The organism is Modestobacter caceresii, from assembly GCF_000761485.1.
Lineage (GTDB): Bacteria > Actinomycetota > Actinomycetes > Mycobacteriales > Geodermatophilaceae > Modestobacter > Modestobacter caceresii.
In genome coordinates this window covers 217,129-260,857 of the sequence record NZ_JPMX01000091.1, presented here as the reverse complement: position 1 = coordinate 260,857, position 43,729 = coordinate 217,129, and the positions used below count along the sequence as shown (strand labels likewise).

Sequence of the window (43,729 nt, the reverse complement as noted above, 5' to 3'; positions counted from 1 at the left end):
CCGCCCCCCCCCGCCGTGTCGGACCCGGGTACTCGCTGCAGGGCAACCTCGACCCCGCCGTCCTGCTGGCCGACCGGGAGACCGTCGACCGCGAGGTCCGCCGCATCGTCGAGCAGGGCCGGGCCGCCCGCGGGCACGTGTTCAACCTCGGCCACGGCGTCCTGCCGGACACCGACCCCGGCGTGCTGACCCACGTCGTGGAGCTGGTGCACGAGCTCACCGCGAGATGAGCGCGCCCCAGCTGGTCGTCGTGGGCGCCGGGATCACCGGGCTCAGCGCGGCGTTCGAGTGGCACCGCGCCCACCCGGACGGCGAGGTCGTCGTCCTGGAGGCCGGCGGCCGCATCGGCGGCAAGCTGGACCGGGTCGACCTCGCCGGTCGCTGGTACGACACCGGCCCCGAGGCGGTGCTCGCCCGGGTGCCCGAGGCGGTCGAGCTGATCGAGCAGCTCGGCCTGGCCGACCAGCTGGTGCCGGCGCAGACCACCCAGGCCGCCATCGTGCTGCCCGAGGGCCGGTTCCCGCTCCCGGCCGGCACGCTCCAGGGCGTGCCGACGACCGCCGACGGCCTCGACGGCGTGCTGACCCCGGCCGGGGTCGCCCGGGTGCGGGCCGAGGCGGAACTGCCCCCGCTGCGACTGGACGGCGACGTCTCCGTCGGCGGCCTGCTGCGAGAGCGGCTCGGCGACGAGGTCGTCGACCGGCTCGTCGAGCCGCTGCTCGGCGGTGTCTACGCCGGTCGCCCCGACGACCTCTCCCTCGCCGCCACCATGCCCGCGCTCGCCGCCGAGCTGCCGGCTGCCACCTCCCTGCTGGGGGCCGCCGTCGCCGCCCGGGACGCCGGAGCCCGCAGCCGCGGCGACGTCGACGGCCCGGTGTTCGTCACGGTCCGCGACGGCATCGGCTCGCTGCCCGACGCCCTGGTGCGTGCCTCGGGCGCCGAGGTGCGGCTGGACACCCGGGTCACGGCGCTGCGCCGCACCCCCGCCGGCTTCGAGCTGGACGTCGACGGCGGCGGGACGCTGATCGCCGACGCCGTCGTGCTGGCCACCCCGGCCGGTCCGGCCGCCCGGCTGCTCGCCGACGTCGCCCCCGATGCCGTGCAGCCGCTGCAGGAGATCCCGTACGCGTCGATGGCCGTGGTCGCCATGGCCTTCCCCGACCAGCCGGTCGCGGCCGGTTCGGGGTTGCTCGTGCCGCCGGTGACCGGCCGGCTGGTCAAGGGCGTCACCGTCTCCTCGTCCAAGTGGCCGCACCTGTCCGGCCCCGACGGCGCTCCGGTGCTCCGGGTCCGGTCGTCGGTGGGCCGGTTCGGCGACGACGCCGCCCTGCAGCGGGACGACGCCGAGCTCACCGCCGCCGTGGTCGCCGACGTCGCCGAGCTGCTCGATCTGGGGCGGCCTGAGCCGGTGCAGACCGAGCTGGTCCGCTGGGTCGACGGGCTCCCGCAGTACCTGGTCGGGCACCCGCAGCGGGTCACCGCGATCAGGTCCGCGGTCGACGCCGTCCCGGGGCTCGCCGTGGCCGGGGCGGCCTACGGCGGTGTCGGCGTGCCGGCCTGCATCCGTGACGCACGCCGGGCGGTCCAGGCGCTGGGCTAGCTGGCACCGCCCGACGCACCGGAGGCCGGCACCCCGCTCGGGGTGCCGGCCTCCGGTGGGAAGTGCAGCGGACTCAGTTCTGCGCTGCCTCGGCCTGCCACATCCAGTGGTGCTTCTCCAGCGCCCCGGTGATCTCGATGATCAGGTCCTGGGTGACCTCGTCGTCCTCGGTGGCCTCGATGCGGTCGCGCATCCGGGCCACGATCAGGGTGAAGACGTCGACGAAGTAGCGGATCGCGTCGTCGGCGTGCACCCACTCCACCGGCGGCTGGGGGATGCCGCTGGCCTGCACGGTGCCGGCGCGGCCGTCGGGCAGCACGCCGATCGCGGCGGCCCGCTCGGCGGCGGTGTCCTGGTACTCGCGGGCAGTGGCGACGACGTCGTCCAGCTGCAGGTGGATGCTGCGGAAGTTGCGGCCCACCAGCGTCCAGTGCACCTGCTTGCCGATCAGGCTCAGGTCGATCAGGTCGACGACGGCACCCTGCAGCGCCTCGCCGGTGACCTTCTGGACGTCCTCGGACAACGGGCTCTCGATCACGGCCATGCTGTTCCTCCTACGGTCGGGAAGGTGTACGTCCGGTACAAGATCCAGACTGAGGCTGGTGTTCCCGGTCCCCGGAGGGACGTGCACGCCCGTGTCGTGCCTCACGGTCCGGGTGGACCGACGTCCCGCACCGCCCCACGGACCGGCGGTCCACAATGAGGACATGAGCGAGCAGACCGAAGAGCGCAGCATCGGCAAGCGGGCGAACGAGCTGAACGCCCTCATCCGCTACACGATGTGGTCGGTGTTCAAACTGGCCCGGCCGCTCGGCGACGACCAGCGCAGCGCTGCCGCCGACGAGGTCACCGCGCTGTTCGAGGAGCTGGCCGGCAAGGACGTCGTCGTCCGCGGCGTGTACGACGTCGCCGGTCTGCGCGCCGACGCCGACTTGATGATCTGGTGGCACGCCGAGACCCCGGAGGCGCTGCAGGAGGCCTACGGCCGGTTCCGCCGCACCACCCTGGGCCGCCGCCTCGAGCCCGTCTGGTCGCAGATGGCGCTGCACCGCCCCGCCGAGTTCAACCGGAGCCACGTGCCGGCGTTCCTCGCCGACGAGGAGCCGCGCCGCTTCGTCTGCGTCTACCCGTTCGTGCGCTCCTACGAGTGGTACCTGCTCCCCGAGGAGGAGCGGCGGGACATGCTCAAGGAGCACGGCATGCAGGCCCGGCCCTACCCCGACGTACGGGCCAACACCGTCTCCTCGTTCGGGCTCGGCGACTACGAGTGGATGCTCGCCTTCGAGGCCGACGAACTGCACCGCATCGTCGACCTGATGCGCGACCTGCGCGCCAGCCGGGCCCGCCGGCACGTGCGCGAGGAGGTGCCGTTCTACACCGGCACCCGCAAGCAGGTCGCAGAGCTGGTGGCTGATCTGCCTTGACGATGGTCGTCCTCCGGACGACACCGCGGCCAGGAGCCGTGCCCAGGCTGCGCTGAGCCGTTGCCGGCGGTCCTGCCGGGGACCCTCCGGGCCCCGCGTCAGGATCGCCGAGCCGCTGGCCGCGGTTCCCGGCGGGACCCTCCGGGCCCGCGCCGGGTCCCGCGGGGTCGCTGGCGCGACAGAGCGGCGGGTCCGTACTCGTAGCCCGGTCGTACCGAAGCCGTTCCCGACTCGTGTCCGGCATGACGAAGGCCCGTCCCACCAGTGGGGGACGGGCCTTCGTCGTCTTCGGTCTGTGCTGCTCAGCTGTCGGCGGGGTCCAGCTTGATGCTGACGGAGTTGATGCAGTAGCGGTCGCCGGTGGGGGTCTGGGGGGCGTCGGCGAAGACGTGGCCGAGGTGGCTGTGGCAGCTGCCGCAGAGGACCTCGGTGCGACGCATCCCGAGGGTCGTGTCGTCGCGGAGGACGACGTTGTCCTGGTCCGACGGCTCGTAGAACGACGGCCAGCCGCAGTGCGAGTCGAACTTCGTCTCGGAGCGGAAGAGCTCGGCGCCGCAGGCCCGGCAGGAGTAGGTGCCGACCGCCTTGGTGTCGACGTACTCACCGGTCCACGGCCGCTCGGTACCCGCCTGGCGGAGCACGGCGTACTCCTCCGGCGACAGCTGGGCGCGCCACTCCTCGTCGCTTTTGACGACCTGGGGCTGGTGGGCGGAAGTGGTCATGACCCCACGGTACGGCGGCTCCGCCACCCGTGCCGGGGCCCGTGCCGCCCTGGTCAGCGGCGTCCCGGCCGGGTGCCGGAGGCTGCGGTCAGCCGCGCGGCCACCAGCGGGCCAGCCGGGTGAGCTGGTCCTCGACCACCGGACGGAGCTGGATGCTCGTGCTCGCCGTGGCACCCGAGGTGCCACGCAGCAGCACCTCGTGCGCGCCGGCCTGCAGCGCCGTCGGCGCCCGCACGGGGATGGCGACGGTGCCGTCCGGGCCGACCACGGCAGTGCCGAGCTGCCCTCGGAGGCGCGCGGGCAGCTCGGCGGTGACCTTCTCCTCCGGCGAGAACCCCGTCCCGAGGACGGTCAGCTCCTCCTCCCGCAGTGGCCACGGGTCGCTGACCGTCGCGGCGGGTCCGGCGTCAGCGGCGACCGTCGCGCCCGGGTCGGCCGCGAGGTCACCGGGCTCGCTCAGCCCGTCGGTCGCGGTGACGACCACGGGCAGCGGGTCGGAGCCGGAGGTGGGCGCGGCGCCGGCCGGCCCGACGGTGGACACCGCGAGGGTCAGACCGAGGAGGGAGCCGAGGACCGGGCCGAGGACGACGGCACGGGGCCTGCTGCGTCGGGACACGGGTCTCCTCGGGCGGGCGGCGCGAGCTCGCGTGCGGGGCGGTGGACACTCCGATCCTGTCATCGCCCAGTGCAAGGGTCGATCAACATCCGGTAACGAAGTTCGCCCCGCTAAGCAGCCGTCGGGTGACCGGCGGCGTGCGGTCGCGCTGCCCTGGTCCGGTGCTCGTACCGTGGGCGCGGCGCCGCGTCCGGTGGCGCCGCCGTCCGCCGAGAGGACCCATGAGCACCCCGCAGCCCCTGGCCGACACCTGGTTCACCCGCGATCTCCCCGTACTCCGGGCGATCGTCCGGCTGATCGACGAACCGCCGCACGGCAGCGCCCCCTACCTCGGGGCGGTCGTGCCGGCCAGCGGCCTGCCCAAGCCGCAGGTCGTCTCCGCGGCCAACGCGCTGGTCACCGCCGGCTACGCCGAGGCGCTCACCAACCACGCCGGCGAGATCGTCCGGTTCACCGCCGTCTCGGGGGAGGCCCGCCGGCTCACCGGTCTGTGGCCCACGCCGCAGAGCGAGTGGGACCGCCTGCTGGAGCAGGCCGGCGCCCGGGCTGCCAGCGCGATGACCGACGTGGAGCGGGAGCGCTGGCGGGCCTTCGCCGACGCCGCGGCTGCGATCGGGCCCGACGACGGGGCGTTGCTGATGTCCGCCCTGATCGGCGGGTACGTGCCCCGGGCGCGCTGACCACCGGGGCCGGACGCGACAGTGCCCCCGTCCGGTTTCCCGGGCGGGGGCACTGTCGGTGGTTCGAGAGGGCTGCGTTCAGCTCCTCGGTCTGGAGATCAGACCGGGTTGACGTTCGCCGCCTGCGGGCCCTTCTGGCCCTGCTCGATGTCGAACGAGATGCGCTGGCCCTCATCGAGCGAGCGGTACCCGCTGGTCTGGATGGCCGAGTAGTGGACGAAGACGTCCGGGCCGCCGCCGTCCGGGGTGGCGAAGCCAAACCCCTTCTCTGCGTTGAACCACTTCACTGTTCCTTCGGGCATTGCTCGCTCCTAGCTGAGGTCGTGCGTCGGGGTCCTGCCAATGCGCAGGGCCTTCCCGACGAGTACGACCCTAGCGGGTTCCGGCGATCTTTGGGAGGTCAGGGGCAAGAAGATCCCCGGCGAGCCGGTCCGGGCCGTCACGCGGAGGGTCAGAGCAGCCGTCCGGAGGCGTCCCGGGCGGCGTCCTCGGACCAGGCCTGGCGGGCGTACGCGTTCGGTGCGTAGGCATCTGACGTGCAGTTCTCCTGAGCCGGGCCGCTCCTGGTCCTCCCCGTCGGACGGGGTGGGGCAGCGGGCAGCGCGAGCGGCCCCGGCCGCCAGGCCTGCACGGTCAGCGGCTCGGGGGCCGCCCACTCCTCGAGCGCCAGCCGGGCCCGTTCCTGCGCGACCGTCCGCAGGTGGCGGCGCCAGCGGTGTCCGGCGAGGTCGATCCCCACCAACACCGCGACGAGCACGGCGACGGTCAGGAAGGCGTTGGTCAGCGCGGTCGCGACGTCCAGGGGCGTGAGCTCGGGCCAGCTGACCTGCTCCAACTGGTGGCCGACGACCTCGATGACGACGTACAGCACGCCGTACACCAGGACCGCGACCCGCATGACCCTGCTCCTCCGCCTGTCTGACCGTGGGACCGAACGGTTCCTCAACGACAGGAAGCGCCCCGCGCGACAGCGCTGTCCGGCTCGCTCACCCCAGCGGGTGAGGGGGCCGTCGTTGCCCGCCCGTCGCCGGCCGGGGGAGCGTCACCGGCGTCGGCTGCGGCCCGTCACTGCGACGGCGGCCGGTCGTCGTCCTTACGGCCGGCCTCGCGGTCGTCCTCGCGGCCGGTCTGGGCCTGCTGCTCCGCCCGGCGCGCCGCGCGCAGGGCGTCCTGCTCGCGCCGGCGCCGGATCTCCCGCCGGGCCAGGTAGGCGGCCAGCAGGACGGGCCAGACGAACTGGGCCTTGTCGGCGACCCACCGGACCCAGGCCGGGGCCTGCCAGTCCGGCAGGTCCACGTCGGGCAGGTCCACGTCGGGCCAGGGGATAGAGGGCAGGTCGACGTCCGGCCACGGGAGCGACGGCAGGTCCCAGTCGGGCCAGGGGAGTGCGACGGTCAGCCGGACGGCGAGCAGCCCGAGCAGCAGCGGGAGGACCACCTTCGCCACGCCGCCGGCCACGGCGAGCACCGCGTACCGGCGAGGGTGCTGACGGATCCGCTCCTCCCGGAGCGCGGCCGGGGACCCCGGCTCCGGTTCCAGGTCGATCCCGCCGGTGCCGAGTGCGGCGCGCACGGCGGCGCCGTCTGCTGGCGGGTACCAGGTGGCCCGCTTCGGCTTCCCGAGGCCGGTGAACTGCACCGTGACCGAGCCGACGTCCGGCTCGACGGCGGCGGGCTGGTCGTCCGGGCTGACGTCGTCCTCGCCCTGGAGCCGGTCACCCGGCTTGAGCCGCACGGTGTCCTCGCTGGACTTCGTGGCGGCCACCACCCGCCCGTCGACGCGCCACCGCACCGTCCGCGAGACGGAACCGGTCGTCTCCACTCGGTGCCGGCGCCCCTCCGCCACCAGGTCCCAGGCCTGCGTCGGCTGATCGGCCACGGTGCGACGCTAGCGCGGCGAGCCCTCGGCTCAGTCCTCCGTGGCGGGGACCTTCTTCGCGCGGCTGGGCTGCACCCGCATCGGCTCGCCGGGCATCTTCGGGTAGTCCGGCGGATAGGGCATCTCACCCAGCCCGAGGTCGCGCTCCTGCTGGTCGGCCAGCTCGACCAGCGGCGTGATGTCGAAGGCGTGGTCGGCCAGGCCGGCGTGCTTGTCGCCGACGGCGGCGAACCGGGCCGGCATGGTGAGCACGTCGAAGTCGAAGGGCGAGACGTCGGGCAGTTCGTCCCAGTCGACCGGGGCGCTCACCGGAGCGTGCGCCTTGGCCCGGATCGAGTAGGCACTGGCGATCGTGCGGTCCCGGGCCATCTGGTTGTAGTCGATGAAGATCTTCTCGCCGCGCTCCTCCTTCCACCAGTTCATCGTCACCCGGTCGGGGATGCGCCGTTCCAGCTCCCGGCCGAACGCGATCACCGCCCGGCGCACCTCGGGGAAGGTCCAGCGCGGCTGGATCGGCACGTAGACGTGCACGCCCCGTCCGCCGGACGTCTTCGGCCACCCCTCCATGCCGAACTCGTGCAGCAGTTCGCGCACGTGCGGGGCCACCCGGACGGCGTCGGAGAAGTCGGTGCCCGGCTGTGGGTCGAGGTCGATCCGGATCTGGTCGGGGGACTCGACGTCGCCCTTGGAGACCGGCCACGGGTGGAAGGTCAGCGTCCCCAGGTTGGCGCACCACGCGACGACGGCGACCGAGTCCGGGGCGATCTCGTCGGCCGTCCGCCCGCTGGGGAAGGTGATGTGCGCCGTCGGCACCCACTCGGGGGCGTTCTTCGGCACCCGCTTCTGGTAGAACGCGTCGCCGGTGTTGTCGACCCGGGTGGAGAGCCGGGCGCCCTCGAACACCCCGCCCGGCCAGCGCTCCAGCGTCGTCGGCCGGTCGCGCAGCGCGAACAGGATGCCCTCGCCGACGGCGACGAAGTACTCGACGACGTCGATCTTGCGGATGCCCTTGTCCCCGAAGTACGGCTTCTCCGGGTTGCTCACCCGCACCTCGTGGCCGTCGAGCTCGAGGACGACGGCGTCCTTGCTGCTGGCCATGGGGCTCCGTTCGGGTCAGGCAGGACCGGGTGGGAGGCCGATCTTGCCGGAGCCGGTCACGCGGGGCAGGTCAGCCCGTCCTGCGGTACGGCGAGGTCGATCAGGTAGGCGTTCACGGCCGCCGTCACGCACTCGGTCTTCGGGTAGGCAGTGTGCCCGTTGCCCTCCCAGGTGAGCAGGACGCCGTTCTCCAGGTCCTCCGCGAGGTCGACGGCGCCGGCCAGGGGAGTGACCGGGTCGCCCTGCGTGCCGATGACCAGGATGGGCGGGCTGCCCGCGGCGTCCCGCTCGGGCAGGGGCGTGCGCGGGGCCTCCCAGGCCGAGCAGGTGTAGAGCCCCAGGGCGGCGTCGGCGCCGAAGAGCGGGTACCGGGCGTTCCAGTCCGCCACCAGGGCCTGCACGTCGGTGGCCGCGTACTCCTCGTCGGTGTCGGCGCAGTTCACCGCCAGGTTCGCGTCGACCACGTTGCTGTAGGTGCCGTCGTCGTTGCGGCCGGTGTAGGTGTCGGCGAGGGTCAGGATGCCGGCGGCGTCACCGTTGCGGGCGGCGGCCAGCGACTGGGCCAGCTGCGGCCAGGCCGAGGGCTGGTAGAGCGCCGAGCGGACGCCGCCCAGGATCAGCCCGGGCGTCGCCTGCCGGGTCTCGCCCTCGCGGCTGCTCGGGATCGGGGTCGTGGCGGCCTGGGCCAGCAGGTCGTCGAGGAACGCCCGCGGGTCCGGCCCGAGCGGGCAGCCGCTGATCAGCGACAGGCAGTTGGCGGCGAAGGCGTCATAGGCGGCCTCGAAGCCCTGAGCCCGCGCCTCGGCCGCCTCCTGCGCGGTGGTGTCGGGGTCGACCGCGCCGTCGAGCACCATCGCGCGCACCTGCTCGGGGAACAGCTCGGCGTAGGTGGAGCCCAGCGTGGTGCCGTACGAGTAACCCAGGTAGTTGAGCTGGTCGTCGCCGAGGGACTGCCGGACCAGGTCCATGTCGCGGGCCGCGTCGACCGTGTCGAAGGCGCCCAGCGCCTCCTGGTACTCCTCGGCGCAGCCGGCGGCGACCTCCTCGACCTGGCTGAACAGGGCGTCCTGCGCGGCGGCGTCGGTGGCCCGCGGGTCGGCCGCGAACAGCTCGTCCTTCTGCTCGTCGGAGATGCACTCGACGGGGGTGGACAGCCCCGTCCCGCGAGGGTCGAGGCCGACGATGTCGAACTGGTTGACGACCGCCTCGGGGAGGGTCAGCGCCGCCTGGATGGCCGCATCGGCCGCGGACTGTCCGGGGCCACCGGGGTTCACCATCAGCGAGCCGATCGGGTAGGTCTGCCCGGCGAGGCTGGCCCGCACCAGGAACAGCTGCAGGGTGCCGCCTTCGGGGTCGTCGTAGCTGACCGGCACCGTCGTCGTCCCGCAGGAGAAGACGAGGTCGCGCTCCGCACCTGGTCGCCCGGCGATGATCGGGTCGATCTGGCTGTCGCAGTCGGTCCAGTCGATCAGCTGCGGCTCCGGCGCGGCCGGCGTCTCCGGAGCAGCGCTGGTCGCGGCCGTCTCGCCCTCGTCGGAGGAGGTGCACCCGGCGACGGTCAGAGCGAGGGCGAGGAACGCTCCTCCGGTGGCGGCCAGGCGGCGGTGCGCGGTCATGATCGGCAAGGGTAGGAGGCGAACCTGGGAGTGGCAGCAAGGTACGGCGTGAGGAACCGCTCAGCGCGCCGCGAGATCAGCCGCCCGCTGCTCACCCCACCCGCTGCTCACCCACCCGCTGCTCAGCCGCCCAGGACCTCGGCGAGGTCGTAGCGGACCGGGACCTCCAGCTGCTCGTAGGTGCACGACCGGGCGTCCCGGTCGGTGCGCCAGCGCAGGAAGTGGCCGGTGTGCCGCAGCCGGCTGCCCTCCAGCTGGTCGTACTTGACCTCCACCACCAGCTCCGGCCGCAGCGGGACCCAGGAGAGGTCCTTGCCGGCGTTCCAGCGGCTGGTCGCCCCCGGCATCCGGTGCTCGCCGTCCTCACCCGTCTGGGCGTTGGCCCAGTCCTGCCAGGGGTGTCCGTCCAGCGCCTCGGCCCGGTAGGGGGCGAGCTCGTCGACGAGCTCGGCCCGGCGCTTCATGGTGAAGGACGCCGCGACGCCGATGTGCTGCAGCGTGCCGGCGTCGTCGTAGAGGCCCAGCAGCAGCGAGCCGACCACCGGCCCGCTCTTGTGCCAGCGGAAGCCGGCCACGACGCAGTCCGCCGTCCGGACGTGCTTGACCTTGGTCATCACCCGCTGGTCGGGGGAGTAGGGCTGGTCGCCCCGCTTGGCGATGACGCCGTCCAGGCCCGCGCCCTCGAACTCGGCGAACCAGCGCTGCCCCACCTCGGCGTCGGAGGTGACCGTGCTGACGTACACCGGCGCCTGCGCGCCGGCCAGCGCCTCGCGCAGCCGGGCCTGCCGGTCGGCGTACGGGGAGTCCATGAGCGAGTCGTCCCCCAGTGCCAGCAGGTCGAAGGCGACGAAGGACGCCGGGGTCTCCTCGGCCAGCCGGGTCACGCGCGAGGCGGCCGGGTGGATCCGCTGCAGCAGCGACTCGAAGTCCAGCCGGTCCCCGCGCGGGACGACGATCTCTCCGTCGACCACGCAGCGCTCGGGCAGCTGGGCCTTCACCGCCTCGACGACGTCGGGGAAGTAGCGGGTCAGCGGGCGCTCGTTGCGGCTCCCCAGCTCGACCTCGTCGCCGTCGCGGAAGACGATGCACCGGAACCCGTCCCACTTCGGCTCGTAGAACCAGCCGTCGCCGGTGGGCAGCTTGGCCACCGGCTTGGCGAGCATCGGCTTGACCGGGGGGTTCACGGGCAGGTCCATGCCGGCCAGTCAAGCAGCCGGGACGACGCCGGGGCAGTCGGTCCGCGCTGTCGGCCAGGGACCGCGGGGGAGCGGGCTCGAGACGGCGCGACGGCGGGCCAGGCAGGGCGCGCGCAGGCAGAGGCTCGCGTAGGCAGGGGTTCGCGTAGGCAGGGGCACGCGCAAGCATGGCGCGGGAGTCGGCGTCGCGCGGGATCGGGCGGCAGGCATCGACGGCATGACCGGGCCGCGCAGGTCGGCTGCGCAGCCCGGCTTTGTCCACCGATCAGAAGGGCGGTGGGTCGTCGGCCGGTGGTGGTGCTCCCGGTGGTGGTCCGGACTGTCGGGTCGGGGTGTCCGGTGGTCGGGAGTCGGGTGGGCGCTGGCCGGGTGGTCTGGTGATGCGGGTGACCCCGGAGGGGGTGGTGACGTGCAGGGTGCCGTTCCTGTCGAGGCGGTACTGCCAGCCGGGGGCGAAGGTCTTGAGCCGGTGGTGGGAGCGGCACAGGCAGCAGAGGTTGGTGCAGTCGGTGGGGCCGCCGCAGGCGTGGGCGGTCACGTGGTCGAGGTCGGTCCAGCCGACGCGTTGCCCGCAGTTGGGGAACCGGCACCGACGGTCGCGGGTGACCACGAACGACCGCTGGCGTTCGGTGGGGGAGTAGGCGCTGGTGGCCGGTGGCGGGCCGAGCACCGCGCACTCGCACTTCGTGGCATCCGGGTGGTTCGGGCAGCCGCGGCGGGCGAGGCGGGCCAGTTCGGCTGGGGTGATCGTGGCCAGCAGCTGCCCGGCGGGGCCGGTGAGGGCGTAGGTCAACGTGCCGCCCTCGGGGGTGGTGAGCCCGAGTGCGCCGACCCGGGTGAGCAGTTCGCGGAGGTGGGCGGCGGTGATCGGCAGTCCGTTCACCTCCCCCGGTGCACTGCTCGCCCCGGCGAGGGCGTGCAGGTCTGCGGTGATGGTGACGTTGGCGGCCACGGCGGGCAGCCCGGAGTCGGCCGGCCGGCGGATCAGCATTGACAGGACGTGCGCGCGGAGGGCGCCGATGGGTCGCTGGTCGCCGTCGGCCTTGAGCATCCGGGCCAGCTGGTCGAGCAGGTCGTGGCACTCCACGGCCTCGTCGGTGGGCAGGTCCGCGGCGAGGGTGGACCGCCCGTCGGTGGGGGAGGGGTACACGCGCACGTCGGCGTTCTTGGCGGCGGCTTCCCGGCGTTCCTCGGCCGCGGCGGCGTCCAGGCGCAGCAACTCCTCGGTGGCCCGCTTCTCCAGCCGGGCCACCGACAGCTCGCGCGCCTCACCCAGCAGGGCGGCCTCGACCTGCCCGGCGATCGCCGCCGGGGTGTGTTCCAGCACGTCGGCGAGCACCTGGGCCCGGCGCTCGTCCAGCTGGCCGGTGGCGAGGGCGAAGGTGCGCGGCAGCTTCTCCGACCAGGTCAGTGCTCGCCGCAGCCGCACCGCCGCCGTCCCACGGCCCAGGTTGAGCACCGCGGACAGCTCGGCGAGGAAGAACTCACTGATCTCCGCGCCATCGACCTCAGCCGTCCAGCCGGGCCGGCGGGCACCGGGGCCATCCGGCTCCAGCGCCGCGGGCCGCCGACCGGCCAGCTGCAAGATCAGCTCGGCCTCCTCGGCGGCGTCCATCGCCCGCTGGCGCTGCACCGACCGCAGTCGGGCAGCCAGCTGTTCATCGGAGGAAGCAGCCTCCCGCGCGCCGTGCGCAGTGCCGGTGAAGAAGACGTCGACCGCCACACCCCAGAAGCCCGGTGGCATCGCCGTCGTCGTCACGCATTCGAACGTACGTACGGGGTCTGACAGTTTCCGGCGTCGGTCGAAACAGCGAGCGGCCCGGGAGGCGGGGTCTCACGGTCGGCGGAGCGCCGCGTCCAGCTCACGGAGCAGCTCCCCGACGCGGCCTCCACCAGGTGGGGCCGCGGGGTAGCGGCTGAGCACGTCCACGACGACGGGCGTCGCGCGGTGACGCGCTCGCTCCAGCTGGTGGGCGCCCACCTCGTGATCGTCGCCCGCCATGAGCTCGGCCACTCTCGCCGCGTGCGCCGCGGCCCCGAGGACGTGCTTGACCTGGTGGGCGTCGGCCAGCGGGTGCAGATACGCGGCTGATGCCGCGTGCATCGCTGCTCGTGCCGCGTCGCCGGCGGCTCCGGTACCGGCGTCGCGGGCAGCTCTGTGGGCGGCCCAGCCGGTGTCCCGCAGGCGCCTCCCGCGCTCGCCGCCATGGGCGAAGGTCCAGGCGGCGTCGATGGCGTCGCGAGGCCTGAGATCTGCCGGTCGAGCGCGCTCGAAGACCTCGAGCGTCTCCTGCGCGCTCTCAGCGGCGTACCTGGTCACCGCACGGAGTTCCTGCATGCTGAGCGCCGTCCCACCGGTCTCCGCCACGGCGTCATCCTGGCCCACTCACCGACCAGTGCCCCAGCCTCCGGAGGCCCGGGCCTCAGCGCAGGGAGTAGCGGGTGAAGAGGACGTCGTCCTCGATGAGCGCCTGCACGAGCTCGGCCCGGGGCGGCGCCGAGAACGTTGACGGCAACAGGCCCGGCCCGCCGCCGACGAGCAGCGGGGCGATCGTCAGGTCGAGCTCGTCGACCACCCGCGCGGCCAGGGCGGCGGCGAACAGCGCCGGGCCGCCCTCGCACAGCACTTGTTCCAGGCCCCGTCCGGCCAGGGCGTCCAGCGCGGTCGGCAGGTCCACCTCGTCGTCGCCGCAGACCAGCACCTCGACGCCGGCCGATGTGAGCGCCGCCCGCCGGTCGGCGTCGGCCGCGGCGCAGGTCACCAGGAGGGTGGGCGTCACGGCGGCGGTGACCAGTTGGTCGTCCGGGGCCAGCGAGGCCCGCCGGGACACGATCACCACCGGGGCGGCCGACGGGCGGCCGAGCTGGGCGCGCAGCCGGCCGACGGCGGAGTCGGGGAGCACCGGCCGGTAGCCCTCGGCCGCCGCCGTGCCGGCCCCGACCAGCACCGCGTCGGAGAGCGCGCGCAGCATCCGGAACACCCGCCGGTCGCCGTCCGAGCCCAGCCCGCCGCTGCGGCCGTCGACGGTGATGGCGCCGTCCAGCGAGGCGACGAAGTTGACCCGCAGGTGCCGGCCGGCCGGCACCCGGTAGGCGTCGGCCAGCTCGGCTGGGTCCCGGGGGAGCCGGTCCACGCTCAGTGGGTGGCGAGGACGACGGCGCTCTCCGCCGGCACCGTCACCTGCGCCCCGTCCAGCTCGGGCAGCTCCCCGCTGGCGAACAGGACCTGGGTGGCCGCGGTGTCCAGGTCGATCTCCCGCGGCTGGTCGGACAGGTTGGCGACCACCCGCAGCGAGCCGCGGTGCACGACCAGCCACCGGTCGGCGTCGTCCCAGTGCACCTGCACCGCGGACAGGTCCGGGTCGACCAGCTCCGGGTGCCGGCGGCGCAGCGCGAGCAGCGCCTTGTGCACGGCGAGCACGTGGGCGTGCGGCTCCTGCTCGACCTCCGACCAGTCCAGCTTCGAGCGGGTGAAGGTCTCCATGTCCTGCGGGTCGGGCACCACGGCGGCGTCCCAGCCGTGCTCGGCGAACTCCCCGATCCGGCCCTCCGCGGTGGCCCGCCCCAGTTCGGGCTCCGGGTGGCTGGTGAAGAACTGCCACGGGGTCGAGGCGCCCCACTCCTCGCCCATGAAGAGCATCGGGGTGAACGGGCTGGTCAGCACCAGGGTGGCGCCGACGCCGAGCAGGCTGGGGGAGAGCGAGGCGGAGATCCGGTCGCCGACCGCCCGGTTGCCGATCTGGTCGTGGTCCTGCAGGTAGGCCAGGAACTTCCAGCCCGGCAGGGCCGCGGTGTCGACCGGGCGGCCGTGGTGCCGCCTGCGGAAACTGGACCAGTCGCCGGCGTGGAAGAAGGCGCCGGTCAGCACCTTCGCCAGCCCGCCGAGCCCGGCCGCCTCGAAGTCGGCGTAGTAGCCCTGCCCCTCGCCGGTCAGCTGGGCGTGCAGCGAGTGGTGGAAGTCGTCGCTCCACTGCGCGTCCAGACCGGTGCCGCCGGCCACCCGGGGCGTGACCATCCGCGGGTCGTTGAGGTCGCTCTCCGCGATCAGCGTCAGCGGGCGGCCCTCGGCGACCGAGAGCTTGGCGACCTCGGCAGCCATCTCCTCGAGCACGTGCGTCGCCCGCTCGTCGACCAGCGCGTGCACCGCGTCCAGTCGCAGGCCGTCGGCGTGCATGTCGCGCAGCCACATCAGGGCGTTGTCCAGGACGTAGCGCCGCACCTCGTCGGAGTCCGGGCCGGAGAGGTTGATCGAGTTGCCCCAGGTGTTCGCGCCCTCGGCGAAGACCGGGAAGAACTCCGGGAGGTAGTTGCCCGACGGGCCCAGGTGGTTGTAGACGACGTCCTGGATGACGCCCAGCCCGCGCTGGTGGCAGGCGTCGACGAAGCGCTGGTAGCCCGCGGGGCCGCCGTAGGTCTCCTGCACCGCGTACCAGGCGACGCCGTCGTAGCCCCAGTTGTGCGTGCCGTTGAAGCCGTTCACCGGCAGCAGCTCGACGAAGTCGATGCCCAGGTCGACCAGGTGGTCCAGGTTCCGGATCGCCGCGTCGAAGGTGCCCTCGCGGGTGTAGGTGCCGATGTGCAGCTCGTAGACCACCCCGCCGGCGAGCGGGCGCCCGGTCCAGGCACCGTCGCCCCAGCGGTACGCGGACGGGTCGAAGCGGCGGGAGAGCCCGTGCACGCCGTCGGGCTGACGCCGGGAGCGCGGGTCGGGTCGCGGCGTCGGGTTGTCGTCGAGCAGGTAGCCGTAGTCGGCCTCGGGGGAGGCGTCGACCGTGGCGCGCCACCAGCCGGCGTCGTCCCGCTGCATGTCGTGCACCCCGCCGTCGACCTGCAGGCGGACCCGCTCGGGCAGCGGCGCCCAGACGGTGAAGTCGACGGGCTCGGACATGCGGGGGCCTCCAGGGCGGTGCGGGGGACGGGCAGGTCGATCATGCCCGGGCACCCGGCGGTCAACCGTCGCCGGTGCGCACGTCTCGGGCCGGGCGGCGTCCACCTGGAGGACGACCTGCTGACGACGGCGTTTCCGTCGCCGGGATGACCCCGACAGGGGCGCAGCGCCGCTAGGTTCTGCACGCTTCCGTTCCGCGCGACGAAGAGAGCCGACATGACGGTGGTCCGGACCTGGGTCCTGCCCGTGCTGAGGATCATGATCTGGGCGGTGATCGCGGTGGCCCTGGTCGTCCTCGCCTTCCGCGGCAGCGGCGACACCGGGCCCGCCGGCGACACCAGTGCCCCCGGCGTCGACCTGGCGTCACCCTCGATCCCGGTCGCCCGCGGCACGGTGACCAACACCGTCTCCGTGCAGGGCGCCATCGCCGCCGACCCCGCGGTGCCGGTCAAGGCCACCGCCGCCGGGACGGTGAGCCGGCTGCACGTCAGCGCCGGGGCGCCGGTGGTGGTCGGCGACAAGCTGCTCGACGTCCGGTACGAGGAGGAGCGCGACCCGGTCGTCGGCACGGACGCCGAGGGGAACCCGACCTCGACGCCGCGGGACCCGCTGGTCAAGGTGGTGACCGTCACCGCCCCGGCGGCCGGCCGGCTGGCCACCCTCGACGTCCTCAAGGACCAGGTCGTGGCCGTCGGGGACGCCGTCGGCACCATCTCCCCGGGCACCCTCTCGGTGACCGCGTCGCTGTCGCAGGCCGACCAGTTCCGGCTGCTGAGCCCGCCGAGCACGGCCGAGGTCACCGTCACCGGCGGACCGGCGCCGTTCACCTGCACCGGGCTCACCCTCGGTGCCCCGCCCGGCGAGGACGACCAGGCGAACGCCGGCGTGGACCCGATGACCGGCATGCCGATCGCCGCGACCACGACCGCCCGCTGCGCCGTCCCGGCCGGGGTGACCGTCTTCGCCGGGATGGCGGCGACCGTCGCCGTCCAGGCCGGTGAGGTCGCCGACGCGCTGGTGGTGCCGGTGACCGCGGTGCAGGGCTCGGTGCAGAACGGCATGGTGTGGGTGCCCGGCGCCGACGGCGCCCCCGAGGAGCGGCCGGTCACCCTGGGGCTCACCGACGGTCAGCAGGTGGAGATCACCGGCGGCCTGACCGAGGGCGAGTCGGTGCTGGAGTTCGTGCCGGTGCCCGACGACGCGGCCGCCGACCCCTACGGCATGGGCGGGCCGTACGGGTGAGCCTGCTCGAGCTCTCCGGGATCGGCCGGGACGTGCGGCTCCCCGACGGGAGCCTGCTGCCGGTGCTGGCCGGGGTCGACCTGAGCGTCGCGGCCGGCGAGCACGTGTCCATCGTCGGCCGGTCCGGATCGGGGAAGTCCACCCTGCTCAACGTGCTGGGGCTGCTGGACAGCCCGACCGCCGGCAGCTACCTGCTCGACGGGCAGCCGACCGACTCCCTCGGTGGACGGCGGCGGTCCCGGCTGCGGGGAGAGACCTTCGGCTTCGTCTTCCAGCAGTTCAACCTGCTGCCGCGGCGCACCGCGGAGGAGAACGTCGCCGCCCCGCTGCTCTACGCCCGTGGCCGGGACTTCCTCACCCGCAACCGGGCGGCCCGAACCATGCTCGACCGGGTGGGGCTGGGCGCCCGCGCCCTCTCGGTGCCGGAGAAGCTCTCCGGCGGTGAGCAGCAGCGGGTGGCGATCGCCCGGGCGCTGGTCCGTGGGCCGCGGGTGGTGCTCGCCGACGAGCCGACCGGCGCGCTGGACGTCGAGACCGGGGCCGCCGTGATGGCGCTGCTGACCGAGGTGACCGCCGAGAACGGTGCAGCCCTGGTGACGATCACCCACGACCTCTCGGTGGCCGCGCTGGCCGGGCGCCGTTTCCGGCTGGACGCCGGCCGGCTCACCCCGGTGGCGGCGGGGGACGCCCTCGCCGCCGCGACCAGCGACCGGACCGACGCATGACCGGGCTGCTGGGCACCTTCAGCGAGGCGTGGGGAGAGGTCCGGGTGCACAAGGCCCGGGTGCTGCTGTCCCTGGTCGGGGTCTTCCTGGCCGTGCTGGCGATGACCACGGTGACCGCGCTGGGCCAGATCGCCGCCCAGGTGCAGCAGGAGCAGGCCGAGGCCAGCGGCGGACGGACGGCGACCATCGGGGTCTCCGCCTACGACCCGATGACCGGGAACGTGCCCCGGCAGGAGTGGGACGCCGGGGTCGAGGCGCTGGTCACCCGGTACGGACTCCCCGAGCAGGCGGTCGCCACCCTCGCCCAGGAGAGCGGGCTGTACCGGTTCCCCGGGGGCACCCAGTCCGTTGAGACCCGGCGCGTCTCGCCGTCCTACGGGCCGCTGCACCGCATCCAGCCGGTCGAGGGCCGCTGGTTCCGCGCCGGTGACCGGCAGAGCCTGTCGCCCGCGCTGGTCGTCAACCAGGACTTCCTGACGCTGCTCGGCGTGACCGATCTCAGCACCCGGCCGACCGTGGTGATCGGCGGCTCCCAGCCGGTGCTGGCCACGATCGTCGGGGTCGTCGCCTGGAACGAGGGCTGGCCGAGCACCTACCGGATCGACTCCTCGGCCGGGGACGCCGTGACCGCGGCGGGCGGCCCGGGGTTCGGGGCGTCGCCCACGTTGGAGCTCTGGGTGCCCTCCGAGCAGGCCGACGCGGTGGTGGCGGCGGTGCAGACCGACCTGGCCCGGCTGCTGCCCGGGGCGGAGGTGCAGGCCTACCGGCAGGACCCGGAGAACCTGGAGGACACCATCGCCAAGCTCCGGCTCGCGGTCCGTGCCGCCGGGCTGGTGGTGCTGGCCCTCGGCGGGCTCGGCGTGCTGAACATCGGGCTGGTCACCGTGCGCCAGCGGATCCGGGAGATCGGCGTCCGGCGGAGCTTCGGGGCGACCTCGGCGCGGGTCTTCTCCGCGGTCGTGCTGGAGAGCGTCGTGGCCACCGCGCTGGCGGGGCTCGCCGCGGTGGCTATGTCGGTGGCGATCGTCCGGAACCTGCCGCTGGAGAGGTGGCTGGCCGGCGGCGTCCCGCTGGTCGACGCGCCCGGGTTCCCGGTCTCGGCGGCGATCGAGGGGTTGGTCGCGGCGACGGCCGTCGGCGCGCTGGCCGGTCTGGTGCCCGCGCTGATCGCCGTCCGGGTGAAGGTGATCGACGCGATCCGGTTCTGACGGTCCGGCCCTCGCCACCAGGTCTGGCGGCGGCGAGGGCCGGGCCGGTTCAGTCCCGGACGAGCAGGGCGACCGGCAGCTGTGCGCACAGGTCGCTCAGCCGGATGCCGCCCGAGTCGGAGACCAGTCGGGTGCCGGTGAGCAGGTCCCGCCACGCGCCGGTCCGCGAGCCGACCGCGGTGTCGCCCCAGCCGGTCTCGGCCAGGTGGACCGGCCGCCGGGTCGCGACGGTGACGACGCCGCCGCGGTCGAACGCGACGACGGAGTCGGCCGCCGGCCCGCGGGCCGGCACCGGGGTGTACCCGGACCAGGAATCCGGGGCGTCGCGCCGGTGCCGCAGCGTGCGGGAGACGACCAGCAGCTTGGCCGCACCGGTCTCGTCGACCGGCGGCACCCAGCCCTCGTCCAGCCGGGCCAGCAGCTCCTGCCGCACCCCGTAGTCGACCGGACGCCGGTTGTCCGGGTCGACCAACGAGAAGTCCCACAGCTCGGTGCCCTGGTACACGTCCGGGACGCCGGGGATGGTCAGCTGCAGCAGCTTCTGCGACAGCGAGTTCGACCAGCCGAACGGCGCGATCCGCTGCACGAACCGCTCGATCTCCGCGTGCGTGGTGGCGTCGTCGAACGCTGCGTCCACCAGGGCGTGCAGCTGGTCCTCGAACTCCTGCACCGGGTTGGTCCAGGTGGTCGAGGTGCCCGCCTCCCGGGCCGCCTTCTCCACGTAGGCGTGCGCCCGCTCCCGGGAGAGCGGCCAGGCGCCGACGAGGTTCTGCCACACCAGATGGGCCAGCGGGCGGTCGGTCAGCGGGTGCCGGTCCAGCCAGTCGCGGACCAGGCCGGCCCACTCGGACGGGACCTCGGCGAGCACGGCCAGCCGGGCCCGGACGTCCTCGCTGCGCTTGGTGTCGTGCGTGGACAGCGTCGTCATCGAGGCCGGCTTGACCTCCTGGCGGTGCTGCTGCGCCGCGTGGAACTGCTCGACCGTCGTCCCGAACCGGGCCGGGTCGCCGCCCACCTCGTTGAGCGCGACGAAGCGCGACCACCGGTAGTAGGCGCTGTCCTCGACGCCCTTGGCCATGACCGGACCGGAGGTCTGCTCGAACCGGGTGGCCAGCTCGGTGCCGGCCGAACCCAGCAGCGGGTGCAGCGCGTCGACGGCGGCGGTGAGGTCGGGACGGCGGAGCTTCACCGCGGCCACCGTGGCGTCCAGGTGCTCGCGGCCGTCGGGCAGGTAGCTGCGGTAGACCGGGAAGCCGGCCAGCAGCTCGGCCAGCCCTTCGGTCACCTGCTCGGCGGTCACGCCGGGGAGCTCACCGACGATCCGGTGCAGGCGGGCCACCTCCGACCCGAGCATGCCGTCGGTGACCTCGCGCTTGCAGTCGTGCACGAGCTGGGCGTAGTCGACCCGGCCGCCGGCCAGCTCGGTGTCCAGCGCGGTGATCGCGGCCTCGCCGGCCGGGTCGATGAGCACGTCGTCGACCTCGGCGAGCGCGTCGTACCCCGTCGTCCCGGCCGTCTTCCAGCTCTCGGGGAGCTCCTCGCCGGGCTCGAGGATCTTCTCCACCACGGTCCACCGGTCACCGGTCGCCTCGGCGAGCAGGTCCAGGTAGCCCTTCGGGTCGGCGAGCCCGTCGGGGTGGTCGATCCGGAGTGCGTCGACCGAGCCGTTCTCCACCAGCTGGACGACGAGCGCGTGGGTGGCCCGGAAGACGTCCCGGTCCTCGACCCGCAACCCGGCGAGGGTGTTGATCGCGAAGAAGCGCCGGTAGTTCAGCTGGTCGTCCGCGCGCCGCCAGTCGACCAGCTCGTAGTGCTGCCGGTCGTGCACCTCCTGCGGCGTGCCGGTCCCGGTGCCCGGGGCGATTGGGAATCGGTTGTCGTAGTAGCGCAGCTCGGGGCCGTCGTCGGTCTCCACGACCTCCAACTGGGAGACGTCGTCCGTGCTGCCCAGCACCGGGATGCGGATCCGGCCGACGCCGAAGTCCCAGTCGACGTCGAAGGCGTCGGCGTGGTCGGACTCCCGCCCGTGCTGCAGCAGGTCCCACCACCAGCCGGACTCGGCCGGGTCGCTGACGCCCATGTGGTTCGGCACCAGGTCCAGCACCAGGCCGAGCCCGTGCTCGTGCAACGCGGTCACGAACCGGTCGAGCCCGGCCCGCCCGCCGCGCGGCTCGTCGATGTGCGCGTGGTCGACCGTGTCGTACCCGTGCGTGCTCCCCGCCGCCGAGCGCAGCAGCGGGGACGAGTACGCGTGCGTCACGCCGAGGTCGGCCAGGTAGCCGGCCACGGTCGCCGCGTCGTCGAGGGTGAAGTCGGCGGTCACCTGCAGCCGGTAGGTGCCCGCGGGCACCTCCCGGCGGCGGCTCTCGTCCGGCTGGCCTCCGGCCGCCTGGCTCATGAGGCGGACTGCAGGACGACGGTGGCGCGGGCGGCCACGGTCAACGTGTCACCGGCCTTCACCACGACCGGTTCGACCTCGCTCATCTCCGCGGTGTCCACCACCACGGTCCAGCCCTCGGCGTACTCGCTGCTGGGCAGGGTGAACTCGATGTCCTCGTGCCAGGCGTTGAACACCAGGTAGAAGCAGTCGTCGACGACCGGCTCGCCCCGCTCGTCGGTGGAGCGGATCCCGTGGCCGTTGAGGTAGACGCCGATCGACTTGGCGTAGTGGGCGTCCCAGTCCTCCTCGCTCATCAGCTCGCCGGCGTGGGTGAACCAGGCGACGTCCTGGACCGGGTCGCCCTCCGCGCGGCGCACCGGGCGGCCGTGGAAGAACCGCCGGCGGCGGAACGTGGGGTGGTCGGTGCGCAGCTTGGTGACCAGCTTGGTGAACTCCAGCAGGCCCTCGTCGATGTTCTCCCAGTCGATCCAGGTGAGCTCGGAGTCCTGGCAGTAGCCGTTGTTGTTGCCGCGCTGCGTGCGGCCGAGCTCGTCGCCGTGCAGCAGCATCGGGACGCCCTGGGAGAGCATCAGCGTGGTGATGAAGTTGCGCCGCTGCTGGGCCCGCAACGCGAGGATCTCGGGGTCGTCGGTCTCGCCCTCGACGCCGAAGTTCCAGCTGCGGTTGTGGCTCTCGCCGTCGTTGTTGTCCTCGCCGTTGGCCTCGTTGTGCTTCTCGTTGTAGGAGACCAGGTCGTTGATCGTGAACCCGTCGTGCGCGGTGACGAAGTTGATGCTGGCCACCGGACGCCGGCCGGAGTGCTGGTAGAGGTCGGCCGAGCCGGTGATCCGGCTGGCGAACTCGCCGATCGTGGCGTTCTCGCCCCGCCAGAAGTCGCGGACGGTGTCGCGGTACTTGCCGTTCCACTCCGTCCACAGCGCCGGGAAGTTGCCGACCTGGTAGCCGCCGTCGCCGATGTCCCAGGGCTCGGCGATCAGCTTCACCTGGCTGACGATCGGGTCCTGGTGGCAGAGGTCGAAGAACGCCGACAGCCGGTCGACCTCGTGGAACTGGCGGGCCAGGGACGACGCCAGGTCGAAGCGGAACCCGTCGACGTGCATCTCGGTGACCCAGTAGCGCAGCGAGTCCATGATGAGCTGCAGCGACTGCGGCGTCCGGACGTTGAGTGAGTTCCCGGTGCCGGTGGTGTCCATGTAGTACTGCTTGTCGTCCTCGACCAGCCGGTAGTAGGCCTGGTTGTCGATGCCCCGGAAGGAGAGCGTCGGGCCCATGTGGTTGCCCTCGGCGGTGTGGTTGTAGACGACGTCGAGGATCACCTCGATGCCCGCCTCGTGCATGGCCCGGACCATGCCCTTGAACTCCTGCACCTGCTGGCCGTCGGTCTGCTGCGCGTACTCGTTGTGCGGCGCGAAGAAGCCGATCGTGTTGTAGCCCCAGTAGTTGCGCAGGCCCTTCTGCAGCAACGTGTCGTCCTGGACGAACTGGTGCACCGGCATCAACTCGATCGCGGTGATCCCGAGCTCCAGCAGGTGCTCGATGATCGCCGGGTGGGCGACGCCGGCATAGGTGCCGCGCAGCTCCTCGGGGATCCGCGGATGGGTCATCGTCAGGCCCTTGACGTGCGCCTCGTAGATGACCGTCTTGTTGTACGGGGTCTTCGGCGGGCGGTCCACGCCCCAGTCGAAGTAGGGGTTGATCACGACGGACTTCGGCATGTGCGCCGCCGAGTCGTCGTCGTTCTTCGCCCCGGTCGCGAAGTGGTAGCCGAACACCGCCTCGTCCCAGTCGACCTGCCCGTCGATCGCCTTGGCGTAGGGGTCCAGCAGCAGCTTGTTCGGGTTGCAGCGGTGCCCCTGCTCGGGGTCGTGCGGGCCGTACACGCGGAAGCCGTAGCGCTGGCCGGGCTGGACGCCGGGGAGGAAGGCGTGCCAGACGTAGGCGTCCATCTCGGGGAGCCGGATCCGCTCCTCGTTGCCCGCATCGTCGAACAGGCACAGCTCGATCTTCTCGGCCACCTCGCTGAAGATCGCGAAGTTGGTGCCGGTGCCGTCGTAGGTCGCCCCGAGGGGATATGCGGAACCGGGCCACACCTGGGTGGTCATGAAAGGTCGTCCTCCTGAGCTGGTCGCCCCTGGGCTCGGAGCAGGGGCGCGGGTCGTCACGGCTGAACCGGGGGTTCGTCGTCGGATGCCCGCAGAGCGGCCTCCGCACACCTGTGACGATCAGGACACGGGCGATGTCCGGAGGACGAGCGCGGGCAGTCCTCGGAGGGAGTCTGCCAAGGCCGGTCCGCTCGCCCGCGCAGTGCCGACCCACCGGCGCCACGGGCTCCGCCGCGGGGACGACGACGCCGGCCGTGTCCCGGGGACGGCGACGCCCTCCGCGGCGGACCGGGGAGGGCGTCGGCGCCCGGCTGCGGCAGTGTCTGCGCCGGGCCGGGCCGGGACCGGCAGCCCGGGCACCGCCGACCTCGCCCGGTGACCCGGGTGGCACTGGCGGCGACCGGTGCTGCTCGCTCCTGCGGGCGCTGACGCTAGGGGTACGTCGGCGTGTCGACAACTCCCCACGGCGACGGCCGGCCGATCAGTCGTCCCACGTGTCCCGTGCGGCCCATCCCGACGGGGCCGCCGGCCCGGGGCCGCTCCGGCCACTTCTGTCACAGGCCCGTCGTACCGTCGTCGGCGTGCCTGCATCCACCGACATCCGGCCCACCCAGGGGCGGTTCCGTGTCGTCAGCGAGTTCGAGCCCTCCGGCGACCAGCCCACGGCGATCAAGGCCCTCGCGGAGCGGGTCGACGCCGGTGCGCAGGACACCGTCCTGCTCGGCGCCACCGGCACCGGGAAGTCGGCCACCACCGCCTGGCTGATCGAGCAGGTGCAGCGCCCCACCCTGGTGATGGCGCCGAACAAGACGCTGGCCGCGCAGTTGGCCAACGAGTTCAGGGAGCTGATGCCCGACGCCGCGGTCGAGTACTTCGTCTCCTACTACGACTACTACCAGCCCGAGGCGTACGTCCCGCAGACCGACACCTACATCGAGAAGGACTCCTCGGTCAACGAGGAGGTCGAGCGGCTGCGGCACTCGGCGACCAACAGCCTGCTCACCCGGCGCGACGTCATCGTCGTCTCGACCGTGTCCTGCATCTACGGCCTGGGCACGCCGCAGGAGTACGTGGAACGCGCGCTCAAGGTGAAGGTGGGGGAGCAGCGCTCCCAGGAGGAGCTGCTGCGCACCCTGGTCACCGAGCAGTACACCCGCAACGACCTGGCCTTCACCCGCGGCACGTTCCGGGTCCGCGGCGACACGATCGAGATCTTCCCGGTCTACGAGGAGCTCGCCTGCCGGATCGAGATGTTCGGCGACGAGATCGAGCGGCTGTACTACCTGCACCCGCTCACCGGCGAGGTCATCCGCGAGGTCGACGAGCTCTTCGTCTTCCCTGCCACCCACTACGTGGCCGGACCTGAGCGCATGGAACGGGCGATCGGTGGCATCGAGGCGGAGCTGGAGCAGCGGCTGTCCGAGCTGGACAAGCAGGGCAAGTTGCTGGAGGCGCAGCGGCTGCGCATGCGCACCACCTACGACATCGAGATGATGCGCCAGGTCGGGTTCTGCTCCGGCATCGAGAACTACTCCCGGCACATCGACGGCCGGTCACCCGGCAGCGCCGGCGCCTGCCTGATCGACTACTTCCCCGACGACTTCCTGCTCGTCATCGACGAGTCGCACGTCACGGTGCCGCAGATCGGCGGCATGTACGAGGGCGACATGAGCCGCAAGCGCACGCTGGTCGAGCACGGCTTCCGGTTGCCCTCGGCGATGGACAACCGCCCGCTCAAGTGGGAGGAGTTCACCGACCGCATCCACCAGACCGTCTACCTGTCGGCGACCCCGGGTCACTACGAGCTCGGCCGGGTCCAGGGCGACGTCGTGGAGCAGGTGATCCGCCCGACCGGGCTGATCGACCCGGAGGTCGTGGTCAAGCCGACCAAGGGCCAGATCGACGACCTGGTCCACGAGATCCGGCTGCGCACGGAGAAGGACGAGCGGGTCCTGGTCACCACGCTGACCAAGAAGATGTCCGAGGACCTCACCGACTACCTGCTCGAGCTCGGCATCAAGGTCCGCTACCTGCACTCGGAGGTCGACACCCTGCGCCGCGTCGAGCTGCTGCGGGAGCTCCGCCAGGGTGAGTACGACGTGCTGGTCGGCATCAACCTGCTGCGCGAGGGGCTCGACCTGCCCGAGGTGTCGCTGGTGGCCATCCTCGATGCGGACAAGGAGGGCTTCCTCCGCTCGGGCACCTCGCTGATCCAGACCATCGGCCGGGCGGCGCGCAACGTCTCCGGTCAGGTGCACATGTACGCCGACAAGATCACCCCGTCGATGGCCCAGGCGATCGAGGAGACCAACCGGCGGCGCGAGAGGCAGATCGCCTACAACACCGAGCACGGTGTCGACCCGCAACCGCTGCGCAAGAAGATCGTCGACATCCTCGACGGCATCTACAAGGCCGCCGAGGACACCGAGGAGGTCACCGGCGGGGCCACGACCGAGCTGCTGGGCGGCTCGGGGCGTCAGCAGTCGCGCGGCAAGTCGCCGGTGCCCGGTCTGTCGTCGAGGAGCCGGGCGAAGGCCGGGTCGATCGACGTCCAGGGTCTGCCGCGCAACGAGCTCGCCGACATGATCACCTCGATGAACGAGCAGATGCTGGCGGCGGCCCGCGAGCTGCAGTTCGAGGTGGCAGCCAGGCTGCGCGACGAGCTGACCGAGCTGAAGAAGGAGCTGCGGCAGTTCGACGCCGCGCACGCCTGAGCCGGTGCCCAAGTCCTCGCCGTCCGCGGGCACAGGTCATCGCCGTCCGCGGGAACTCTGCGGGGCGGTCGTTCGTAGGGGACCCTGGGACCTGGACCGCCGGGGTCGGTGCGTTGCCGCGCCGGACCGGGCAGGCCCCACGTGGAGGGGAGTATCCCGCCCGCGGCAGTGTCGTCAACACGGGATCCCACGGTCCCCGGCGCTGCCGGCCGACCCGCCTGGCGGGTCGGTGGGAGAGACCTCCGGTGCTGACATGAGCCAGACGACCGGAGGAAATGCATGGACGTCCCCCTGTGGGTGTGGGGCATCACGGTGGCTGCGATCATCGGGATGCTCGTCTTCGACTTCTTCGGCCACGTGCGCACGCCGCACGCGCCGACCCTGAAGGAATCCGGCACCTGGTCGGCGGTCTACATCGCCATCGCCCTCCTGTTCGGGCTGGTGGTGCTCGTCTTCTGGGGCGGCACCTACGCCGGTGAGTACTTCGCCGGCTGGGTCACCGAGAAGAGCCTCTCGGTCGACAACCTGTTCGTCTTCGTGCTGATCATGGCCAGCTTCGCCGTACCGCGTGAGCTGCAGCAGAAGGTCCTGCTGTTCGGCATCGCCTTCGCGCTCGTGCTGCGGACGATCTTCATCTTCCTCGGGGCCGCGGCCATCGAGAACTTCAGCTGGGTCTTCTACATCTTCGGCGGCTTCCTCATCTGGACCGCGATCGCCCAGGCCCGCAGTGGCGGTCACGACGACGAGGAGGAGTTCAAGGAGAACTCGGTCCTGCGGCTGACCCGCAAGGTGCTCCCGACGACCGAGGAGTACCACTCCGACCGCCTGGTCACGAAGATCAAGGGGAAGCGGTTCATCACCCCCTTGATGATCGCGCTGATCGCCATCGGCAGCGCCGACATCCTCTTCGCCGTCGACTCGATCCCGGCGATCTTCGGTCTCACCCAGGAGACCTACCTGGTCTTCACCGCGAACGCGTTCGCCCTGCTGGGTCTGCGCCAGCTGTTCTTCCTCATCGACGGACTGCTCGACAAGCTCGTGTACCTCGCCTACGGCCTGTCGGTCATCCTCGGGTTCATCGGCATCAAGCTGCTGATCCACGCGCTGCACGAGAACACGCTGCCGTTCATCAACGGCGGCGAGCACGTCACCCTGGTCCCGGAGATCCCGACCTGGCTGTCGCTGCTGGTCATCCTGGTGACCCTGCTGGTGACCACCTGGGCGAGCCTGCGGAAGAACAAGAAGGACGCCCAGCGGCGCGCGGAGCGCGGCGCCGGGGAGCCGGGGGCCGACAGCGCCGGGCGGCACATCGGCGCACCGGGCGACCCGGGCGCCGACACGGCCGAGGCGCCGGCCGACCCGCGCGAGGTGCCGGTGAGCCGGCCGGAGTCGCGCACCGACTGAGCGCGGCGCGGGGCCGGGGGTGACGAACGTCGCCCCTGGCCCCGCGCCACAGCGGCCGGGGACACGGGTCGTCGACCGATGCACGAGGCAACGAACCCGTAGAGTGCCGGTACGTGGAGCTCCCCGTCTGGTTCGAGATCTCGACGTTCGTGGGGCTCACCGTCCTGCTGCTCGCCGACCTCGCCCTCGTCGTCCGTCGTCCGCACGAGCCCTCCGTCAAGGAGGCGACGGCGTGGGTGGTCTTCTACGTGGCCCTGGCGCTGGCCTTCGGCGGGATCGTGCTGGCGGTGACCAACGGGCAGTTCGCCACCGAGTTCTACGCCGGCTGGTTGACCGAGTACTCGCTCTCGGTCGACAACCTGTTCGTCTTCGTGATCATCATGGCCCGCTTCCGGGTGCCCCGGAAGCTCCAGCAAGAGGTCCTGATGGTCGGGATCATCATCGCGCTGGTGCTGCGAGGCCTCTTCATCCTCGCCGGCGCCGCCGTCATCGAGCGGTTCATCTGGGTCTTCTTCCTCTTCGGTGCGTTCCTCGTCTACACGGCGATCAACCTGGTCCGGCACCGCGAGGAGGACGAGGACTACGAGGAGAACGGCCTGATCCGGCGGATGCGCAAGGTCCTGCCGATGACCCAGGACTTCCACGACAGCAAGATCCGCGTCGTCCAGGACGGCAAGAAGCTGTGGACGCCGATGATCGTGGTGTTCCTGGCACTGGGCACGACCGACCTGCTGTTCGCGCTGGACAGCATCCCCGCGATCTTCGGGCTGACCCGCGAACCGTTCATCGTCTTCACCGCGAACATCTTCGCGCTGATGGGCCTCCGTCAGCTGTACTTCCTGCTCGGCGGTCTGCTCAAGCGCCTGGTCTACCTGTCCCTGGGGCTGGCCGTCATCCTGGCCTTCATCGGCGTCAAGCTGATCCTCGAGGCACTGCACGAGAACCAGTACCCCTTCGCCGGCGAGCGTGAGCCGCTGGAGAGCATCCCGGCGATCCCGACCTGGCTGTCGCTGACGGTCATCCTGGTGGTCCTGCTGGTCGCCACCGTGGCCAGCCTGATCAAGACCCGCGGCGAGGTGCCCGACGCCGAGGGTGCCGCGATCGACCCGGCCGTCACCGACACCGGTGAGCCCGGCCGGCCCGGCGCGCTGACCGAGGACGAGCAGCGCGCCCGCGCCGCCACCGGCGAGGACCCCCACCGCACCAGCTGAGCGCGGCGGCGGCCCGGCCTCCCGGGCCGCCGCCGTGTGGTCAGCGGGGCGGGATCGTCCCCGGCTCGACGGTCGAGCCGCCGACGGCGACCAGGACGCCGTCCCGCCACACCTCGCGCACCCGCCCGGCCAGGCCGGTGAGGTCGCCCGCGTCGCCGTCCAGGACCACCAGGTCGGCCCGCTTGCCGGGCTGCAGGCTGCCCAGCTCGCCGTCGACGCCCAGCAGTTCGGCGGCCGACAGCGTCGCGGCGTGCCAGGCCTGGTCCGCGGTCATCCCGCAGCCGACCATCAGGCCGAGCTCGGAGAGGTTGTCGCCGTGCGGGCCCACTCCGCTGTCGGTCCCCATCGCGACCTTAACCCCGGCCTCGACCGCCCGGCGGACGGACTCGTCGTGCACCGACTGCACCGCGCGCGCCTTCTCGATCACGGCCTCGGGCAGCGACGCCCCCGCGGCGACGGCGGTGAGCACCGCCCGGGGCGCGGCGAGGGTGGGCACCAGCCACGTCCCGTGGGTCAGCATCAGGTCGATCGCCTCGTCGTCGAGGTAGATGCCGTGCTCGATCGAGCGGATCCCGGCCCGGACGGCGGCCTTGATCCCCTCCGCGCCCTGCGCGTGCGCCATCACGTGCACTCCGGCCGCCACCGCCTCCTCGACGAGCACGTCGAGCTCGGCCGGCCGGAAGTGCGGGTGCCGCGGGTCGTCCCGGGCGGAGAGGACGCCGCCACTGGTGGCCACCTTGAGCACGTCGGCGCCGGCGCGCAGCAGCTCGCGCACGGTGCGGCGCATCTCGTCGGCGCCGTCCACGACGGTGCCCGGCCGCCCGGGGTGCGGCCCCATCAGCGGTACCTCGGCGCCGCAGACGTGCCAGCCGTCGCCGTGCCCACCCGTCTGGGACAGCATGCTGATCGCGATCTGCATCCGCGGCCCGGCGATCAGCCCGTCGCGCACGGCCTGGGCCACTCCCAGGTCGGCACCGCCGGCGTCCCGCACCGAGGTGATGCCCAGCGCCAGGGTGCGGCGGAGGTTGTGCACCGCCTCGTAGAAGCCGTAGCTGAACGGCGTCTGCAGCAGCCGCAGCATGTCGACGCCGCTGAGCATGACGTGCACGTGGCAGTCGAAGAGGCCCGGCAGCACGGTGGTGCCGGCGCAGTCGACGACCTCGTCGCCGTCCAGCCCCGTGCCGACGTCCAGGACGCGGCCGTCCTCCACGAGGACGTCGGCGCGGGCAGCGGGCCCGCCCGTGCCGTCGAACACCTGGCCACCGGCGAACACCCGTCGTGTCATCCGGGTCACACTAGCGATCCGTCAGTGGGCCGCAGGACCGTGCGGCGGGGGAGGTCGGGTCGGCGCGTGGTTGGCTCCCGGTCATGAGCCCCCCGACCGACGCCGGCCGCGTCGCCGGCCTGGTCGGGGTCCTCTTCGGGCTCGCCGGCATGGGCAGTGCTGCGGTCGCGGTCACGCTGCCGGCCATCGCCGCCGACCTCGACCTGACCACCGGCGGCGTCTCCTGGGTGATCAGCCTCTACGCGCTGATGCTGGCCGTGGCGACCGCCGTGTACGGCCGGATCGCCGACCTGGCCGGAATCCGGCTGCCGCTGGTCGTCGGCGTGGCCCTGATGACCGCCGGGGCGGTGCTCGGCGGCCTGGCCCCCAGCTACCCGGTGCTGCTGGGTGCCCGCGTCCTCCAGGGCCTCGGTGCGGCTGCGGTCCCGGTGCTCGGCATGGCGATCGTCAGCGCGCGGTACGAGGGAGCAGTGCGGACCGCCGCGCTGGGCAAGGTCGCCGGCACCGCGGCGGCGGTCAGCGCCCTGGGGCCGTTGGTCGGTGGGCTGGTCGCCGACGTCGCCAGCTGGCGGGCGGTCGTGGTGCTGCCGGCGCTCGGGTTGCTGCTGGTGCCGGTGCTGTGGCGCTCGGTCCCCGCCGTGGGCACCGGTGCCCGGCTGGACGTGCTGGGCGCGGTCCTGGTCGCCGGCACCGCCGCCGGTCTGGTGCTGCTCGTGCAGTCCCCGGCCTCCGGGGTGGTGATCGCCGCCGTCGGTGCCGCGCTGCTGGGGCTGGGCGTCCCGGCGGTCGCCGCGCAGGTGCGCCGCCGGCCGGAGGGCTTCCTGCCCACGGCCGTCCTCCGGGAGCCGGTGGTGGTCCGCAGTGCGCTGGCCGCCTCGGCCGTCCCGGCCGCCTGGTTCGCGCTGCTGATCGCCGTCCCCGCCGTGCTCGCGGGCGAGGGGTGGACGCCGCTGCACATCGGCCTGGCGCTGGTGCCCAGCGCGGTCACCGGCTTCCTCGCCCCGCGGCTCGCCGGCCCGCTGCTGGCCCGGCTCGGCCCCGCCCGGTCGCTGGCCATCTCCGGGGTCATCGCGACCGTCGCGCTGCTGGTCGCTGCGCTCGGTGCCAGCGCTGGTTCCGCCCCCGGCCTGGTGACGGCCGTCGTCCTGGTGACGGTCGCCTTCGGGCTCGGCCAGCCGGCACTGATGGCCGCGGTCGGCGGCGCCGTCCCCGACGAGGTGCGCGGCGTCGCGCTGGGCATCGCCACGCTGGTCTTCCTGGTGGGCGGCGGGGTGGGGTCGGCGGTGGTCGGCGGTGCGGGCGAGGTGCTCGGGCTGGACCGCAGTCTGCTGCTGCTCGCCGCACTGCCGCTGTTCGGTGCGCTGGGCCTGGCCCGCAGCATCCGGGCGGAACGGCGCGACCCGGGAGCGCTCACCCCTTAGCGGGGCTCACCATCTGCGCCGCCGTGCGCTGGGCTAGCGTGCCCGGCATGCGGCCGACCGACCTCTCCCTGCTGCGCGTTCCCGGTGTGCCCACGGTGTCCCCGGACGGGGCGACCGCCGTCGTCGCCGTCAGCCGGCTGGACCTGGACGCCGACGAGTACCGCAGCCAGCTGTGGACCGTCCCGACCGACGGCTCGGCGCCGGCCCGACCGCTCACCCACGGCCACCACGACTCGGCACCCGCGTTCTCCCCGGACGGCCACTGGCTGGCCTACCTGTCAGCCGAGCCGAAGGGGAAGCCGCAGCTGCACGTGCTGCCCGCCGGCGGTGGCACGGCCCGGCGGCTGACCGACCACCACCTGGGCGCCGGCACCCCCGTGTGGTCGCCGGACTCCCGCCGGCTGGCCTACACCGCGCGGGTGCCCGAGCAGGGGCGGTACGGCACCGACGAGGACGTGTCGCCGGGCGCGGAGCCTCCCCGGCTGATCACCACCCTGAAGTACCGGGCCGACGACATCGGTTTCACCAACGACCGCCGCAGTCACGTCTTCGTCGTCGACCTGCCCGCGGACACCGACGACGACGCCGTCGAGCAGCCCACGCCGTTCCAGGTCACCGGCGGCGACGTCGACGACACCGACGTGGCCTGGCGTCCGGACGGCTCCGTGCTCGCCTTCGTCTCCGCGCGGCACGAGGGCGCCGACCTGGACCTGGTCTCCGACGTGTACGTCGTCCGGCCCGACGGCAGCGGGCTGCGCCGGGTCACCGAATCCCGGTCCGCGTGCAGCCACCCGGCCTACGACCCGGACGATCCCACCGGCAGCACCATCTACCTCTCGGCGATCCCCGACCTGGGCCCGCTCGGCCGGGACTTCGTCGGCCGGAACACCACCCTGGCGCAGGTCAGCGCCGCGGGTGGCCCGGTGGTGCCGCTGCTCGACCCGGAGGAGCACGACCGCGGCGACGAGACCCCGGCGACCGTGGTGGCCGGTGGCGCCGCCCTCATCGGTGTCCAGCGCCGCGGCGCGGTCGAGCTGCTGCGGGTCCCGCTCGGCGGGGGCGAGCCCGAGGTGCTGGTCGAGGGGCAGTACACGGTGCGGGGGATGGCCGTCGGGGGCGGCGTCGTCGTCGCCACCGTCGCGCACGACCGCTCGGCGGGCGAGCTCATCGCGGTCACCCCCGGACGGCGCCGGCTGATCACCGGCTTCGGTGCGCCGCTGCAGGCCACCGGCCGGCTGCACCGGATGCGGGAGACGACGGCGACCGCCCCGGACGGCTACCCGGTGCACGGCTGGATCACCACACCGCCCGGGCCGGGGCCGCACCCGGTGCTGCTGACCGTGCACGGCGGGCCGTTCAGCCAGTACGGCTGGACGCTGTTCGACGAGACCCAGGCCTACGTCGAGGCCGGCTACGCCGTGCTGATGTGCAACCCCCGCGGGTCGTCGGGCTACGGCCAGGCGCACGGCCGGGTGATCAAGGAGCACATGGGCGAGCTGGACGCCGACGACGTGCTGGCCTTCCTCGACGCGGCGCTGACCGATCCGGGGCTGGACGCCACCCGCGTCGGGCTGATGGGCGGCTCGTACGGCGGGTTCATGACCACGCTGCTGCTCGGCCGCACCGATCGGTTCGTCGCCGGCATCAGCGAGCGGGGCTTCAACGACCCGGTGAGCTTCGTCGGCTCCTCCGACATCGGGTTCTTCTTCCCCGACGAGTACGTGGGCACCGATCCCGAGCGCGTCGCGGCGCAGTCGCCGATGGCCTCGGCGCACCGGATCACCACCCCCACGATGGTGATCCACTCGGAGGAGGACTGGCGCTGCCCGCTGGAACAGGGCACCCGGCTCTACGTGGAGCTCAAGCGCCGCGACGTCCCCACCGAGCTGCTGCTCTTCCCGGGGGAGGGGCACGAGCTGTCCCGGTCCGGCCGGCCGGAGCACCGCCGGGCGCGCCTCGAGCACGTGCTGCGCTGGTGGAGCCGCTGGCTGCCGACCCCGCAGAACAGCCCGGCGATGGGCGCGCTTCCGGCCGGGTCCGGCCCGGCCGGGCCCGACCCGGCCGAGCCGCTGACCGTGCAGGCGACCAGGGTCGACTGAGGAGCGCGCTGGTCCGCGCCCCCGCTCACCTGCGGCGGCGGACCACCGCGTAGCCGAGGGCGAGCAGCATCGCGCCCAGCGCCGTCTCGACAGCCCGGGCCCGGATGCTGGCGCGGACGATGCCGACGGCGTCCGGGCGCGCCTGCCGGGTGCCCAGCAGCGCTCCACCGAGCGACGAGTCGACGCCCGCGCCGACGGTCACGATGTGCTGCGACGGTGAGTCGAGCCGGGCGGTGAGCCCGGCATCGGCCAGCGCGCCGGCCAGCTCGGCGAGATCGGCGCGGCCGGGCCGGGTCCCGGTGCGGGCGGTGGCCGCCGCCCGCAGGCCCAGCACGAACCCGCGGACGTCGTCGGCGACCACGTGGACGTCACCGCCGGCGGCGGTGACCCGCACGGGCGCACCGTCGACCTCGATGGACAGGTCGCCCGTCACGTCGAGGCGGGCCACCTCCGGGTTCATCCCCTGCTGGCGTTCTCGGCGGTGGTGATGCGCAGCGTCCCGTTCAGCCGCCAGGTGGCGCGGGGTGCGTCCGGGCTGGTCTCCCGCGGCACCTCGACGGTCATGTCCACGAACTCGTAGTTGATCGCCGCGCCCTTGCCCGTCAGGTAGGCCCACATCTCCTTGCCCAAATCGGCGAAGCTGGTCGTCTCGTGGGACTTGATGTCGCGCTTGCCGGTCGCGATGTCGCTGTTCGACATGGTCATGGAGCTCTCCTCGCTCGGGCGGTGGCCGCAAGGACACGGCGCTTCCGGACGGGCCGCGGCGCGTTCGTCCACGGCTCCGGTTGCGCACTACCCGGTCTGGCGTCGACGACCCGGCGACCGGAGCAGGCGGCGGAGGAGGGCGGTCCGGGCCGCGAGCCGGTCTAGCGTGTCCGCATGGCGCTCATCTACCCCGTCCAGGCCGACCTCCCGGAGCCCGACGAGGACAGCGAGGCCGACTTCGACGAGCTCGCGGCGGATCTCTCCGACAACTGGCTGGTCGAGATCGCCGTGGGGGAGGACGGGGACGACGCGTGCTTCGGCCCGCTCACCGCGAGGGCGGCCTGGGACCTCGCGGTCGACCTCGACGAGCGCCGCCCCGACTGGTCGATCTCGGTGGTGCCGCTGCACGTGGCAGGGACGGCGGAGGAGCTCGTCGAGCTCTTCGAGGACTAGGGCTCTTCGAGGACGAGGGCTCTTCGAGGACGAGGGCTCTTCGATGGCCGGAACGCTTCGAGACCGGGCCCTGCGCCGGTCACCAGCCGCGGGCGCGCCACTCCGGCAGGTTCGGGCGCTCGGCGCCGATCGTCGTGTCCGCGCCGTGGCCCGGGTAGACCCAGGTGTCGTCGGGCAGCTCAGCGAACAGCCGGCTCTCCACGTCGTCGACCAGGCTGGTGAACCGGGCGGCGTCGGACTGGGTGTTGCCCACGCCGCCCGGGAACAGGCTGTCGCCGGTGAAGACGTGCGTGCCGGCGCCCTCGGGGCCGCGCCAGACCAGCGCGATGCTGCCCGGCGTGTGCCCGCGCAGGTGCACCACCGCGAGGGTCTGGTCGCCCACGGGGACGGTGTCGCCGTGGGAGACCGGGCGGGTGACCGGCACCGGCAGGTCGGCTGCGTCGGCAGGGTGCGCGACGGTCTCCGCGCCGGTCGCCTGCACCACCTCCGGGAGTGCCCGGTGGTGGTCCCAGTGGCCGTGCGTGGTCACCACCGTGCGGACGTCGGCGTCGCCGATCAGCTCCAGCAGCGCCGCCGGCTCGGCCGCCGCGTCGACCAGCAGCGACTCCCCGCTGGCCGTGCTGGTGAGCAGGTAGACGTTGTTCGCCATCTCGCTGACGGCCAGCTTCCGGATGGTCAGCCCCGGGAGCTCGCGGACGTCGGCGGGGCCACCGACCTGCACGTCCCCGGTGTACGTCTGCCCGCTCATCGCGCTCCCGTCTGAGACTGTCGGTGCCGCCGTCTAGGTTCGTCGGCATGGACGCTAGTGCAGATTCCGGGCCCTCCGGCGCGCCGGCCGCGGCGGGTTCCGGGGAGCCGACGCTCGACGGGGTGGTCGGTCTCCCGGCGACCGAGCTGGCCGCCAGGGTCCGCGCCGGTGAGCTCTCCGCGGTCGGCGTCGTCCGTGCCCATCTGCGGCACCTGGCCGCGGTGGAGGCGCGGATCGGGGCGTTCCGGGTCGTCCGCACCGGAGCCGCGCTGGCCGAGGCCGCCGCCGTCGACGCCCGTCCCGACCGGGCCCGGCTGCCGCTGGCCGGTGTCCCGATCGCGGTCAAGGACAACGTCGCGGTGGCCGGCGAGGTGGCCACGGACGGGTCGTCGGCCCACCTGCCGGCGCCGGCGAGCGCCGACCACCCGGTGGTGGCCCGGCTGCGGGCCGCGGGGGCGGTCGTCGTCGGCATCACGCGGGTGCCCGAGCTCTGCCTGTACTGCGCCACCGACGGTCCGGGCACGGTCACCCGCAACCCGTGGGACACCGCACGCTCGGCCGCCGGCTCCTCCGGGGGCAGCGCCGCCGCGGTCTCCGCCGGCGTCGTCCCGCTGGCCCAGGGCAACGACGGCATGGGCTCACTCCGACTGCCCGCCGCCGCCTGCGGGCTGGTCACCCTCAAGCCCGGCTCCGGCGTGGTCCCGGCCCAGATCGGTGCCGACAGCTGGTCCGGCATGGCGGAGAACGGTGTGCTGGCCACCACCGTCGCCGACCTGGCCGTCGGCTTCGCCGTGTTGGCCGGCACCGAGTCGGCCCAGCCGGCGGCCCCGGTCGGCCCGCTGCGGATCGCGGTGTCGACCCGGTCGCCCGTGCCCGGCGTCCGGCTGGACGCCGCCGGCCGCGCTGCGCTGGACGCCGTGGTCGCCGAACTGCGGGCCGCCGGGCACGTCGTGGTCGAGAAGGAGCCGCTGATCACCCCGGCTGCGGCGCTGGGCACCATCACCCGGTGGCTGGCCGGCGCGGACTCCGACGCCGAGGCCCTCGGGCTCGACCGCCAGGCCCTGGAGCCGCGTAGCCGCACCCACGCCCGGCTGGGCCGCTGGGTGCGCCGGGCCGGCCTCGTCCGGCCGCAGACGGCGGCGGCGTTCCGGGCCCGGATGGCCGACTTCTTCTCCGACGTCGACGTCCTGCTCAGCCCGGTCGTCTCCGGTCCGCCGCTCGCCGCCCGGCCCTGGCACGAGCGGGGCTTCCTGGCCAACATCACGGCCAACGCCCGCTGGGCGCCGTGGACGTCGGCCTGGAACGTGGCGGGTCTGCCGGCGCTCGTCCTGCCGGCCGGCCCGGGGCGGGACGGGCTGCCCAGCTCCGTCCAGTTCGTCGGCCCGGCCGGGGCCGAGACGCGGCTACTCTGGCTGGCCGGGGAGCTCGAAGACCGGCTGCCCTGGCGCCGGCACGCGCCGGTCTTCGACCCGGCCGGACGGGTCGGCGGCCCCGCCGGCTGACCGGGCAGCGTCGCCCAGCGCGGGCGGGGGAGACCCAGCCGACACCCGCGCCGGGAAGCCCGCCTGTCGGGCCACCGTTCCACTGGGCGATGCACCTCACCGGCCTCGAGCTCCGCACTGCACCACTGGTCCCCGCCGCCCCGCGAACGGACCAGCACCGAACCACTGCGACCGACAGGGATCACATGGACCGGCTCGTCGTCCGCGGCGCCCGAGAGCACAACCTCAAGGACGTCCACCTCGACCTGCCCCGCGACGCGATGATCGTGTTCACGGGGCTATCCGGCTCGGGCAAGTCCAGCCTGGCCTTCGACACGATCTTCGCCGAGGGGCAGCGCCGCTACGTCGAGTCGCTGTCGGCCTACGCCCGCCAGTTCCTCGGCCAGATGGACAAGCCCGACGTCGACTTCATCGAGGGCCTGTCCCCGGCGGTGTCGATCGACCAGAAGTCGACCAACCGCAACCCGCGGTCGACGGTCGGCACGATCACCGAGGTCTACGACTACCTGCGGCTGCTGTACGCCCGGGCCGGTCAGCCGCACTGCCCCAACTGCGGGAAGCCGATCTCGCGGCAGACGCCGCAGCAGATCGTCGACCAGGTGCTCGCCATGGAGGAGGGCACCCGGTTCCAGGTGCTGGCACCGGTCGTACGGGCGCGCAAGGGCGAGTACGTCGACCTGTTCAGCTCGCTGCAGACCCAGGGCTTCTCCCGGGTGCGGGTCGACGGCACCATCCACCCGCTGACCGAGCCGCCGACGCTCAAGAAGCAGGAGAAGCACACGATCGAGGTGATCGTCGACCGGCTGACGGTCAAGGAGAGCGCCAAGCGGCGGCTGACCGACTCGGTCGAGACCGCGCTCGGGCTCGCCGGTGGCCTGGTGGTGCTCGACTTCGTCGACCTCCCCGAGGACGACGCACACCGGGAGCGCACCTTCTCCGAGCACCTGGCCTGCATCGACGACGGGCTGTCCTTCGAGGCACTCGAGCCGCGGTCGTTCTCGTTCAACTCGCCGTTCGGCGCGTGCCCGGAGTGCACCGGCATCGGCACCCGCAAGGAGGTCGACCCCGACCTCGTCGTCCCTGACCCGGGCAAGAGCCTGGCCGAGGGCGCCATCGCCCCGTGGGCCGGCTCGATGAGCAACGAGTACTTCCAGCGGCTGCTCGGCGGGCTGGCCGACATGAACGGCTTCTCGATGAACACCCCGTGGGAGGAGCTCCCCGCGAAGGTCCAGAAGTCGGTCCTGCACGGGTCCCCGGACCAGGTCCACGTGAAGTACAAGAACCGCTACGGCCGCGAGCGCAGCTACTACGCCGCCTTCGAGGGCGTGCTGCCCTTCCTCGAGCGCCGCCACGAGAACACCGACAGCGAGTTCATGAAGGACAAGTACGAGGGCTACATGCGCGACGTGCCCTGCCCGATCTGCCACGGCACCCGGCTCAAGCCGGAGATCCTCGCCGTCAAGATGATGGGCCGGTCGATCGCCGAGGTCACCGGGCTGTCCATCGGCGAGGCCTCCGAGTGGCTCAACGCCCTGGAGCTCGGCGAGCGCGAGCGGGCCATCGCCGTCCAGGTGCTCCGGGAGATCCAGGCCCGGCTCTCCTTCCTCGTCTCCGTCGGGCTGGACTACCTGTCCCTGGACCGTCCGGCCGCCACGCTGGCCGGTGGGGAGGCGCAGCGCATCCGGCTGGCCACCCAGATCGGCTCCGGGCTGGTCGGCGTCCTCTACGTGCTCGACGAGCCGTCGATCGGACTGCACCAGCGCGACAACGTCCGGCTGATCGAGACGCTGGTCCGGCTGCGCGACATGGGCAACACGCTGATCGTCGTCGAGCACGACGAGGACACCATCAAGCAGGCCGACTGGATCGTCGACATCGGTCCCGGCGCCGGCGAGCACGGTGGCGAGGTGGTGGTCAGCGGCACCTACGAGGACCTCCTCGCCAGCGAGCGGTCGATCACCGGTGCGTACCTGTCCGGCCGCCGGGAGACCCCCATCCCGAAGATCCGGCGCGAGCGGACGCCGGGCCGGGAGCTGGTCGTCAAGGGCGCCCGGGAGAACACCCTGCGCGGGATCGACGTGGCGTTCCCGCTGGGCATGCTGGTCGCCGTCACCGGCGTCTCCGGCTCGGGCAAGTCCAGCCTGGTCAACGACATCCTCTACACGACCCTGGCCAACGAGCTGAACCGCGCGCGGATGGTGCCCGGCCGGCACCGCACCATCACCGGCCTGGACCAGCTGGACAAGGTCGTCGGCGTCGACCAGTCGCCGATCGGGCGCACCCCGCGGTCGAACCCGGCCACCTACACCGGGGTCTGGGACCACGTCCGCAAGCTGTTCGCCAGCACGTCGGAGGCGAAGGTCCGCGGCTACCAGCCCGGCCGGTTCTCCTTCAACGTCAAGGGCGGCCGGTGCGAGGCGTGCTCCGGCGACGGGACGCTGAAGATCGAGATGAACTTCCTGCCCGACGTCTACGTGCCCTGCGAGGTCTGCAAGGGCGCCCGGTTCAACCGGGAGACCCTCGAGGTGCACTACAAGGGCAAGACCGTGGCCGAGGTGCTCAACATGCCGATCGAGGAGGCCGCCGAGTTCTTCGCGGCCATCCCGGCGATCGCCCGCTACATGCGCACCCTCACCGACGTCGGCCTCGGCTACGTCCGGCTCGGCCAGCCGGCCACCACGCTCTCCGGTGGCGAGGCGCAGCGGGTCAAGCTCGCCAGCGAGCTGCAGAAGCGCTCCAACGGCCGCACGATCTACGTCCTCGACGAGCCCACCACCGGGCTGCACTTCGAGGACATCAACAAGCTGCTGCAGGTCATCCAGGGGCTGGTCGACAAGGGCAACTCGGTCATCGTCATCGAGCACAACCTCGACGTGATCAAGAGCGCCGACTGGTTGATCGACATGGGGCCGGAAGGTGGCTTCCGCGGCGGCGTGGTCGTGGCCGAGGGGCCGCCGGAGCTCGTCGCCTCGGTCCCGGAGAGCCACACCGGCAGGTTCCTCGCCAAGATCCTCGATCCGGAGGCCGTCGCGGCGGTGGCCGCAGGCCCGAAGAAGAAGGCCCGCAAGAAGGCCAGCTGACCGGTGCACGGGGCGGTTGCGGCCGCCTCGTGCGCCCCCGAACGAGAGGACCCACCGTGACGACGACGTCCGGCGACCTGCCCGTGCTCCCGCGCCCCGACGGGGTGGACGTCCCCTACCGATGCTGGCTGCCCGCCGGCGAGGTCCGGGGCACCCTGCAGCTGGTCCACGGCGCCTCCGAGCACTCCGGCCGCTACGAGCGGCTGGCCGGTGCGCTCACCGAGCGGGGCCTGGCCGTCTACGCGATGGACCTGCGCGGGCACGGCCGGACCGCCGAGGTCACCGGCCCCGGTCGGTTCGGGGTGCCCGGCGCCGACGGCGTCCTCGACGACGTCGAGGCCCTGCACCGGCTCGCCGCCGAGGAGCACCCGGGCCCGCCACGGGTGCTGCTGGGCCACTCGATGGGCTCGGTGATCGCGCTGGCCAGCGCCGAGCGGGACGGCGCGGGGCTGAGCGGGCTGGTGCTGTCCGGACCGATCGGGGTGTCGCCGGAGCTGGCCGAGACGGTGTCCGCCCTGGACGGTGCCGTGGCTGCCGGGCTGGGGGACCAGCCGCTGGACGCCCTCGGCGCCTTCAACGAGCCGTTCGAGCCGGCCCGCACCCCCTACGACTGGCTGTCCCGTGACCCGGCCGAGGTGGACGCCTACCTGGCCGACCCGCTCGCCGGCGACCAGGTGCCGCTGACCCACGGGTACGCGGCCGGGGTCTTCGGCATGTCGGTCCGCGCGGCCAGCCCGCAGGGGGTCGCCGCACTGCCCGCAGCCCTGCCGGTGCTGCTGCTGTCCGGGCAGCACGACCCGGTCGGCGGCCGGGACGCCGAGCAGGTCACCGCCCTGGCCGGGCTGCTCCGGGAACGCGGTCTGCCGGTCGACCAGCGGGTCTACCCCGAGGCGCGGCACGAGGTCTTCAACGAGACCAACCGCGACGAGGTCGTCGCCGACCTGCTCGGCTGGCTGGACGACCGTCTGGCCGGCTGAGCCCGCCGCTCCGACACCCGGCTCCGGCCCTGGAGCTGGCCGCCCCGGCCACCGGCGCCCGCCCTGGAGCTGGCGGCTCCGGTCTGACGGCAGTGCCGCCCGAGGGCGGCGCGGCGGTCAGCGCCGATCGTCGCGGACGTCGAGCAGTCGTGCGCCGACCGGCTCCGGCAGCCGGCCGGCGCCCACGGCCCCGGCGACGTCGGCCACCGCGGCCTGGGCGGCCTCCGGGCCGGCGACCGCCCAGGTGGCCCGGCGATCAGCGCCGTCGGCGCTGCAGAGCTGCACCAGCCACGGGTGCGTGCGCTCCCGCTGCCCCGTCTGCCACGCCCGCCGGGCCCACATGACCAGGCCCAGGGCGGCCGGCCCGCCGCCGGTCACCGCGAGCGCGTCGCGGAGTGCCACCGCCTCGTCCCGGAGCGGGTCCTCGCTCGCGCCGGGCGCGCCCGGGCCCTGCCAGCGCGCCGAGCGGCCCAGCACCCAACTGGCCCGCGGCAGGGCCGGGGGTGCCTCCGGCGCAGCAGCCCACGGCAGCAGCAGCCGGCCGACCGCACCGCTGTCCGGCGGCGTCGCGGGGGACGGCAGCACCCCGGCGCGGTGACAGCTGACCCGCCAGTGCCCACCCCGGCGATCGGCCACCACCACGCCGTCCCGTTCGCTGCTCGCCGTCGCACGCATGCCCACCCCGTTCGTCCCCGGTCACCGACCGGGCCACCCTGGCAGCTGCAGCCGGAGTGGTGCCGGCGTCGTCCACAGGCGAGGGCGGCGGGTGGCCCGGCCGGTCCCGTGCAGGTCAGCGGGCCGATGGGGGACACGCCCCGCGGCGGGGGTCGGGCGGCCGACGGAGTGTCGGTGTGCGGACCTAACCTGGGGGGCATGCCCGACCCGTCCACGTACCGCCCAGCGGTCGGCAGCATCCCGGAGAGCCCCGGGGTCTACAAGTTCCGCGACCCGGCCGGCCGGGTCGTCTACGTCGGCAAGGCCAAGAGCCTCCGGCAGCGGCTGAACAGCTACTTCGCCGACGTCTGGGGCCTGCACCCGCGCACCCGGCAGATGGTCACCACCGCGGCGAGCGTCGAGTGGACCGTCGTCGGCACCGAGGTCGAGGCCCTCCAGCTCGAGTACAACTGGATCAAGGAGTTCGACCCCCGGTTCAACGTCCGGTACCGGGACGACAAGAGCTACCCCAGCCTCGCCGTGACGCTGAACGAGGAGTACCCGCGGCTGCAGGTCATGCGCGGCCCCAAACGCAAGGGCGTCCGGTACTTCGGCCCCTACGCCCACGCCTGGGCGATCCGCGAGACGGTCGACACGCTCACCCGCGTCTTCCCGGCCCGCACCTGCTCCAACGGCGTCTTCAAGCGGGCGGCGCAGATCGGCCGGCCCTGCCTGCTCGGCTACATCGGCAAGTGCGCAGCGCCCTGCGTCGGCCGGGTCAGCGCCGAGGAGCACCGGGAGATCGTCGACGACTTCTGCGACTTCATGGGCGGCCGCACCGAGCAGATGATCCGCCGGCTCGAGCGGCAGATGACCGAGGCCGCCGAGGAGATGAACTACGAGCGGGCCGCCCGGCTGCGCGACGACCTCGGCGCGCTGCGCCGGGCCCTGGAGAAGCAGGCCGTCGTCCTCGGTGACGGCACCGACGCCGACGTCGTCGCCTTCGCGCAGGACGAGCTGGAGGCCGCCGTCCAGGTGTTCCACGTCCGCGGTGGCCGGGTGCGCGGCCAGCGCGGCTGGATCATCGACAAGGTCGAGGACGTCACCACCGGCCAGCTGGTCGAGCAGTTCCTGCTGCAGGTCTACGGCGGGGTGGACGAGGAGACCGGCACCGGCGAGGTGGGGGAGTCCGTGCCCCGCGAGGTGCTCGTGCCCGAGCTGCCCGACGATGCGGAGGTCTACGCCGAGCTGCTCAGCGAGCTGCGCGGCTCCCGGGTGTCGCTGCGGGTGCCGCAGCGCGGGGACAAGCGCAGCCTGATGGAGACCGTCGAGCGCAACGCCAAGGAGTCCTTCACCCGGCACCGGGTGAAGCGGGCCAGCGACCTGACCGCCCGGTCGCTGGCGCTGTCGGAGATCCAGGAGGCCCTGGACCTGCCCGAGGCGCCGCTGCGGATCGAGTGCATCGACATCTCGCACGTGCAGGGCACCAACGTCGTCGCCAGCATGGTGGTCTTCGAGGACGGCCTGGCCAAGAAGTCCGACTACCGGCGCTTCTCCGTGGCCCAGGGCACCGACGACACCGCGGCGATGGCCGAGGTCGTGCGCCGCCGGTTCGCCCGGCACCTCAAGGAGGAGCAGGACCGCCGGGACGAGCAGGGCGTCGCCGCGGAGGAAGGACGGCCGCGCCGGTTCGCCTACCCGCCCAACCTGCTGGTGGTCGACGGCGGCGCCCCGCAGGTGGCCGCGGCCAGCCGTTCGCTGGCCGAGCTGGGCATCGTCGACGTCGCCGTCTGCGGCCTGGCCAAGCGGATGGAGGAGGTCTGGCTGCCCGACGACCCCGACCCGGTCATCCTGCCGCGCACCTCCGAGGCGCTCTACCTGCTGCAGCGGGTGCGCGACGAAGCACACCGGTTCGCGATCACCTACCACCGGCAGAAGCGATCCAGCACCATGTTGGTCTCGCTCCTGGACGACGTCCCGGGGCTCGGCGACACCCGGCGGAAGGCACTGATGAAGCAGTTCGGATCCCTCAAGCGGCTGCGTGCGGCCTCGGTCGAGGACCTCACGGCAGTGCCCGGCA

At 73.2% G+C, this 43,729-nt stretch carries 37 protein-coding genes; 17 read left to right on the top strand and 20 right to left on the bottom strand.

The features are described 5' to 3' along the window. Together IN07_RS24890 and hemG are read left to right on the top strand one after the other, a co-directional pair. Positions 1-230: uroporphyrinogen decarboxylase family protein (locus IN07_RS24890; protein ID WP_036338796.1), on the top strand; the 230-nt coding region annotated here is incomplete at its 5' end. After that, positions 227-1,600 carry a protoporphyrinogen oxidase gene (gene hemG, locus IN07_RS19240; protein WP_036338793.1) on the top strand — a complete coding sequence of 458 codons (1,374 nt, stop codon included), beginning with the start codon at positions 227-229 and terminating at the stop codon, positions 1,598-1,600. The genes IN07_RS24890 and hemG, both read left to right, overlap by 4 nt. 73 nt (positions 1,601-1,673) lie before the next feature. Here hemG and IN07_RS19235 read toward each other — a convergent pair whose 3' ends face one another. Beyond that, on the bottom strand, positions 1,674-2,144 hold the full coding sequence (locus tag IN07_RS19235) for a Dps family protein (RefSeq protein ID WP_036338790.1): 471 nt from the start codon (positions 2,142-2,144) through the stop codon (positions 1,674-1,676). A 163-nt stretch (positions 2,145-2,307) separates the two neighbouring features. Between IN07_RS19235 and hemQ the strand changes: the two genes are divergently transcribed. Further along, a complete protein-coding gene (hemQ, locus tag IN07_RS19230; protein WP_036338787.1) occupies positions 2,308-3,024 on the top strand; it encodes a hydrogen peroxide-dependent heme synthase in 717 nt (238 codons plus the stop codon). 302 nt (positions 3,025-3,326) lie between these two features. On the opposite strand, the gene msrB is transcribed toward hemQ, so the two are convergent. Then, positions 3,327-3,746: a peptide-methionine (R)-S-oxide reductase MsrB gene (gene msrB, locus IN07_RS19225; RefSeq protein WP_036339054.1), complete on the bottom strand. Its 420-nt coding sequence runs from the start codon at positions 3,744-3,746 to the stop codon at positions 3,327-3,329. Positions 3,747-3,834: 88 nt separating this feature from the next. After that, positions 3,835-4,362, bottom strand: a complete 528-nt coding sequence (locus tag IN07_RS19220; RefSeq protein WP_036338785.1) for a hypothetical protein — start codon at positions 4,360-4,362, stop codon at positions 3,835-3,837. 221 nt (positions 4,363-4,583) lie between these two features. Between IN07_RS19220 and IN07_RS19215 the strand changes: the two genes are divergently transcribed. Beyond that, the gene (locus tag IN07_RS19215) at positions 4,584-5,042 is read left to right on the top strand and encodes a hypothetical protein (protein ID WP_036338783.1); all 459 of its coding nucleotides are present in this window, start codon (positions 4,584-4,586) and stop codon (positions 5,040-5,042) included. Positions 5,043-5,140: 98 nt separating this feature from the next. Here the strand turns inward: IN07_RS19215 and IN07_RS19210 are convergent, their stop codons facing one another. From IN07_RS19210 to treZ, 10 genes are all read right to left on the bottom strand, one after another. Continuing rightward, entirely contained in the window at positions 5,141-5,344 is a 204-nt protein-coding gene (locus IN07_RS19210; protein WP_014741881.1) for a cold-shock protein, read from the bottom strand. Positions 5,345-5,493: 149 nt separating this feature from the next. After that, complete coding sequence (locus IN07_RS19205; RefSeq protein WP_036338772.1) at positions 5,494-5,940, bottom strand: hypothetical protein; 447 nt, start codon at positions 5,938-5,940, stop codon at positions 5,494-5,496. 167 nt (positions 5,941-6,107) lie between these two features. Then, the gene (locus IN07_RS19200) at positions 6,108-6,920 is read right to left on the bottom strand and encodes a hypothetical protein (RefSeq protein ID WP_036338769.1); all 813 of its coding nucleotides are present in this window, start codon (positions 6,918-6,920) and stop codon (positions 6,108-6,110) included. 30 nt (positions 6,921-6,950) lie between these two features. Next, positions 6,951-8,018 (bottom strand): non-homologous end-joining DNA ligase, encoded by a 1,068-nt coding sequence (gene ligD / locus IN07_RS19195; RefSeq protein WP_036338765.1) that lies wholly within the window; start codon positions 8,016-8,018, stop codon positions 6,951-6,953. A 56-nt stretch (positions 8,019-8,074) separates the two neighbouring features. After that, positions 8,075-9,634 carry an alpha/beta hydrolase gene (locus IN07_RS19190; RefSeq protein ID WP_036338763.1) on the bottom strand — a complete coding sequence of 520 codons (1,560 nt, stop codon included), beginning with the start codon at positions 9,632-9,634 and terminating at the stop codon, positions 8,075-8,077. 122 nt (positions 9,635-9,756) lie between these two features. Then, positions 9,757-10,830: an ATP-dependent DNA ligase gene (locus IN07_RS19185; protein ID WP_036338760.1), complete on the bottom strand. Its 1,074-nt coding sequence runs from the start codon at positions 10,828-10,830 to the stop codon at positions 9,757-9,759. Positions 10,831-11,095: 265 nt separating this feature from the next. Further along, positions 11,096-12,589 (bottom strand): HNH endonuclease signature motif containing protein, encoded by a 1,494-nt coding sequence (locus IN07_RS19180; RefSeq protein ID WP_197058565.1) that lies wholly within the window; start codon positions 12,587-12,589, stop codon positions 11,096-11,098. 75 nt (positions 12,590-12,664) lie between these two features. Then, the gene (locus IN07_RS19175; RefSeq protein WP_231558474.1) at positions 12,665-13,198 is read right to left on the bottom strand and encodes a putative immunity protein; all 534 of its coding nucleotides are present in this window, start codon (positions 13,196-13,198) and stop codon (positions 12,665-12,667) included. 55 nt (positions 13,199-13,253) lie between these two features. Continuing rightward, a complete protein-coding gene (locus IN07_RS19170) occupies positions 13,254-13,964 on the bottom strand; it encodes a dihydrofolate reductase family protein (protein ID WP_036338754.1) in 711 nt (236 codons plus the stop codon). A gap of 2 nt (positions 13,965-13,966) precedes the next feature. Next, positions 13,967-15,718 carry a malto-oligosyltrehalose trehalohydrolase gene (gene treZ / locus IN07_RS19165; protein ID WP_036338751.1) on the bottom strand — a complete coding sequence of 584 codons (1,752 nt, stop codon included), beginning with the start codon at positions 15,716-15,718 and terminating at the stop codon, positions 13,967-13,969. A gap of 216 nt (positions 15,719-15,934) precedes the next feature. On the opposite strand from treZ, the gene IN07_RS19160 reads away from it, so the two are divergent. The 3 genes from IN07_RS19160 to IN07_RS19150 are packed head-to-tail and all read left to right on the top strand — an operon-like array spanning position 15,935 to position 18,893. Further along, positions 15,935-16,960 (top strand): efflux RND transporter periplasmic adaptor subunit, encoded by a 1,026-nt coding sequence (locus IN07_RS19160; protein ID WP_036339048.1) that lies wholly within the window; start codon positions 15,935-15,937, stop codon positions 16,958-16,960. After that, positions 16,957-17,685, top strand: a complete 729-nt coding sequence (locus tag IN07_RS19155; protein ID WP_052091501.1) for an ABC transporter ATP-binding protein — start codon at positions 16,957-16,959, stop codon at positions 17,683-17,685. Before IN07_RS19160 ends, IN07_RS19155 begins: the two co-directional genes overlap by 4 nt. Further along, entirely contained in the window at positions 17,682-18,893 is a 1,212-nt protein-coding gene (locus IN07_RS19150; protein WP_036338748.1) for an ABC transporter permease, read from the top strand. Before IN07_RS19155 ends, IN07_RS19150 begins: the two co-directional genes overlap by 4 nt. 49 nt (positions 18,894-18,942) lie before the next feature. Here IN07_RS19150 and treY read toward each other — a convergent pair whose 3' ends face one another. Both treY and glgX read right to left on the bottom strand, forming a co-directional pair. Next, the gene (treY, locus tag IN07_RS19145; protein ID WP_052091500.1) at positions 18,943-21,291 is read right to left on the bottom strand and encodes a malto-oligosyltrehalose synthase; all 2,349 of its coding nucleotides are present in this window, start codon (positions 21,289-21,291) and stop codon (positions 18,943-18,945) included. Further along, positions 21,288-23,396: a glycogen debranching protein GlgX gene (glgX, locus tag IN07_RS19140; protein WP_036338745.1), complete on the bottom strand. Its 2,109-nt coding sequence runs from the start codon at positions 23,394-23,396 to the stop codon at positions 21,288-21,290. Before glgX ends, treY begins: the two co-directional genes overlap by 4 nt. A gap of 581 nt (positions 23,397-23,977) precedes the next feature. Here glgX and uvrB point away from each other — a divergent pair. From uvrB to IN07_RS19125, 3 genes are all read left to right on the top strand, one after another. Further along, a complete protein-coding gene (uvrB, locus tag IN07_RS19135) occupies positions 23,978-26,110 on the top strand; it encodes an excinuclease ABC subunit UvrB (protein WP_036338742.1) in 2,133 nt (710 codons plus the stop codon). Positions 26,111-26,389: 279 nt separating this feature from the next. Continuing rightward, positions 26,390-27,514, top strand: a complete 1,125-nt coding sequence (locus tag IN07_RS19130; RefSeq protein ID WP_081975550.1) for a TerC family protein — start codon at positions 26,390-26,392, stop codon at positions 27,512-27,514. 113 nt (positions 27,515-27,627) lie between these two features. Further along, positions 27,628-28,725 (top strand): TerC family protein, encoded by a 1,098-nt coding sequence (locus IN07_RS19125; RefSeq protein WP_036338739.1) that lies wholly within the window; start codon positions 27,628-27,630, stop codon positions 28,723-28,725. Between the two features lie 40 nt (positions 28,726-28,765). Here the strand turns inward: IN07_RS19125 and IN07_RS19120 are convergent, their stop codons facing one another. Then, positions 28,766-30,010, bottom strand: coding sequence for a metal-dependent hydrolase family protein (locus IN07_RS19120; RefSeq protein WP_036339037.1), 1,245 nt, complete (start codon positions 30,008-30,010; stop codon positions 28,766-28,768). Positions 30,011-30,093: 83 nt separating this feature from the next. Here IN07_RS19120 and IN07_RS19115 point away from each other — a divergent pair, with 83 nt between their 5' ends. Both IN07_RS19115 and IN07_RS19110 read left to right on the top strand, forming a co-directional pair. Beyond that, positions 30,094-31,431, top strand: coding sequence for an MFS transporter (locus IN07_RS19115; RefSeq protein WP_052091499.1), 1,338 nt, complete (start codon positions 30,094-30,096; stop codon positions 31,429-31,431). A 47-nt stretch (positions 31,432-31,478) separates the two neighbouring features. After that, a complete protein-coding gene (locus tag IN07_RS19110) occupies positions 31,479-33,530 on the top strand; it encodes a S9 family peptidase (protein ID WP_036339033.1) in 2,052 nt (683 codons plus the stop codon). 25 nt (positions 33,531-33,555) lie between these two features. Here the strand turns inward: IN07_RS19110 and IN07_RS19105 are convergent, their stop codons facing one another. Both IN07_RS19105 and IN07_RS19100 read right to left on the bottom strand, forming a co-directional pair. After that, positions 33,556-33,990: a hypothetical protein gene (locus IN07_RS19105; protein ID WP_036338737.1), complete on the bottom strand. Its 435-nt coding sequence runs from the start codon at positions 33,988-33,990 to the stop codon at positions 33,556-33,558. Next, positions 33,987-34,235 carry a hypothetical protein gene (locus IN07_RS19100; RefSeq protein ID WP_036338735.1) on the bottom strand — a complete coding sequence of 83 codons (249 nt, stop codon included), beginning with the start codon at positions 34,233-34,235 and terminating at the stop codon, positions 33,987-33,989. The genes IN07_RS19105 and IN07_RS19100 overlap by 4 nt, the downstream gene beginning before the upstream one ends. Before the next feature lie 174 nt (positions 34,236-34,409). Between IN07_RS19100 and IN07_RS19095 the strand changes: the two genes are divergently transcribed. After that, the gene (locus IN07_RS19095; RefSeq protein WP_036338732.1) at positions 34,410-34,688 is read left to right on the top strand and encodes a hypothetical protein; all 279 of its coding nucleotides are present in this window, start codon (positions 34,410-34,412) and stop codon (positions 34,686-34,688) included. Positions 34,689-34,767: 79 nt separating this feature from the next. On the opposite strand, the gene IN07_RS19090 is transcribed toward IN07_RS19095, so the two are convergent. After that, a complete protein-coding gene (locus IN07_RS19090; protein WP_036338729.1) occupies positions 34,768-35,436 on the bottom strand; it encodes an MBL fold metallo-hydrolase in 669 nt (222 codons plus the stop codon). Between the two features lie 47 nt (positions 35,437-35,483). On the opposite strand from IN07_RS19090, the gene IN07_RS19085 reads away from it, so the two are divergent. The 3 genes from IN07_RS19085 to IN07_RS19075 all read left to right on the top strand — a co-directional run bounded on the left by IN07_RS19085 (position 35,484) and on the right by IN07_RS19075 (position 40,995). Continuing rightward, positions 35,484-36,938, top strand: a complete 1,455-nt coding sequence (locus tag IN07_RS19085) for an amidase (RefSeq protein WP_081975549.1) — start codon at positions 35,484-35,486, stop codon at positions 36,936-36,938. A 185-nt stretch (positions 36,939-37,123) separates the two neighbouring features. Further along, the gene (uvrA, locus tag IN07_RS19080; RefSeq protein WP_036338723.1) at positions 37,124-40,018 is read left to right on the top strand and encodes an excinuclease ABC subunit UvrA; all 2,895 of its coding nucleotides are present in this window, start codon (positions 37,124-37,126) and stop codon (positions 40,016-40,018) included. A 56-nt stretch (positions 40,019-40,074) separates the two neighbouring features. Then, positions 40,075-40,995: an alpha/beta fold hydrolase gene (locus IN07_RS19075; protein WP_052091498.1), complete on the top strand. Its 921-nt coding sequence runs from the start codon at positions 40,075-40,077 to the stop codon at positions 40,993-40,995. 117 nt (positions 40,996-41,112) lie between these two features. On the opposite strand, the gene IN07_RS19070 is transcribed toward IN07_RS19075, so the two are convergent. After that, positions 41,113-41,670: a hypothetical protein gene (locus IN07_RS19070; RefSeq protein ID WP_156119281.1), complete on the bottom strand. Its 558-nt coding sequence runs from the start codon at positions 41,668-41,670 to the stop codon at positions 41,113-41,115. A 198-nt stretch (positions 41,671-41,868) separates the two neighbouring features. Here IN07_RS19070 and uvrC point away from each other — a divergent pair. Beyond that, a partial coding sequence (gene uvrC, locus IN07_RS25940; RefSeq protein ID WP_036338717.1) for an excinuclease ABC subunit UvrC occupies positions 41,869-43,729 on the top strand: 1,861 nt, incomplete at its 3' end.

Bases quoted from the DNA above. Each gene is read 5' to 3' on its own strand.
- IN07_RS19115 (WP_052091499.1), top strand. From the start codon at position 30,094: ATGAGCCCCCCGACCGACGCCGGCCGCGTCGCCGGCCTGGTCGGGGTC.
- hemG (WP_036338793.1), top strand. From the start codon at position 227: ATGAGCGCGCCCCAGCTGGTCGTCGTGGGCGCCGGGATCACCGGGCTC.
- msrB (WP_036339054.1), bottom strand. From the start codon at position 3,746: ATGACCACTTCCGCCCACCAGCCCCAGGTCGTCAAAAGCGACGAGGAG.
- treZ (WP_036338751.1), bottom strand. From the start codon at position 15,718: ATGTCCGAGCCCGTCGACTTCACCGTCTGGGCGCCGCTGCCCGAGCGG.
- IN07_RS19185 (WP_036338760.1), bottom strand. From the start codon at position 10,830: ATGGACCTGCCCGTGAACCCCCCGGTCAAGCCGATGCTCGCCAAGCCG.
- IN07_RS19095 (WP_036338732.1), top strand. From the start codon at position 34,410: ATGGCGCTCATCTACCCCGTCCAGGCCGACCTCCCGGAGCCCGACGAG.
- treY (WP_052091500.1), bottom strand. From the start codon at position 21,291: ATGAGCCAGGCGGCCGGAGGCCAGCCGGACGAGAGCCGCCGCCGGGAG.
- IN07_RS19100 (WP_036338735.1), bottom strand. From the start codon at position 34,235: ATGACCATGTCGAACAGCGACATCGCGACCGGCAAGCGCGACATCAAG.
- IN07_RS19120 (WP_036339037.1), bottom strand. From the start codon at position 30,010: ATGACACGACGGGTGTTCGCCGGTGGCCAGGTGTTCGACGGCACGGGC.
- glgX (WP_036338745.1), bottom strand. From the start codon at position 23,396: ATGACCACCCAGGTGTGGCCCGGTTCCGCATATCCCCTCGGGGCGACC.
- IN07_RS19130 (WP_081975550.1), top strand. From the start codon at position 26,390: ATGGACGTCCCCCTGTGGGTGTGGGGCATCACGGTGGCTGCGATCATC.
- IN07_RS19110 (WP_036339033.1), top strand. From the start codon at position 31,479: ATGCGGCCGACCGACCTCTCCCTGCTGCGCGTTCCCGGTGTGCCCACG.
- ligD (WP_036338765.1), bottom strand. From the start codon at position 8,018: ATGGCCAGCAGCAAGGACGCCGTCGTCCTCGAGCTCGACGGCCACGAG.
- IN07_RS19070 (WP_156119281.1), bottom strand. From the start codon at position 41,670: ATGCGTGCGACGGCGAGCAGCGAACGGGACGGCGTGGTGGTGGCCGAT.
- IN07_RS19090 (WP_036338729.1), bottom strand. From the start codon at position 35,436: ATGAGCGGGCAGACGTACACCGGGGACGTGCAGGTCGGTGGCCCCGCC.
- IN07_RS19235 (WP_036338790.1), bottom strand. From the start codon at position 2,144: ATGGCCGTGATCGAGAGCCCGTTGTCCGAGGACGTCCAGAAGGTCACC.
- IN07_RS19190 (WP_036338763.1), bottom strand. From the start codon at position 9,634: ATGACCGCGCACCGCCGCCTGGCCGCCACCGGAGGAGCGTTCCTCGCC.
- IN07_RS19105 (WP_036338737.1), bottom strand. From the start codon at position 33,990: ATGAACCCGGAGGTGGCCCGCCTCGACGTGACGGGCGACCTGTCCATC.
- IN07_RS19205 (WP_036338772.1), bottom strand. From the start codon at position 5,940: ATGCGGGTCGCGGTCCTGGTGTACGGCGTGCTGTACGTCGTCATCGAG.
- IN07_RS19215 (WP_036338783.1), top strand. From the start codon at position 4,584: ATGAGCACCCCGCAGCCCCTGGCCGACACCTGGTTCACCCGCGATCTC.
- IN07_RS19160 (WP_036339048.1), top strand. From the start codon at position 15,935: ATGACGGTGGTCCGGACCTGGGTCCTGCCCGTGCTGAGGATCATGATC.
- IN07_RS19210 (WP_014741881.1), bottom strand. From the start codon at position 5,344: ATGCCCGAAGGAACAGTGAAGTGGTTCAACGCAGAGAAGGGGTTTGGC.
- uvrA (WP_036338723.1), top strand. From the start codon at position 37,124: ATGGACCGGCTCGTCGTCCGCGGCGCCCGAGAGCACAACCTCAAGGAC.
- IN07_RS19150 (WP_036338748.1), top strand. From the start codon at position 17,682: ATGACCGGGCTGCTGGGCACCTTCAGCGAGGCGTGGGGAGAGGTCCGG.
- hemQ (WP_036338787.1), top strand. From the start codon at position 2,308: ATGAGCGAGCAGACCGAAGAGCGCAGCATCGGCAAGCGGGCGAACGAG.
- IN07_RS19085 (WP_081975549.1), top strand. From the start codon at position 35,484: ATGGACGCTAGTGCAGATTCCGGGCCCTCCGGCGCGCCGGCCGCGGCG.